This is a genomic window from Kangiella marina (genome assembly GCF_039541235.1).
Taxonomy (GTDB): domain Bacteria; phylum Pseudomonadota; class Gammaproteobacteria; order Enterobacterales; family Kangiellaceae; genus Kangiella; species Kangiella marina.
In genome coordinates this window covers 288,157-344,864 of record NZ_BAABFV010000002.1, presented here as the reverse complement: position 1 = coordinate 344,864, position 56,708 = coordinate 288,157, and the positions used below count along the sequence as shown (strand labels likewise).

Below are 56,708 nucleotides of genomic sequence, written 5' to 3'. Positions count from 1 at the left end.
AGGATCGATACCGAACGCCTCACGCCCCATTAAAGCCTCACCACTCAATTTCAATAAAATACGCTTGTAAGCTAAGTCGGCCATAGTGTTTCCTTTTTTTAGTTCGTATTGCCTAAATAGTACTCAGCAATTACTTCTTCATTTGCGCAGCAACTTCAGAAGCGAAGTCTTCGTCTTTCTTCTCGATACCTTCGCCTACTTCGAAACGAGTGTAAGAGATAACTTTTGCGCTTTTCTCTTTAAGAAGCTGACCAACAGTCGTTGAAGGATCTTTAACGAAGCTTTGACCTTCCAAAGTGATTTCGCCAACGAACTTCTTAATACGACCAACCATCATTTTCTCAACGATATCATCAGGTTTGCCTTCCATATCAGGTTGAGCTTTGATGATTTCTTTCTCTTTTTCGATAACCGCAGGATCAACGTCGTCAGCTGTGTTGAACTGAGGGTTGCTTGCAGCAACGTGCATTGCAATGTCTTTCGCCAAATCTTCGTCACCGCCCTCTAAAGAAACGATTACGCCGATACGGCCGCCGTGAACGTATGCACCAAGCGTTTCACCATCAACTTTAGCCACGCGACGTACCGTGATGTTCTCACCGATTTTAGCAACTAAGTTAGCGCGCGCTTCTTCAACAGACTCACCAGAAGGCATAGATGCAGCATTTAATGCATCAATGTCGCTAGTGCCGTTCTCTAAAGCAACATCTACTACTTCGCTTGAGAACTTCTTGAAGTTTTCGTCACGAGCAACGAAGTCAGTTTCAGAGTTCACTTCAACTAGTACACCTGTGTTGCTACCTGATTTTGCTAAAATAACACCTTCAGCAGCGATACGACCTGCTTTCTTAGCCGCTTTCGCTTGGCCAGATTTACGCATGTTATCGATTGCAGTTTCAATGTTACCGTCAGCTTCAACCAACGCTTTCTTACATTCCATCATGCCAGCGCCAGTGCGCTCACGTAATTCTTTAACTAATGCAGCAGTAATTGCCATGATAGTATCTCCGATAGATTCCTCTGCTTTTCAGAACAGCAGAATACATAAACTAGAATAGTGTAGAGTGTCGTGTTTAAACCTTTATGAAGCTTCTTAAGCGTTTGAAACCAAAAGGTTTTTCAAAAAAGGGGGCGAGGCCCCCTTTTCAACACATAGCAAGGTTAGCGATTACTCTTCGCCAGCCTCTTCAACAAACTCGTCGCCTTTATCAGCAACTGTGTTGCTTTGCTTACCGTCAAGTACCGCGTCCGCTACTGCTGCGCAGTATAAGCGAATCGCACGGATCGCATCATCGTTACCTGGGATGATGTAATCAACGCCTTTCGGGTTAGAGTTTGTATCAACAACAGAAACCACTGGGATGCCCATTTTGTTAGCTTCTGCGATTGCAATGCTTTCATGGTCAGCGTCAACAACAAACAATACGTCTGGTAGACCACCCATGTTTTTAATACCGCCGATAGAGGCTTCAAGCTTCTCCATCTCACGAGTACGCATCAACGCTTCTTTCTTCGTCAAACGATCGAAAGTACCGTCTTCAGACTGTTTTTCTAGGTCTTTCAAACGGTTAATAGAACCACGAATCGTTTTGTAGTTAGTCAACATACCGCCTAACCAACGCTTATCAACGAAGAACTGACCACAACGAGTCGCTTCTTCTTTAACGATTTCAGCTGCAGCACGCTTCGTACCAACGAAAAGGATTTTACCTTTGTTAGAAGCGATTTTACCTAAGTAATTCAACGCATCGTTGAACATAGGTACTGTTTCTTCAAGGTTGATGATATGGATCTTGTTACGCGCACCAAAGATATATGGACGCATTTGAGGGTTCCAGAAGCGAGTTTTGTGACCGAAGTGCACGCCCGCCTGTAGCATGTCACGCATACTAACTTTAGACATAATAAATTCTCCGAATTTCGGGTTAAGCCTCCACAAATCCCATTTCCCGACCCCAACCAGTGTCTTTCTGGCGGAGCACCCCGGCAAATGTGCCGATTTGTGTGTGGATTTTAAGTAAATAACGTATTTGTAGCCCAATTGTTGTACGGGTTTAAACGCACTTTCGAGCCACGGCGCGCTTTATACCATTTTTCAGGGGTTGAGGCAATGTTTTTGGGTCAATTAGGTGTTTTTCGTCATTCCCGAGAAGTCGGGAATCTCGCTCTATTTTGCTTGTCACTTGGAAACTGAGCCGATAGGCCGCAGGATCTAACCCGCTTCATGTTATTCCGGCCCAAACGCCTACCAACAATCGCATCACTCCGTACTTGATAAGGAATCTAGAGACTTTTTACAACTGGGGGTACTGTTCTCCGGCACTGATTCCCCCATGACTATATGTTAGTTTCTAGGTAATATATATGTCGAGTATCAGCTCAAAACTAAAAATAATCTATAAATATAGGGATTTTCAAATGAAAAACAGATTACTCTTATTGGCTTTTATCGCATATTTCATAGCTTCTTGCACAAGTATTAAAGTACAAGAGTTAGATCCAGAGCATGAAATCAGCCATGTCTGCATCCAAAAAAACCCAAAAGTAATTGTTAGCGACTTTTTGCCAGTTGTGCAAAGAGGTTTCATGAAACATGGAATAACAACTGAAGTATTTGATGACGAAATGCCTTTCTATTGCGATTACTACCTCACTTATACTGCTCTAAAAACATGGGATATTGGGATGTATATGCACCATGCGGAGCTATCACTGTTTAAAAATCATAAGATGTTAGGTTACGCTGAATACCACCTAAACGGTAAAGGTGGCTTGGCTCTAAATAAGTGGGCGAGTGTTGAATCAAAGATGATGCCTGTTATCGATAAGCTACTTGTGGGCTATACACCAGAAAAGGTTAAACTTTTTAAAAGCAAGCAAAAACATGCCAATTTTAAAGAAACAAATAATGAAACTTCTGGGAAAAGCACAGAGGACGAGTTGATAAAATTAAGAAAGTGGTTCGAAAAGGGCTTGATTAGTAAAGAGGAATACAAAGCTGAAAAAGAAAAGCTTTTAAACAAGTAGCAGCGTAGCCTCGAAGGAGCAAAGCGACTTCGAGGTTTTATATTTATAGTTTACTCCTCCCCTCGATTACGACCAGAGGGAGTGCACCACAGGCATTCCTTTCAGTCACCTGTGGGGCGCTTTCGCTGATCGAAGTGACGTTTACTCAATATAAAGCCCTTAAAGTTCGCTCCCCCTGAAGTGTTCATAGCCCATCATATGTAAAGAAATAGTAAGGTTAATAGAGTGTTGCGGATGAATTCGTATAATCAATGATATACGACTAATCGGATTAAGGTGGCGATATGAGCCAGTATAAATACACTCCCTACTTTTTGTTATTGTTAACTTTTTCGCTGAGCTTTGTTTGTAAAGCTCAGTCCGTCGAGATAGGTAATACAACCTTCTCTCACTCGATATTAAATGTTGGGGCGGGCGAATCAACAATCTCAGCTTTTGATTTTAACTCAGATGGTCACCAAGATATTGTTGTCTCTAATTATTCAGACAATAACATTGTTGCTTATCAGGGAAATGGTGAAGGCGACTTGACAGAAGTTGGTCAGTATCCTGCGGGTGACAACCCTACGGACATATCCGTTTCAGACATCAATGGTGATGGGCATCTCGATGTGGCTATCACTAATCATGAAACATCACATGTGACATTGCTTCATGGTGATGGAAAGGGAAACTTTAAAAACTCACCATATTCACCGTTTAATATTGACGTAAAGCCACATCCGCATGTAGCTCAACTAAAAGATCTAGACGGCGATAGTATCGTAGATTTGGTTGTAGATAACCGCACCCATGAAGGGTTAAGTGTATTCAAAGGGCTGGGGGATGGAAAGTTCGAAAAAGAAAGCCAGCTTATTGATGTGGGTGGCGATCCGTATCTTGGCTTTGCCTCTGGCGATATCAATGGTAATGGAAAGTTAGACTTAGTGGCACCCAATCAACAAGAAATTGCTATTGCTCTCAACACTAGTACCGATAAGCAATCGTTTTCTTTAAAAAAACCAATCCCATTCGAGTCTTCATTCGCAGTTGGGTTAGCTGACATGACTGGAGATGGGACAATAGACTTAATTGTAGCCTCAACTGGAAACTCTATGGCTATCATGCCTGGAGACGACCAAGGAAATTTTCTTAAAGATAAGAAAGCCTCGTTCAACGTAACTTCTGGTGCAAAGCAGGTAGCAACCGGGGATATTAACGGTGATGGTGTTGATGATGCTTTAATCAGCAATTGGTCTGGGGAGATACTCGTTGTACTAGGCAGTAAAGACACTTTCGAAACCGTTACTTTTAAACATCCAAATATCCCTAATCCGTGGGGAATAGTCATAGTAGATCTAAACGAAGATGGAAAAAGTGATTTTATCGTTGCTAGTGGAGGCAGTAAGTTAGCTGCGGTATACCTTAGTCAGGACAAATAACAGCAAGCGTAAGTCAGGACAAATAACAGCAAGCGTAGCCTCGAAGAAGCGAAGTGACTTCGAGGTTTTATGTTTATAGTTAACCCTTCCCTCGATTAAGACCAAAGGATGCCCCTAGTACGCTTCGCTAATCGAGGCTATAAACTTAAAAATACACACAAGCTAAACTCCTAGAGTAACCGCTCATCCCCTTAAACAATTAAATTTCTGCTTGGCTTGACATGTAACCTACGAGTTACTAAAGTAACGCATAGGTTACACACTCAATGATAAAAGATAAGGGATATTCTATGGAACTCAACAAAGCAGACAAACTGGTTCACTCAAGAGCTAAAATTTTAATCTTCGCGGCTTTTGCCTTTGCTTTATGGCAATTTGCTTGGATAGGTTCAGATATCATTAAAGGTACCGAGAGTAGCATTATTCATTTAATTACAGGGTTAGTTATACTTGGTTCAATGTTATGGGTGGCTGCTTGTTATTTTTTCTACTCTTTTAGCAAAAAAGTAAAGAAAGCCAATGCATTCGAAGCTCTCAATGATGAATTAACCCATAAAAATAAATGGCAAGCCTTTATGGCGGGTTACTTCACTCTCTTTGGCATGATTTGGCTGTTGATACCAGCAACAGAGTTTTGGGACTTGGATTTACTATTGTTCATAAGAACTATTGCGGTATTAGCGATTATTGTCCCAATTCTGTTCTTTTCGTATTTAGAACTAAAAAACGATCAAGGAGCCGAATAGTGCAAAGTGACCAAAAATACTTTGCCAATCACCTGAAACAGCTGCGAGCTCAGCATAACTATACTCAGGCTGATTTAGCAGAATTGGTAGGCGTTACCCGTAAAACCATTAACACCATTGAAAACCGTGTTTTTATTCCTTCGGCTTTTTTGGCGCTTAAGTTAGCACGGGTTTTCAAGCTTACGGTTGAAGATATTTTTTATATCGAAGAGCATTAATAAAAAGTGTAGAGGGGGTACCGCCCCCTTCAGGCACTTACATGTTAGGTTACGCTATCAGCTAACCCAGTCTATAAAACCAAGGAATAAAATAAATGCACATCCCTAGCCATTTTAAAGAAAAGGATACTCAAAAACTGCAACAGTATATTCAAGATTATAGCTTTGGTTTGTTAATTATTGCTGATGAAGGTGGGATCGAGGCTAATCATGTACCTTTTCAACTAGAAATCACTGATGATTCGCCCAATGGTGTTTTGCAGTGTCATGTCGCACGAAAGAATCCTATATGGCAACGATTAGCAGAAGGTAAACGTGTTCTTGCCATATTCCAAGGACCTAATGCGTATGTATCACCGTCATGGTACCCAACCAAGGCTGAAACGGGGCGAGCAGTGCCAACATGGAACTATTTGGCAGTCCATGCCGAAGGAGTCGCCCAAATTACTGAAGATCCAGAATTGCTGCTAAAACATCTTAAGCAACTGACAGACCAGCACGAGTCAAAGATGAGCACTCCGTGGTCAATGAGTGACGCACCTGAAGACTACACGCAACGCCTGGTAAAAAGCATTGTCGGTATAGAGATCAAGATTGAAACCCTAACTGGCAAATTAAAAGCGAGCCAGAATCAGCCAGAGAAAAATAGAGCCGGGGTTAAAGCAGGCCTCAAAGAAATTGAAAAAGAACCTACGCGAGCTATGTCGGATTTAATCAATTAGTTACCGAGAGCTGGAGCCCTAACGATAATTATTCGCTGATTCAGCTGCTCATTATGCTCTTCTAAATACTTTAAGGTATCCACCATTTCGAATTTGGGGCTTCTCTTTATAAACTCCCTTAAAAATGCAGTGTGTGCTCGCCCCATGATCAAGCGTAGCCTCGAAGAAGCAAAGTGATTTCGAGGCTTTATGTTTATAGTTTACCCTTCCCCTCGATTACGACCGAAGGCGGTGCACCATAGGCATTTTTTCAGTCACCTGTGGTACGTTTTCGCTAATCGAGGCTACGTTTAATCCCCTTAATCAATACCCTACTTGTTTAAAGCTGTGTTAGGCTACCCACCATGAAGAAAAATGATAAAAAAACCGAAAAGTTAATCGTTAAAACATTAACCGATGCCTGTCATGTGCTGACGGATTCGGTTGAGGGTTTTGAGTGGCTGACTCATTTTGTGGACTACAAAGCATTTCCAGAATCCTTAGAGGTTGTGTGTATTTTTGATACGGAAGATTCTTTATCAAAAGCGTTGCAAGAACACCAAGATAGTTTTATTGGCTCTGTCATTAGCGATAAACTTCAATCGATCAAAGTGCCTTTAAAGAATAATGCAAAGCAAATCAGCTTTGATTCTGAAGAAGCGTGTGAAAAAGAACATAAAGGCAATTGGGCTCGGCGATTCCTGTCTCAGTAGCTGTCGCGTAAATAAATGAAATAAAAGTAGACAGGGGGTAAGAAAGCCTATACTCTGATCCTCAGCTAGAAAGAAGTCTTTATTTTCATCCTACATTTCATTGTTTTATTTTTAATTCTTTGTCCTGCAGTTTCTAAATATCAGTCTACATTTACAGCTATTCAAGCCTCTTGAAGGCACCCTTATATTTAAATTACAGGATATTATTATGTCTAATACAATTACTGGAACCGTTAAATGGTTCAACGAAGCAAAAGGTTTTGGTTTTATCGAGCAGCAAGATGGTCCTGACGTGTTTGCACACTACAGCTCTATCAGCAACTCAGGTTTTAAAACTTTAGCCGAAGGCCAGAAAGTTGAATTTACGGTTACTGACGGTCAAAAAGGCCCTCAGGCTGAAAATATTGTTGCTGTTTAATTACTAGCACTCTATTTCAAAGGGCAGATCTTTCGAGGTCTGCCCTTTTTTATTGTCTTAACAAAAAGTCCCAGTCCAAAAGCCACTAGACTCTGAAGAAATTCCTTCAACGACTGAGTGGGTCACAATTATTCTTTAGACTTTTCTCTTTCCGAGTCAGCGATGAGCTGCTCGTCTATGAGTTTTGCTGCTTTAAATGCTGGGCGCTCGGCGAGCTTAGCCGCGTAGTCTTCAAAGCCTGGACGCATATCCATGCTGCCGAATTGAAGTCCCCACAATACATGTGAACCCACATAAACATCTGCAGCTGTAAACCGTTCACCCGCAACATAAGCCGACTTCAGCAACTGAGCCGATAAGACATCAAGCACCCGATCGTAATTTCCGTAACCAACCATAGCTTCCTGATCAGGCTTGATATTCACTTTTAGCGAACGGTCAACAATAGCTGCCTCCAAAGGCCCTGCGCTAAAGAATAACCATCGGTAATAGTCAGACCGATCGTCAATGGGCGGTGCGAGTCCTGCCTGAGGAAAAACATCCGCAAGATAGGCACAGATTGCTGCGCACTCTGTTACCACTTTTCCACGATGGACAATCGCTGGCACCTTTCCCATCGGGTTAATCTTAAGGTACTCCTCGCTTTTCATCGATGTATAGTACTCAAGAACTTCCTGACGATACTCAGCCCCTACTTCTTCTAACATCCAGCGCGCTATCTGCCCGCGAGACTGTGGATTGGTGTAAAACGTTAAGTCACACTCTTGGGAGGTCGAAACAGGCATAAAAACTCCTTCTTGGAAGAAACGATAATGAGCACAATGCAGGCCTAAGTCACCATGCACTAGTTGTCAGGACAAAAGTTCACTACAATACTATAAGCACATCACTAGATATATTCCAATTAAGATGAAGCAACCCATCACCGGCTACCATAAAGATGATCACGACGACTGGGTTGCGGAGTTAGCCTGTGGTCACTTCCAGCACGTTCGCCACAAGCCCCCTTTCATTAATCGCCCCTGGGTTGAAACTCGGTCTGGGCGTGAATCTAAACTCGGACAGTCACTGAATTGCAAGAAGTGTGACGATGGCGTTCCAAAAGATAAACTCTAGCGCATAGATAGGTTACTTCCAGTTAAGTTAAGCTACGCTATGTTTTTAACAAGATTACTCTATAATGTCGCCACAACCACGCAGCGCCACGAACCAATCATGAGCCAATTACCTAACTGCCCGCAATGTAATTCTACTTACACTTATGAAGTCCAAGCCATGTTAGCTTGTCCAGAGTGCGGTCATGAGTGGTCTCAAAATGCCTCCGCGCAAGAAGACTCCTCCATCAAGGATTCCAACGGCAATCCTTTACAAGATGGTGATACCGTCACGGTGATTAAAGATTTAAAAATCAAAGGCTCTTCTCAAGTGGTGAAAGTCGGCACAAAAGTTAAGAACATTCGCTTGGTAGACGGCGATCATGATATCGACTGCAAAATACCTGGGATTGGCGCTATGAAGCTAAAATCTCAGTTCGTTAAAAAAGTCTAACTAAAGCTGACATAAAAAAGTAGCGGCTTTGACACCGCTACTCTATTCTTGCTTCTAAAGTATGACTTCAATCGAGAGTTTCTTTCTAGAGTTACTCCAGTGCAAACAAGCTATCGTCGAAGCGCTGGTTGTAACTGACGTCAGCCTGCATTTCAAAACCTACGCTACCGTCACCTAAGGTTTGACTGACATTGATTTTCACTGGAAGCTCAGTTTTGGGGTCAACCCAAACTCGTGCTTCGATACCACTATCTTCAATCAAGTAACCTGTAAGTTCAGTACCTGAAAAGGTTTGTACGCCAAGCGGCTGCGCTTTTTCTGGATCAACGTCCAAAATAAGATTGCGCCAATAAAGAGGATTTTCTTGAACGCTTTGCGTAGAGTCATTGGCCTGAAAAGTGAATGGCACAGTTTGCTCACCATTACCATTCGATAGTTTCATAACGCCTTTACCCTGACTCACATCCATAATATTAACGAACGTTGGCTGGCCTTTATCTCCTAACGAATAACTTTCCATTCGCACCTGCCCTGAATCACGGTAATAAACCTTAATATCCATCAGGTGTTCCCCTGCGCTGGTCATGGTCGCGCTGTAGAACATGTTGCTGACTTTTTTAAACTCTGCCACCATGCTCGCGAACGAGGTTTGCGGCGACGCTGCAAAAATAAACATCACGAAAGCGATACTGGCAGCAGCGCCCATTGAGCCTGCGAGTTTAAGCCCTGAAAAATTAAAGGTTTCTTTCCACCAGACGGATAGTCTCTGAAACCACCCCGGTTCTTCGCAATCATTCTCCACCTCGATTGCAACCGCTCTTAGCAAATTATCTTGCGCACGTTCAATATCTTCCGACAAAGCCTGTTCAGCTTTAAGACCTTCAACTGCTTTGTCCAAACTTTGATCAGCTGTGTACTTCATGCTTCTCTCCTGTAATCTGACTGTGACTAAGTAAGCGGGCCAGTTTTTGCCGAGTTCTATTAAGAATGATGCCAACGTTACTTGAGGTTAGCTTTAATGACTCAGCAATATCCTCATAGGAAAGCTCTTCGACAAAACGCAAAACAAAAACCTTTGCTTCTTGTTCGGTCACTTTCGTTAACGCATGACGAAGCAGCCGAATATCTTGGGTTAAGCCAAACTGTCTTTCCGGTGTTGGTTGCGATTTACTTTTTATCGACAACACATCCTCAGAAAAACTTTGCTCCGATAAGCGGTGCTTCTTTCTTAATAAATCAAGGCTGGCAGAAGTTGCCATAGTCGTCAGATAAGCAGCCCAGTTATTCACTTTGTCGAACGCCTTAGGTGTTTTTTTGAATAGCTTCATGTAAATATCTTGAGTGATATCTTCTGCATAATGGCTATCCCCTACAATGCGATATGCGGTAGCGAACACCTGTCGTCCATATTGATTTGCTAATTCAGCAATCTGCTGCTTCTGTGTATTCTTCAACGATCTTCCCCATTTATGTGGCCTCACTACTATAGACGAAATCAAAAACAAGTTTCTTACATAAAATTTAAAAATTTTAACAGTGGGTTAGTTTTGGTCACCCTCGCCTTTCTGATAGGATAAACTTTGACCATAACTACGAGGGACACCATTATGAAGTATTACACACTGATACTAAGTAGCATCGCTGCGTTTAGCGTTATAGGTTGCTCAGGCAGTTCTGACCGAGCAGCAAAAGAAGAAGTGGAACCTATTAAGGGCAGTTTACAGTGGTGTCGCATGTATCACGATCCCGCCACCTCAGGAGAAAGAAAGCCTAATGCAGATAAATACTGTGAGCCAACTTTTGAGCGAGATAGACCAAAGCGCGATGACTCTATCTTGAACGATGGGGCCAACGTTGAAGTGAAAAAGCCGCTTTAAGTTTCCCCCTACTTTAACTTGGGTAGCCCTCTACATTAAAGGTAACCGACAATGCCACAACCATTTCATTTAGCCATCCCAGTCCATGATTTAGATAAAGCGCGTGAGTTCTACGGGGAGTTACTGGGCTTTGATGAAGGCCGCTCGAGTGACCGCTGGATCGATTATGACTGTTACGGCCATCAGCTAGTGGTTCACTTGGATGAAGACATGATTCCAAAAACTGCCAATACTTCAAAAGTTGATGGTCATGGCGTGCCCATCCCGCATTTTGGAGTTGTACTGGACATGAGGCAGTGGCGCGAACTGGCGGAGCACTTAAACAAGAGTCGAGTCGAGTTTGTGATCGAGCCCTATATCCGATTCGAAGGAAAGCCAGGAGAGCAGGCGACCATGTTCTTTAATGACCCCTCCGGTAACGCCTTAGAATTTAAAGGCTTTAATGATATGGACGACTTATTTAGAAAGTAAGCCACAGCAGCATGCTGTCTACTGGTTTCCGATGACTTCAAAGCCTTGAAGACTCAATATCAGTCTAGGGGAAAACCCTTATTTCTTATTTTTCAATAAGTTGCATAACTTGTGTACAGTCGTTATATTGATAGTGAACCTTAAAATTGACGAGGTAAATCATGAAGGCACTACACTTAGTTTGTATTTCAGCATGTTTAATGCTTGCCGGCTGTGCGAGTACAACAACTTATGCGCCAGCAGAAACTCCAAAAGATTATGGTTACTACAGCACAAAGCTTGGCGATGACCGTTACCGCATTAGTTTCAATGGTAATACGTCAACCAGCCAAAACACGGTTAAGGACTACGCTTTGTTAAGAGCGGCTGAGTTAACGCTACAAGAAGGTGGTTCTTGGTTTCAAGTCGTCGATCGTGGCTCAGATAAAGAAACGAGAAGCACTCCCGCTCGAACAGAAGTTCGCAGAACGGAAGTGATTGAACGCGATTGCGGTTTACTCGGCTGTGAAACTCGCCGTCGCCCAGCTTATACCACAACAATCGGCGTGGAAGCTGGCAAAGAGCGCAGCAAGTACAGCAGTTCTCTGGAAATTGTAATCGGCAGTGGTGAGATGCCAAGTGGTGATGGTCATTATTATGATGCCAAAGAGCTAGCGTCTACACTTCGTTCAGCCATGTAGGTTACATTCAAACCTAACGACCGACCAAAGCGCGCCTCAAAAAGGCGCGTTTTTTTGTGCGTTGATTTTTTACTTCAGAGGTCTATTATTGGAAGTAATAATCACGAACTGACAGTTTACACTATGAACAATAAACAACCTGAAGGTAACCACGGAACCACGTATGTTGGCGCTTATATCGCTATTGGCGTTGGTATTGGTGCCGCTCTAGGCGTTGCAATGAGCAACATGATGTTAGGCATGGGGATTGGCGTCGCCATCGGTTTAATCATGGGTATTGGTACTGAAATTAAAAAGCGCAAATCATCGAATAAAGACCAGTAAAGGCATTTCAATGCACCAGATAACTCAACTACTGGGCATCATAGTCCTGACGGTTACTCTAATAGCCTGCGATAGCTCCACTGAAAATTTAACCCACGGTTCAAAAGACAAAACTCACGATGCTACTCGCTATTTGATTGACTCGACACCTGAAACGCCTGGCAAAACCCTCAAGCCATCTTTTGACTGCGCTAAAGTGGAATCTGGAAGCATAGAAGCTACGATTTGTGATCAGCCTCAGCTTGCCAAGCTGGATAATCAATTAGCGACGGTGTATCAGCAAGCTCTTGATAACGCTGGAGAAACAAGCAAAACTCTTAAAGCCATACAGAGGGGTTGGATTAAAGGCCGTAATGACTGTTGGAAAAGCAGTGATATTGTTAGCTGTATCGAAAACTCATACCAATACCGTATCGCCGAACTTCAAGCCAAGTATCGTCTGGTTACATTTAAGGGGCCAATCCGCTTTGTTTGTGACCAGAATCCTAAAAATGAATTCTTCATAACCTTTTTCGAAACAGAGCCGCCAACCCTAATAGCAGAGCGTGGAGACCAAACCTCCTTGATGTACAACGTTAGCAGCGCCAGTGGTGCCAAGTATCAAGGGCAGAACGAAACCTTTTGGGAGCACCAAGGGGAAGCGTTAATAGTTTGGGGGTATCAAGCACCGGAACTTAAATGCCGGCAGGAGGCTCATTAAATCATTCTATTAAGTTCTAACAACCACACCTATCAAGTTTCCCTTGTTGTATACAATTCGTTAGAATAGACGCCTATTTTGCTAGCCTTGAATCAAGCTGGGCTAGGTAAAGCTAATAAGGTATCAACCGGTTATTGTATGGGCATTCAGATAAAGACTCCTGAAGAAATTGAGAAAATGCGCGTCGCAGGACGTTTAGCAGCGGAAGTTCTGGAAATGATTGGTGAGCACGTCAAAAAAGGCGTGACCACAGAAGAGCTGGATCAAATCTGCCACGACCATATTGTTCACAAGCAAGGTGGTTATCCAGCCACATTGAATTACGGTGGCTCAATCTATCCAGTCACCCTGAACGAAGAAGGCAGTCCGACACAAGCTGTCGCTACCGATGGTGGCTTCCCAAAGTCTGTCTGCACATCGGTTAACGATGTTGTCTGCCACGGTATTCCTAATAAAAAACCTCTGCGTAACGGTGATATTTTTAATCTAGACGTGACCGTTATCAAAGATGGCTATCATGGCGATACCAGCAAGATGTTTGTTGTTGGAGAACCGACGCCTCAAGCCAAGAAGCTCATTCAAGCAACTCAAGAGAGTTTGTACCTAGCCATTGATATGGTCAAACCTGGAGCCCGTCTTGGTGATATTGGCTACGCCATTCAGAAATATGCTGAAGGCAAAGGGTATTCTATCGTTAAAGAATATTGTGGCCATGGCATTGGCGCGAAGTTCCACGAAGAACCTCAAGTGACTCATTATGGTCGCCCAGGTACTGGTGTGGTGCTGGAAGAAGGCATGACCTTCACCATAGAACCAATGGTAAACGTCGGCAAACGCCATGTGAAGCACAATAAAAAAGATGGCTGGACGGTTTTAACTAAAGACCGCTCATTATCAGCGCAGTGGGAGCACACATTACTGGTCACCTCTAATGGCGTTGAAGTCCTTACTCGTCGTGAAGAAGAACCCTTCTAAAACGGGAAGTTGAGTGGCAAGTCCTGATAAGTTTAACTACCTCCCTAAAGCAGCCGATTTGCTCAAAAAGAGTCAGTCGGCTGAGGGTGCTGATCGCCTAAAAGTTTACAAAGACTACTTACAAGCCGGGCTTGATGCTCTAACCAAGCAGTTTCAAAAAGGAACAAGTATCATTCAACTACTGCGTGCCCGCAGTGCGCTTATGGATCATATTTTAACAACCAGCTGGGCACAATTTTCGGTTAACTCTGGCTCCGCTCTAATTGCTGTTGGTGGCTATGGCCGTGAAGAGTTGCAGCCCTACTCTGATATTGACATCCTGGTACTGCTTAGCGAAGAAAATAGCGGTGAAGAGGCACAAGAGAAAAACTTAGAGCTTGAGTCTTGGCTTGCTTTTCTTTGGGATATTGGACTAGAAGTCGGTCACAGCGTTAGAACCATAGCGCAATGTGAGTCACTGGCCTTAGAAGATATTTCAGTCGCTACCAACCTCATCGAGTCACGCTTTCTTTGTGGTGATCAGTTACTGCTACGCGAACTTAATGCCAAAGTTAAAGATCCAGGTTTCTGGCCTTCGGAAAAATTCTTCCGCGCAAAACTGGATGAACAAACCGCTCGTCATATTAAATTTAAAGAAACCTCCTTTAATCTTGAGCCCAACATCAAGTCAAACCCTGGCGGCTTGCGTGACCTTCAAGTGATTCAATGGATCACCCTCAAGCACTTTAAAAGTAGCAGTCTCCATGACTTAATCAAGTACGGTATCTTCACCCGACGTGAATATCGTAGCTTATTAAACGGCCAACAATTTCTCCATCGCGTACGTTTTGCGTTACATGTTTTAAGCGGCAAACGTGAAGATCGTTTGTTGTTCGAGCATCAGAAAAAAGTCGCAGAATGGATGGGCTTCGAAGATCATGACAACAAGTTGGCGGTTGAGCATTTAATGCAGCGGTATTATCGAGCCGTAATGATCATTCGCAACCTCAACGAACTTTTCTTGCAGATTTTTGAGCAAGAATATTTACAAGATAATAAAGAGAGCGACCACCTCGATCTGGATGATGACTTCTATTTACATAATCAGCGAATTGGCATCAAAGATCCGGATTTATTTCTAAAAAAACCACATGCTTTGATTAAAATTTTCCGCCACATTGCACTTAATCCTGAAATCATTCAGATTGAAGCCAAGACTATGCGGAAAATTCGCTCCAGCCAGCAAATGGTCAACCGCAAATATCGCCGGGATGCCATCAACATCAGTTACTTCAAAGAGTTTCTTGCGACCAAGCAGCTGACCAGTCGCGGCTTTGCATTAATGAAACGAACCAATATTCTTGGTGCAATGATTCCCAAGTTCGCTCAGATTGAAGGGCAAATGCAGTTCGATTTATTCCATGCCTACACCGTCGATGAACATACTCTATTTTTGCTGCGCTATATCATTCGCTACAACAAACCCGAGTTTCAACACGAGTTTCCACTGTGCCGAAAAATCATGAAAACGCTGGTTGATCCGACACCTTTATATTTGGCTGCTATCTTTCATGATATTGGTAAAGGTCGTGGTGGCGATCACTCTGAACTTGGTGCCGTTGATGCCCTTGAGTACGCTCAATCAATCGGCTTGGAAAAACATATTGCTGAATTAATTTCGTGGCTGGTCAAGAGTCACTTAATTATGTCACTGGTTGCGCAACGTAAAGACATCAGCGATCCTGATGTAATTGAAAGTTTTGCTAACCGAATTCCATCAATTTTGCACCTCGAATTACTTTATGTATTAACCGTATCTGATATTCGAGCAACGAACCCTACACTCTGGAATTCGTGGAAAGAGTCATTATTAAAAGAACTGTTTTTAGCCACCAAACATTACCTTACTCAATCAACACCACGCGCTAACCAAGCCGAAATGATGGAAGACACACGCCAGCAAGTGTTAGAGCAGTTTACTAAAACCGGTGAAACGATTGAGCCTGTTCGCGAGTTGCTGATGGAGTTAGGTGACGATTACCTACTGCGCTATCATCCTGAGCAAATCATTTGGCAGACTGAGCAATTACTTTCACAGCCGGAACTGCCTTATGTGGCGATAAAAAATCATCGCTCTCAAGCTGGGACTGAGGTGTTTATAGCCGTTGAAGATCAGCCTGACCTTTTTGCAGCGATAACCGCACTTTTGAGCCAGAATCACTTAAACATTCAGGCTGCGACGTTATTTACATCGCCCAAAGGTTTGTGCCTTGATACGTTTATCGTATTAGACGAACAAGGGCATCCTCTGTCTTACGAGCAACGCATACAAGAAATCCAAGACAACTTGATCGACGGTTTGTCTGATATCGAAAGCCGAGGTGTCTCAGTCAGCCGAGCCGTACCAACTCGCTTAAAATACTTTACCGTCAAAACGCGAATTAAGTTTATCAACAATGATAACCGCCCACTGACGACGCTTGAAATTACAGCGCTTGACCGCCCTGCACTTTTGGCCAACATTGGTCAGGCTTTTCGTGACTGCGACATCCAAGTCCACTCAGCAAAAATTGTCACGCTAGGTGAACGCGTAGAAGATACATTTACCATCAGTGATCGAAATAATAAACCCATCACTGATAAAGCAAAAATTAAAGAGATTAAACAACATCTTGAACAAGCGATTAACGCTTAATTCAAACCTAATTAAAGGAATCACTATGTCACTGCAAAATATTATTGAGCAAGCCTTTGATAACAGAGACACACTTTCGGTCAGCTCAGCTCCAGCCGAAGTGAAAGACGCTGTTACTGAAGCACTAAACCTTCTCGACTCGGGTCAAGCTCGGGTCGCAGAAAAGAAAGATGGCGACTGGATTGTGAACCAGTGGCTGAAGAAAGCGGTTCTGCTATCGTTCCGCTTGAACGATAATAAGGTGATTGATACTGATATTGCACAGTTTTATGACAAAGTGCCAATGAAGTATCAAGGCATGACTGAAGAAGAATTTAAAACTGGCGGCACTCGGGTTGTCCCTCATGCGATCGCTCGCCGCGGCTCTTACATTGCTAAGAATGTGGTTCTCATGCCGAGTTATACCAATATCGGTGCTTACATTGATGAAGGCACTATGGTCGATACTTGGGCAACTGTAGGCTCGTGTGCACAGATTGGTAAAAACGTTCACCTTTCAGGTGGCGCCGGTATTGGCGGCGTTCTAGAGCCACTACAAGCTGGGCCAACAATTATTGAAGATAATTGCTTCATTGGCGCACGCTCAGAAGTAGTCGAAGGCGTGATTGTTGAAGAAGGTGCTGTATTGTCGATGGGTGTTTTCATTGGCCAAAGCACCAAAATCTACAACCGCTTAACGGACGAAGTAACTTACGGGCGCGTTCCAGCTGGCTCAGTCGTTGTACCCGGCAGTCTTCCATCACAGTGTGGCAAGTATAGCCTTAGTTGTGCCGTTATTGTTAAGCAAGTCGATGCAAAAACACGAGCAAAAACTAGCGTGAACGAGCTTCTTCGTTTAGGCAAAGAACAAGGCTAATACAGAGGTTTACATGGTTAAAATTTACGGCATCCCAAACTGTGATACGGTTCGAAAAGCAGTGAAGTGGCTTGAAGCAAAAGACATTGAACATGAGTTTATCGACTACAGAAAAAATCCTCTCGACCGCTCAACGCTAGAACACTGGGACGAAGCAATCGGTTGGGAGAAGCTACTCAACAAACGCAGTACCGCATGGCGTCCACTAGAACAGTCGATTAAAGATAATATCGATCGTGACTCTGCAATAGATCTTATGAAAGACAAGGTTACCTTAATCAAACGTCCCGTGTTAGTGAAAGGTAACGACGTTCACTTGAGCTTCAAACCCGAACAGTACGAATCTATTTTCAACTAAGGCACCCCTATGAGCACTGACGTCATTAAGTTCGCAAGCAACCTCATCAATCGTGAATCCGTCACGCCGACTGATGCCGGTTGTCAACAATTCATGATGGAATTATTGACTCAACAAGGTTTTAAGCATGAATTAATGAACTTTGAAGATACGCAAAACTTTTGGTCAGTGCGTAAAGGTAAGACCGAAGGCCCTGTTTTTGTGTTCGCAGGACACACTGACGTGGTGCCGACTGGTAATCTTGAAGATTGGCATACGCCACCGTTCGAGGCGACTGAAAAAGACGGTTATCTCCATGGTCGCGGTGCAGCGGACATGAAAGGAAGTCTGGCCGCAATGTTAGCGGCGACCCAACAGTTCGTCCAAGACCACCCTGATCACAAAGGCTCGATTGCCTACTTGATCACCAGTGATGAAGAAGGCCCTTTTATCAATGGTACGGTTCGAGTTGTTGAAGAGTTAATGAATCGTAAACAACCCATTGATTACTGTGTCGTAGGCGAGCCATCGAGCACAGAAAAACTAGGCGATGTTATTAAAAACGGGCGCAGAGGATCGTTAACCGGCTTTTTAAAAATACTCGGAACTCAGGGTCACGTTGCTTACCCTCATTTAGCTGACAATGCGATTCATAAGTCTTATCTGGCGCTTCATGCTTTAGCCGAAGAGCACTGGGATGATGGTAACGAGTTTTTCCCTCCAACCAGCTTTCAAATCGCCATTGAGCAAGCAGGAACGGCAACCAATGTTATCCCGGGTGAAAAATACGTTGAGTTTAACTTTCGCTACTCAACCGAATCTACTGCTGATGGATTGAAACAGAGGGTTCTTGATATTCTCAATAAGCACCAGCTTCAATACCAACTTGATTGGAAACTTAATGGTGAGCCTTTTTTAACGCCAGAGGGTAATTTGCTTACTGCTGCAAAGAAGGCCATCAAACAAACCTGTAACATTGAAGCAGAAGCCTTAACCAGCGGTGGAACCTCCGATGGTCGCTTTATTGCAAAAACAGGGGCTGAAGTTGTCGAAATTGGCCCCGTCAACAAAACGATTCACCAAATCAACGAGTGCGTCAAGATTGACGATCTGAAAAAGTTAGTTGATGTGTATTACGGTGTATTACAACAGCTATTGGCTAAGTAACCATATATGAGCGTTAACAATTCTATGATGACGCCTGAGCAGCTCATAGGCTTAAATCAGGATCATCTTCTTAACATTGAAAATAACACTGAATTACTTGGACAAACATTTCAGTGCCACCATGAAGTCTTAATTCCTATTGCAAAACTTATCCGCCAGTCTGAAATGGATGGGGTTCCTTTGCGTATTGTCAGCAGCTATCGCAGCTTTGAGCGTCAAGCAGAGATCTGGAACTCCAAGTTCAATAATGACGTTGAACTGAATTTACGCGACGGTACCACCGTTAACTCGTTTGAGTTAACGCCCAGAGAGCGAGTTAATGCTATCCTACATTACTCAGCAGTCCCGGGTACCAGCCGCCATCACTGGGGCACAGATTTTGATGTTTTTGATGCCGCAGCTATCGATCAAGGTTATGACGTACAGCTCACTGAAGAAGAGTTCGAAGACAAAGGGCCTTGCTCAGGCCTTGATGAATGGCTTGATTACAACTTAGAGAAGTTTGGTTTTTTTAAGCCTTATCGTGAAGATAAAGGTGGCGTTGCTTGTGAACCATGGCATATTAGTTATAGACCTATTGCCGAAAAAGCTCTTGATGAGTTTCCGCTTGAGTTTCTAAAAGATACTCTGCGTCAAATGGAGATTGGTGGTAAGGAACACATTACGTCTAGACTCGAAAGCTTAGTTAGAAAATACGTCTATAATATCTGTACAGAATGAAGGAGTATTTATGTTAAAAGCTATTTTAGTCACGCTACTGATCTTTTTGGTGATTGGTGCTACCTTGTTTGTGTTAAAGCGTAACAACAAGTTTAAGGTGCCTAAAGGCGTTAAACCACAGCCTTATAAAGATGATGAAGACGACTATTGATGTTACCAAGGAGCGATAACATCAATAGACAATACAGGTTATTTCTCTAAGAACTTTTTGAAGATAGCCTTCGCTTCTGCACTATTCAATAGCTCCGAAAAGCTGCGAGCCTCACGTTCAATAGCCTTGCTGACGAGCCCAGAGTTGGATCGTAATAGCTGACGGCTAACGCGTAACGCATGCGAAGGTTTCTTAGCCAATTTCTCAGCTTTCTCTTGAGCGAACCCTAGGTAATCCTTTTCATCAACCACATCGTTGATGATTCCCAAGTCTTTTGCTTTTGCAGCATCAAATGGCTCTGCGAGTAGTAACAACTCAGCGGCTTGAACATAGCCCAGCTGCCGAGGTAAGAGATAACTCGAACCGGCTTCCGGACACAAACCTAAATCGACAAAAGGCAAACTGAAATAAGTCTTGTCGGTGGCGTAAACCAAATCGCAATGAAGCAGCAGCGTGGTGCCAATTCCAACCGCAGGGCCCGAGACGCCCGCCACTAACGGCTTATCAAAGTTGGATACTTCCTGTAAGAACTTTAAGACTGGACTCCCTTCATCCAGAACGGTCTGTTGTAAAAAGTCTGCAATATCATTGCCTGCACAAAAGCAGCCTTCAGAGCCTTTAAACAAAACGACATGAACCTCGTCATCATTTTTAGCCTGTGTCAGCGCCTTCGTTAGCGCAACATACATGTCCGAGGTTAAGGCATTTTTTTTGTCTTCTCTGTGAAAGTCGATGTGTAATACATTGTTGATCAGTTGAGAAGTAACTAACTCGGACATGTCATGGCCTCTTTAATTTGATGAGATCAGTAAAACAAAAAGATAACACATCCGAGCAGATAGATTCACCTATTTTTGATGAAAGCCTGAGCCGAAATCACCATCAAACTGTGCCGACAAGTACGCAAAAATGACATAAGCAGCTGTATTTTGTCTTAATGCCTCAGGATCAATTTTATCCAACGTATCATTAGGCGTGTGATGGTAGTCGAAATAGTCCGTTCCATCCTGGCGCAATGAAAAGACGGAAATGCCTTTGCCACGCAAAGGGATCAAATCAGGGCCGCCTCCAGCTTCATTGTTGCCGTATGCAATACCCAGCGGCTTCATCACCTCAACCATTTGTTTCACCGCAGGCAGTGCCTCAGGTTTAACTTTCGAGTCGATGCGCCAGATTTTTCCCGCACCAAAGTCTGACTCTGCTGCGGTGATAATGTTTTGTACATCATCCTTATGAGCGTCGGCGTAAGCTTTACCACCAACTAACCCCTGCTCTTCATTAGCGAACATAATGACACGAATTGAGCGCTTTGGACGTTGTGGTAAACCCAGTATCAATTTAGCAGCAGCCGCTGTGATACCAATCCCTGCACCATCGTCAAGTGCACCAGTCCCCAAATCCCAAGAATCAAGGTGGGCCCCGATGATGACATACTCTTCAGGTTTCTCACTGCCAGTTATTTCGCCAATCACGTTATGACTCGTATACGCATCACCACTTTTAGCACCAATGGTCATGCTTACTGTCACCGACTTACCACGACGAATCATATTCTCTAACAGATCAGCATCTGGCGCAGACAGTGCTGCCGCTGGGATCTTTTCAATCCCCTCCTCGTAGCGCATCATGCCAGTATGAGCCATCCTATCGGTATCAGTGCCGATTGAACGAATCAAAATACCTAGCGCACCTTTCTTTGCTGCTTCAGAAGCACCACTGCCTCTGGCGGCAACCGCAGGGCCATAGCCGGAACCGTCGCGAGCACGCTCCATACGGTTCCTTATGAAAACAATTTTACCCTCAGCAGCATTGTCGGGTGCTTTTTCCAGAGCGTCTAAATCATCAAACTGTACGATTTCGGCGGTTAACCCCTCTTCTGAAGTGGCCACACTAAAACCTAAAGCTGTAATCACCAACGGCTGTGGGTAAGGTGCTATCACCTCCGCAGTTTCAACCCCGCGCTTCCACGTTGGGAAGGTGACGGGTTCAGTCCATACTTTATCAAAACCGAGCTCCTTAAGCTTGGCTACCCCCCACTTTACAGCAGCGGCATCACCCGGCGTGCCAGCCATTCGCGGCCCGACCTCAGTGGTCAGGGACTCAACAATTTCGTAGTCTTTAGAGCCTTCTAAAGCTTGGTCACGAAGTTCTGCAGCAATCTTTAAATCTTTTTTGCTGAAACTCGGTGTTTGATTTGCGGCAACATCTAGCGTAGTCAAGCATGTAACAATTATCGCTATAGGGAAATATTTCAGTTTCATAGCACTCTCTTTGACATTATTTAGAATCTTCTTTATCCCTCTCGATAACTTCACTACTCACGATTGACGCCAATACGCCCAAAGGCTAGAGTAGCTAAAAGGCTATCCCGAGGAAAAATCATGTCTACCATATACGATTACTCTGCAGTTTTAAATAACGGCCAAGAGGTTTCACTCAAGGACTATCAGGGAAAAGTGTTACTGATTGTAAATACGGCCAGTGCCTGTGGCTTTACGCCTCAATATGAAGGGCTTGAGAAGCTTTACCAAGAGTTCGAAGGCCAAGGACTGGAAATTCTCGCTTTCCCCTGCAATCAATTTGGAAAGCAAGAGTCTGGTTCAAATGACGAAATCAAAGACTTCTGTGACTTAAACTTTAAGATTTCTTTCCCGTTGTTCCAAAAAGTTGATGTTAATGGCGACTCTGCTCATCCGCTGTATCACTATCTCAAGAAAGAAGCAACCGGGGTACTGGGCTCAAAAAACATCAAGTGGAATTTCACCAAATTCTTAGTGGACAAAAATGGCAAGGTCATTGACCGCTTTGGCTCTGTAACAAAGCCTGAAGCCCTTAAAGACAGTATTAAGGAACTGCTTTAATGCCTAGCTTAAACCAAAAAGTCATCATTATTACGGGCGCTAGCCGTGGTATAGGCCGCTCAATGGCGCTTCGCTTTGCCAAGGAAGGAGCGATCATCGTTATCGCCGCAAAATCCGATAAGCCACACCCCAAACTTCCCGGCACCATTCATACTGTAGCTGAAGAAGTCGAACAAGCGGGTGGCAAGGCGATTCCTGTTGCGCTGGACGTGCGCAAAGAGATTCAAGTTAAAAAGTTATGCGATCGTATTGGCAAGGAATATGGCCGTATTGACGCCGTGATTAATAATGCTGGGGCGATTAGCTTGACTAAAGTTGAGGAGACTTCTCCCAAGCGCTATGACTTAATGCAGCAAGTTAATTCACGTGCGGTTTACTGTTTAGCGCACTATGCTCTACCTTACTTAAAAAAGGCCGATAATCCACACATTCTAAACTTATCGCCGCCGGTCAACTTGGATGAGAAGTGGCTCAAGGACTTCAGCCCTTACACCCTATCTAAGTATGGTATGAGCATCTTGAGCAAAGGTATGGCTGCCGAGTTTAAGCCGTATGGCATTGCTGTGAATACTTTATGGCCGCAAACCTACATTGCTACAGCTGCTATCGAGTTTGCAGTTGGTAGTAAGGACACTTTAAACTATGCGCGCAAGCCGGAAATCATGGCAGATGCCGCCTATGTCGTTTTAACACACCCTAGTAATAACTACACAGGTTTATGGCTGATTGATGAAGAAGTGCTAAAAGCTGCGAAGGTTACTAATTTTAGCCAGTATGCGTATAGCCCTGAGTTTGAAGCTCAGATCCAAAAGGACTTATTCTTAGACTAAGTCAACGATCTTCAAACAAAGGTCTTTAAAAAAAGGGCCTCAAAAAAGCTGCGTTACAGAACGTTTTATCTCGTCGAAAAACAGTAGCGCAGCGGCCAACACCACAATCACCACAACAATGCCCCAGCGCCCACTTCCTTTGCGCTCCACAACCGGTTCATTATCATAGTCCAGATTGACCGGCTCATCATCGTAAGGTAAGTCCGGGAGCTCCGCCCCTAACTGCTCAGACTCTTCTTCGGATAAGGCACTATCCAGCAAACTTTCTTCAACCTCTTTGATTCGTTCAATGTCTGCATTATTTGACGACTTTCTGCTTGATGGGCTATCGTGTTTAACCATAAAACTGTGTATCACTCTACTTATTATAATATGTTATCAGGACGTCAACTGCTCAGTAATAGCAAACGCCACAGCGGTGTCTTTTTCATCACTGATGCTCAGATGAATGTTTTCGATGTTATGACGCTCAGCCCAGTCTTTAGCTTGATTTTCAAGCGTCACACAAGGCTTACCGAGCTCATCATTAATGATAATTAACTGTTTAAAATCAATGCCTTCGCGCATCCCTGTACCCAAGGCTTTACTAATAGCTTCCTTGGCAGCAAAACGCTTGGCTAAATATGCCACCTTATTCCTTTTAATCGCATACTCATCAAGTTCACGCGCTGACAAGATCCTCTGTGCGAACTTATCGCCATGGCGCTCGAGCGATCGCTCGACACGAGTTAGAGCAATAATGTCAGTGCCTACCCCAAATATGGCCATTGACGAGCTTCCACCATAAGCTTTTTCATTTCAGCAACCGCACTATCCAAGCCGCTGAACAGCGCTCGACCCATGATTGCATGCCCAATATTAAGCTCAACAACTTCTTTTATCGCAGCTATCGGCTGTACATTGTGGTAATGCAAGCCATGTCCGGCATTAACCTGAATTCCTTGGCTTACCGCATGAGCCACACCACGCTTGATTTTAACGAGTTCTAGCTCTTGTAAATGTTCACTCTCAGCATCAGCATAATGCCCTGTGTGTAACTCAATCAGAGGTGCACCTACTCGTGCAGCAGCGTCAATTTGTTTATCATCTGCATCGATAAACAGTGACACCTGAATGCCTGCTTCTTCCATTCTTTGGCAAGCATCTTTTATTTTGTTTTCCTGACCAGCAACATCCAAGCCACCTTCAGTCGTTAGCTCTTCTCGCTTTTCTGGCACTAAACAAACATACGTTGGCTTAACCTTTTCAGCGATGCTCAACATCTCATCGGTAACGGCCATTTCTAAATTCATTCGGGTTTGAATGGTTCCAGCTAATATTTCAACATCACGATCAGTAATGTGACGACGATCTTCGCGCAGGTGGACCGTGATACCATCAGCCCCGTTTTGCTCAGCCACAAAAGCTGCTTGAATGGGATCCGGATAGTTGGTGCCACGAGCATTGCGAACCGTTGCAATATGGTCGATATTGACCCCTAGTAGAATTGGATTTTTCATGTGATATTCCGTACAAAAGCAATAATGAAAGGTTATGCAACCTATGATTGAATAGCAAGTGTTTGTTGTAAAAGCTTGCGACTATTGAGTTCCTTGAAGCCGACTAAAGGATCGATAATGGTACGGCATAATTTCCTCGCTAACGCCAAACTACCGCTCAACTCCCAGTCACGTTTACCGATCGCTTTTATATGTTTGCCGCTCGCTTTTAACGCCTCTTTAGGCGCCTTTGCGATTATCGCAAAGCCCTGCTCTGGCAAGAAACCATAATCAAGATTATCATCCAGCGCCTCTCCGTCAATATCGTATTGCCAGTCAATGCCATAACCAAGCTCGTCGATTAACTCAAGTTCAAATTCTCTAAGTACGACTGAAGGATTTTCTTTGTTACTCAACCGAACGAGTGAGCGTTTATACGCATCGAATATATCAGGATGTGGATCCCATTGAATTAACAGCTTGATCATGAGTTCATTCATGTACAAACCCGACAAACTTGGAATCCCCATTAGCGAATAGCTTGGTGCGGTTGCTTCAAGCGCTTTTAATGTCTTTAAATCACTACGCCCAACCCAACTGATTACCAGCGGTTGGAACGGTTGTAGTAACGCTCTTTTTTGGTTTTTCTTACTGCCCCTAACGCCACGCGCTAATACACTACAGCGACCATGATCTAAGGTTAGTAATTCTAGAATAAGACTCGATTCCTTGAATGGCCTCGAGTGAAGGACGAATGACTGAACGAACTCAACATTGTTCATCGATAATCATCGTACCCCAACGATTTCAAAGCACGTTCATCATCAGCCCAACCATCCTTAACTTTGACCCAAAGTTCTAAGAAGACTTTTGCGTCAAACAACTCTTCCATTTCAATCCTTGCATCACGCCCAATCTGCTTCAAGCGCTGCCCGCCCTTACCAATAATAATAGCCTTCTGGCCCGAGCGTTCTACTAAAATTAGGCCACTAATGTGTAAAACACCTTTATCATTAAATTTGAACTGTTCAATTTCGACAGTTGACGAGTAAGGGATTTCTTCGCCTAAAGAGCGCATCAGTTTTTCCCTGATTAACTCCGCAGCCATAAAGCGCTCACTACGATCGGTAATGTAATCTTCTGGGTAAAATAAGTCGCCTTCGGGCAACCACTGCTTTAAGGTTTGAGTCAGTTCTTTAAGGTTGTGCCCGCGTAGTGCTGAACCAGGAAATACCGCATCAAAATCACATTGCTCGGTGATGTGTGCAATGTGCGGCAGCACGTCTTCTTTGTCGGCAAGTTTATCCACTTTATTCACAAACAGGATTTTCTTGCCTTTAGCGTGGGAGAGTTTTTCCAGCACCAACTCATCATCATCGGTCCACTGAGTACCATCAACCACAAAAAGTAAAACATCAACATCGGCCATGGAACTTGATGCTGCACGATTCATGTAACGATTAATACTGCGGGCTTCTTTACGATGAATACCAGGCGTATCTACAAATAAGATTTGAGCTTCGTCATCGGTATAAATTCCAAGCACACGATGCCTAGTTGTTTGCGGCTTGCGCGAGGTAATACTTACTTTTTGCCCCAAAATATGGTTCATCAAAGTGGACTTGCCAACGTTTGGCCGTCCTAAAACAGCTACATAGCCACATCGAAAAGTGCTTTGTTCTTCAGGTTTATCGCTCATGTTTGTTCAACTTAAGACGCTAGCGCCTTTTGTAATTCAGAAAATGCTTTATCAGCAGCTAATTGCTCAGCGTTACGGCGACTGCTACCAGTGCCTAACGTTTTGATGGATTTCTCGGGGATAATACAAACCACTTCAAAGGTTTGTTGGTGAGCCTCGCCGGTGACACTGAGTAACTCATACTCAGGCAACGAATACTGGCGAGACTGTAGTAATTCTTGTAAGCGTGTTTTTGGGTCTTTCTTGACCTCAGCTGGGTCCATTTCACTGAGTCGCTGGCCATACAGCTCTAAAATCAAGCCATTTGCTGACTCAAAGCCAGAGTCCAGATAAACTGCGCCTATAACGGCTTCAAAGGCATCAGCTAAGATTGAAGCGCGGCGGAAACCGCCACTCTTAAGCTCGCCTTCACCAAGATGAATATAGTCACCTAAGTTAATTTCTTTAGCAATAACGGCCAGCGTTTTTCCTTTAACTAAACTCGAGCGCATGCGACTAAGCTGCCCTTCGTCGACTTTGGGGAACTGGGCGAATAAAGCTTTGGCGATAACCATACCCAAAACCGCATCGCCCAAAAACTCTAACCTTTCATTGTGGTTATTCGAGGCGCTACGGTGAGTTAATGCTTTTTCAATAAGCTTACGGTTTGAAAATTGGTAGCCAAGATGACTGCAAAACCGATCGATTTGTTGTTGACGATGACTCATCTTGGCGGCTGAAGACTCACGTTAATTTAAAGGTTCTTCGTGTTTAAACTCGACTAAGGCACTGACATTGCCAAATAGAGAAATACGATTTTCATACTCGACATATAAAGCTTTGCCGCCAGTGATATCCTTAATTTCTACGTCGTCTGTTTTGATAATATCGATGTTGTTCACACTAAAACGGCCTGAAATAAGACGTTGTAAGTCAGATTTACTACTGTTGGAGTTGGTTTCTTCGGCGACCGACTCAAGCGAGCTCTTAATACTGAAGAACTCCATGTAAGCTGGTATAAGCTTAATCGCTAAGTACATGAAAAATAAAACAATAGCCATGATAATTAACCAACCGGCTGCAGTCATACCATTCTGATATTGTCTATTCATGATGTTACGCTTCGCTTGTTGTCGACCAAACATTCCCCATACTCCTCAACAGTAAACTGACTTTATATTCAAATAGTTAGAAACTAGTTTATGACGCCTGCTCTACTAAAGGATATACCTTTTGGTAGATGTTTGCCAAATAAAACTGGCTCGTCAGTAAATGTCACAAATAGCCACTTATAGGCAGCTTTACCGATGATGGCTTCTTCATGAATAAAACCCCATGCTCGGGAGTCTTGGCTACCATCACGGTTATCGCCCATTGCAAAATATTTTCCCTCAGGCACAACTTCCGTCCAGCGATCATCTAAGCTATTGACTCGGCCTGTGCTGACACCATTACTCACATAAATAAGATCATGGCTATTGTCATTGATCGATTCTTGATAGGTATCGAAATATTCACCTTGAGGCACTAAGTCCTCAACTTTATCAGAGACGAATTCCGATTGAATAGTAATCGGATCACAACCTTGACCGTTGGTCGTGGTTGCATCAGTGCATTGAGGGATAATGGTCAAAGTACCACGGTCCCACTCAATCCGATCGCCAGGAACACCGATTAATCGTTTAATGTAGGCTTGTTGCGGTTCATGCGGTGGGTGGAACACAATCACGTCACCTCGCTGAGGCTCACTGATATCAATCAACTTAGTGTTAAACGCTGGTAAGCGAATCCCATAGGCAAACTTATTGACTAAAATAAAGTCACCGTCATATAAGCCAGGATTCATACTTCCGGATGGAATGCGGTACGGTTCATATAAAAAAGAGCGCAGCAGTAAAACCACGAAAATAATCGGGAAGAAGGAGCGGCAAATATCAATCAACCCTGGGTATTTTTCATTCCCTTTTTCGTCGTACTTAACGGTGCCCGCTTCAACGCGCTTTTTTTGCCACCAAAATTTATCGAGTAATGTCACTACTCCTGTGATCAAGGCTGCAACTAATAAATAAAACCCAAAATCAAAGTAAATACTCGGCATTATTTGTCCTTACCAACATTAAGCACCGCCAAGAACGCCTCTTGTGGGATTTCAACTTTACCCACTTGCTTCATACGCTTCTTACCAGCTTTTTGCTTTTCTAATAGTTTACGCTTACGCGATACGTCACCACCGTAACATTTAGCCAAAACATTCTTGCGCAACGCTTTAACCGTCGCACGCGCAATCACATGGTTACCAATCGCTGCCTGAATCGCGACTTCAAACATCTGGCGCGGAATAATTTCTTTCATGGCTTCAACTAGCTCACGTCCACGGTATTGCGCCTGTTCTTTATGAACGATTAGTGCCAAGGCGTCAACGCGATCACCATTAATCAGAATGTCCAGCCTGACGAGTTCATCTTGTTGGTAACGTTTAAAATTGTAGTCCAGCGACGCATAACCGCGACTTACCGACTTCAGCCGATCAAAGAAGTCTAAGACCACTTCATTCATTGGCATTTCATAAGTCAAAGATACTTGATTTCCCGCATACTGCATTCGAGTTTGAACACCGCGCTTCTCAACGCACAAGGTTATGACCGCGCCTAAATGCTCTTGCGGTACTAAAATATTCGCCTCACAGATGGGCTCACGAATTTCTGCAATATTGGATAATGGCGGCAACTTGGATGGGTTATCGACATACACGATTTCATCATCGGTATTCACAACCTCATAAATTACCGTCGGTGCCGTGGTGATTAAATCAAGGTTATATTCGCGCTCTAGTCGCTCCTGGATAATTTCCATGTGCAGCATCCCAAGGAAGCCGCAGCGGAAACCAAAGCCAAGTGCTGTTGAATTTTCTGGCTCGAAGAATAGAGAGGCATCATTCAAACTCAATTTTGATAAGGCATCTCGGAAAGATTCATAATCATCCGAACTCACAGTAAACAAGCCTGCATAAACCTGCGGTGTTACCTTCTTGAAACCCGGCAGTGGCTTGTCCGCAGCTTCTTTCGCCAAGGTGATCGTATCACCAACCGGAGCGCCCTGAATCTCTTTAATACCCGCAATAATAAAGCCAACTTCACCCGCACGAAGTATGTCCGTATCATGACGCTTTGGCGTAAAAATACCGACGTGATCGACTAAATGCGACTTGCCTGTCGACATGATTTGCATCTTGTCGCCTTTACGGATGGTTCCCTGTTTGACTCGAACCAACGACACAACGCCTAGGTAATTATCGAACCAAGAGTCAACAATCAAAGCTTGTAACGGTGCATCAGGATCGCCAGAGGCTGGAGGAATATCTCGAACAATCGCTTCCAATAACTCTTCAACGCCGACACCAGTTTTGGCGCTACACTGCACAGCTTCCATGGCTTCAATGCCAACAATATCTTCGATTTCTTGCATCACACGAAGCGGATCAGCCGCGGGCAAATCGATCTTATTAAGCACTGGAACCACTTCCAGATCCTGCTCAATGGCGGTATAGCAGTTAGCTAACGTCTGTGCTTCCACACCCTGCGCCGCATCAACCACTAACAAAGCTCCTTCACAAGCCGCCAAAGAACGCGACACTTCGTATGAGAAGTCAACGTGTCCCGGCGTGTCGATGAAGTTGAGCTGGTATGTATGGCCGTCTTTGGCCGTGTAGTTCAGCGTCACACTTTGCGCTTTAATGGTAATGCCCCGTTCGCGCTCAATGTCCATCGAGTCAAGAACCTGCTCCGCCATTTCACGTTCAGTAAGGCCTCCGCACTGCTGGATCAATCGATCGGACAAGGTCGATTTGCCATGATCGATATGAGCAATGATGGAAAAGTTACGAATATAATCGGTGTATGCCATATATGTTCCGCTAAAACCTTTAAGTCTGTTAACTCTCAACCACCTAACCTTTTGATTATAAAGACTTTATTGTTATTTATTCTTTAAAATTACAGTTAAGAGCTAATTGATAAGTGACTGTTTTGAAATTTGTTTGAGATTAAGCGGCCTATTTTAGCTAAATCCATGGAAAAGGCCAGCTAAGTTAGTGTTTAGCTGGCCTTGAGAGGTTCGTTATTCGAGTTCAATCACCAAGAAGTCGCTACCCACTCCCTGACGAACAATGAGGACGGCTACTTTGCCCTTCTCAGGCAGCGAAGCCACGGCCTTTTGAAAGTCCTCTGGGTTACGAATCACGGTGCGATGTAACTTCTGAATGATGTCACCCTGACTTAGCCCTGCTCGAGCAGCCGGACTATCACGTTCAACATCACGAATGATGACTCCCTTGTCGATGCCCGTTGCTTCTTTTAAATCGGGGTTTAACGCAGTAACCGCAATACCGAGTTCCTGCTTTCCTGTATCCGAGCTTGCTGTGAATTGACCGTTTGCATCACTCAAAGTCACCTCGATGGTTTCTTCATCGCCATTTCTCACGATGGTAAGCTCAACCTCTTCACCCGCAGGCATTTGCCCAATATAGAAGGGTAAGTCTTGAGATTTTCGAACTCTTTTTCCATCAACAGCAATAACGACGTCACCAACTTTAATACCTGCTTTATCCGCAGCCATTTCCGCGAGCACTCGAGTGACCAACGCACCGCTGACATCGGTCAGTCCAAAAGCATCCGCTTTGTCTTGATCGATGGGGCCAAAAGTCACCCCTAAAAACCCACGATTTACTTTTCCGTCTTTTAACAACTGCTGACGGACGTTATCCGCTAAGTCGATAGGAATAGAGAACGATAGGCCACTACTGATCATTGGGTTGAAGATCATGGAGTTGATGCCCACGACTTCACCATCCAAGTTAATCAAAGGGCCGCCTGAGTTACCACGGTTAATGGCAACGTCTGTTTGAATGAAAGGAACATATTGAGAGCCCACTTCACCACGACCTTTGGCGCTGACAATACCAGCCGTTACCGTTTGCTCTAAGTTAAATGGTGCGCCGAAAGCCAATACCCATTGGCCGACTTTTAAATCTTTCGTGGTACCAAGCTCAAGTGCGCTCAGCTCCAAGTCACCCGCATCAATTTTAAGTAAGGCAACGTCAGTGTTGGCATCGCTACCAACAACCTTGGCGTCAAACTCACGCCCGTTATAGAGTTTTACTACGGGAGTTTCGGCACCATCAACAACGTGATGATTGGTCAGGATATACCCGCTTTCATCAACGATAAAGCCTGAGCCACCACCCCGACCAACGACCCTTCCCCAGCGTTTCACTTCAATTTTTACGCTCACAACGCTGGGCTGAACTTTATCTACCAACTTTGTGAAATCAGGAAAAGAATCCGCTTGTGCGCAGCCTGATAAAACCACCAACCACGCGATTAGAGTTACCGATAATAAACGCTTTAACATTGTATGCCTTCTCCGCAACGATTGTTTTAACACAGTTTCATCTGGGGTTTTGCCCCTTTGAAAATTAGTACTCCTATTAGAGCCTATCGTTCATCGCTGGTTCCCACACTATTCACAGCATCTAGTCAGTAGATGTTACGACTTGTGTCACCTCGATGGGTCTCTTTACAATTTTCAACAAAACAGGCTCTAACTGTTGTTGTGCGGACTGACGGCTGGCAAACCAGCGTACGCCTATAAAGCCAACAGCAAGTCCAATAACGGCACTGATAATAGAACCCAGCTCCGTAAGGTCAGGAAGTATTACAGAAGAAGTAGCTAAAGCGAGGATCAGGCAGATTAACGGAAGTAAATACACTACCAAAGAAGCCTTCAGCACTAAATCTTCGGGAATACCCACTTCAACCTCATCATTAATATGGGCATTTAATGTATTTTTTAAAGGTGTGACAAAAACCTTATGAGAAAAAGCTTTGTTAACGATACCACTGCCACAGGTCGAACTGACTTTGCAGCTCGAACAGCCGGTCTTAGACTGAGTTTGCACCCAAACAGTCTCTCCTTCCGCAGCAATGACTTGTCCCACTTCTATAAACATACTGTCTTCAGCCATAAAAAAACCCACCTTTCGATGGGTTTATTCTAACCTATTGGCTTCCATTCACCTACTCGCCGGACTCTACAATGAGACACGGCTTAACGATTATTCTTGATCGCTAGCCTCGGAAGTCTGTGATTCGTCTTGAACGCGCATCGGCACCTGAACAGGAATGACTTTTTGATTACTGACCACTCTTACCGTTGGCAAGCTGCTGGCACCAGTAATTTTGCGACTCAGCGCTTCATGCTTTAAAAACATATCATGCATCGTCTGTAGCTCTTGGCGATCTGCTTCGGCGGTTGATGCCACTGAAACTGGATCGTTAAGTGTTGATCCGGAAGTTTGCGTATCTGTCGCTGCGAACGTACTCAGCGTCGATGGAGCTGTTGGTTGAGTGTTAGAAACGCTAAACAGTGCCACTATAGCGACAGAGGCCGCAATGGCGAGGCCGCCCGCTTGTTTCCACACTCGAGAAGGGAATGGAATCACATTATCAGCGACCTCATCAGTCACTTCAGCAACGCTGTGGGTCTCTTCTTGAGCGACCGCTTGACTGACTTTAGCCGAAATGTCCAAGTCCAAATGCTGCGCCTCATCACGCATCACCTGTCCAATGACATGGTAACGAGACCAAGTAGCCATAGACTCACTGCCCTGCTCTAGGCTTGGCTCTTGACCATCTTGGTCAGCCTTGCCATCAACCCAGGCAGATAAAATCTCTTTATCAAAATGCTTTGTCTTGCTCATTACCTTTACCTTTAACTTTTATCACGCTTTTTTAGACCACGAGTAAACCACTCGTCTTAAACTATCCGAAAAAGCATCGCAAACCATTGAATTATTAACTATTTATACGTCAACACTACAAAATTGCTTTTTACTTCTCATACCAATTGACTGGGCCTAGTGTAAAAAGTTCACACTTTTTGTAAAAAAGTTTGTGTATTCAGCTTATTTTCAGTCAACGGATTTCGTTCAAACTATGAACGCCAGCCCTGTTCTAACAAAGGCGCTATCTTCTGGTCAATCGCATCACGCGCTCTGAAGATTCGGGAGCGCACGGTCCCCACCGGACAATCCATCGATTCAGCAATATCTTCATAGCTCATGCCATCAATCTCACGCAGCATAATCGCGGTGCGCAAGTCCTCAGGAAGTTCGTCGATAGTTTTGAAAATTAATTTTTTGATTTCATCACGAAACATCAAACGCTCTGGACTGCCTGAATCTCTCAAGGCATCCCCACCGTCGTATTGCTCAGCATCGGACGAATCTATATCGCTGCCCGGCGGACGACGCCCCTGTGACACTAAAAAATTCTTCGCTGTATTAATCGCGATACGGTACAGCCAAGTATAAAAAGCACTGTCGCCTCGGAAATTGGGCAGCGCACGATAAGCCTTGATAAAAGCTTCTTGTGAAATATCCATCACTTCGTCTTGGTCACGCACAAAGCGAGAAATTAAATTCATAATGCGCTGCTGGTACTTGGTAACCAACATATCAAAGGCTTTCTTGTCGCCATTTTGGACGCGCTTTACGAGCTCTGAGTCGACGTCAGCCTCAGACATATCGTCCTCTACTTAATAGTACACTTCTCATCATTGTCCCCGTTCTTGTTATATTTGCAGGGCAAATATCATATTTATGTGGTGTTTTAATGCCTTGTTGTTATCTCCAGTTTTATAGAAAAAACTAACTGAAAACAAGTGACTGTGGTAAAGTCCGCATTAACTTATTGCTTATTTTGCTAGGAAAACTGTTTCGTTTCCACTGGTTCGTAAAGAACACAGACCTAGTTAACACAAGAAAAGTTCCATCACGGTAAAAATTCAATGTCTCACGCTAATCAGGATCTTATCCACTCCACTGATGTTTTGGTCATCGGTAGCGGCGCTGCCGGTCTATCCGTGGCTTTACGTTTAGCTCATAAAGGTAACATCACCGTCCTCAGCAAAGCTGAAGTTACCGAAGGCTCTACATTTTATGCCCAAGGTGGTATTGCCGCGGTTTTGGACGAAAACGACACGGTTGACTCTCATGTCGAAGATACCTTGATTGCTGGGGCGGGATTATGTCATGAAGATGCGGTTCGTTACACCGTTGAACATTCGCGTGAAGCCATCGAATGGCTGATCGAGCGTGGTGTCGCGTTCAGCAAAGAAGATGAACACTATCACCTGACGCGTGAAGGTGGTCACAGCCAGAGACGCATTATTCATTCCGACGACGCTACCGGAAAAGCCGTTTCCACAACCTTAGTCGCAGCGGTTCAAGCTGAGAAGACCATCAACATCCTTGAAAACTATATTGCGGTTGATTTAATTACCGGCGATAAGCTCGGCTTAGACCACAACCGTTGCCAAGGCGCATATGTCCTCAATCTAGCAAAAGATCGCGTAGAAACCATTCGCGCCCGTTTTGTGGTGTTAGCCACGGGTGGCGCCAGTAAAGTCTATCTTTACACCTCCAATCCCGATGTTGCCAGTGGTGACGGTATTGCCATGGCGTGGCGTGCTGGTTGTAGTGTGGCCAATTTAGAGTTTAACCAGTTCCACCCAACCTGCTTGTTTCATCCAGAAGCAAGAAGCTTCTTGATTACCGAAGCCCTGCGAGGCGAAGGCGCACTATTGCGTCGCCCTAATGGCGAGCGCTTTATGCCTGAATATGACGAGAGAGCTGAGTTAGCGCCGCGAGATATTGTCGCACGCACCATTGACCATGAAGTCAAAAAGTACGGTTTTGACTGTGTCTATCTCGATATCTCTCACAAAGAGCCAGAGTTCATTAAAAGCCACTTCCCCACGATCTATAAGCAGTGCTTAGAGTTCGGCATCGATATTACCAAAGACGCCATTCCAGTCGTCCCCGCCGCTCACTACACATGTGGCGGCGTCCGCGTTGATACCGATAGCAAAACCGATATCGACGGTCTTTATGCCGTTGGAGAAGTCGCGTTCACTGGGTTGCATGGTGCAAACCGAATGGCCAGCAACTCGCTACTGGAATGCTTAGTTTATGCACAATCGGCTGCACAGCACATAGAGCAGTCGTGGGACGAGATTACGATTCCAGCAATCTTACCGCCATGGGATGAAAGCCAAGTTACTGACTCCGATGAAGAAATTGTGTTAAGCCATAACTGGCACGAGTTGAGACAACTGATGTGGGATTACGTTGGAATTGTCAGAACCGACAAACGCTTACAAAGAGCGATGCGTCGCATTGAGCTTTTGCAGCAGGAAATCCACGAGTACTATTCCAACTTTAAAGTCAGCAACGACTTAATTGAATTGAGAAACTTGGTGTTAATCGCCGAACTAATTGTGAAATGTGCCATGCAGCGCAAAGAAAGCCGGGGGCTGCACTTCACTTTGGATTATCCAGAGCGATTAGAGCATGCCAAAGACTCTGTATTAACACCAAACTAAGCAGAGTGTTATTTGGCTTTATAGAACTTTAAAGTTCGCGACAGATGCCTAAAGTCTGCATCTTTCATCGCATCCCGAAAAAGGATTAACTGCCTCAAAGCTTTCGGTTTGGAAGGATCCAGCGGTCGGTACTTTAAGGTAATCCAAAGCGGCCAGTTAACGCTATCTTGCTTGACTTCAATCGCAACCTTTAAACCTTCTTCAAGAATAAACCACTGACCTTCATAAAAAATAACTTCGGTAATATCGTCGTAAAGAGCATTTAACATTTTTAACTGCCATGCACCCAAGAGCAGAGTGACAGGCATACCAATGAATGCAAAGGTCCAATGCTCTTGTATTAAGGCTGCCACGACAAATAACACCAGAAACCCTACCCAAATCAAGGCAAACACTTGGCGGCTGGTTTTGGGTGTTTTCAGCTCTATGCGGAAGTTCATACTATCGGATTTGTTGCTCAACAAACTGCTTTATCGAGGCCACCAATTCAGCGTATTCCTCTTTTGGCGTTTCGAAGCCCATAATCCAAGCGTATAAATCAGGATCCGTTTCCTCCAGAAATTGCTGATAGTGAATGACCTCGGGCGGCGTGAAGTCGCTACCGTGTTGCTGTAAGTAAGGTAATAACACCACATCGAGTTCAAGCATGCCTCGGCGACTCGCCCACTGTAATTTTTTTAATTCTTGCTCGGTCACGATACGACCCTTTAAGCTAATAGAAATTTTTGTTAATTATACCGTTATAACTCATCAATTTGGAAATTCCACTGCAAAAGTCATTGATTAAGAGTAAAATCACCACAGATAGACATTCAGCCCACGTGCCTCTGAGCACACGGTTAGACAATAAGGGTATTATGAACTTTACCAATCAAGATGCGATTCAGCATATTCCACAGTTACAAAACATCGCCTGCGAACTTGGAGGTTTTGGCGTCATCGAAGCGTCAGGAGAAGACACTCTTAAATTGCTACAAGGCCAGCTGACTTGTGACATGAACTTGATCAAAGATGATCAAGCCAGCCTTGGCGGCTTGTGCAATGTTAAGGGGCGCTTACACAGTGTGTTCTATGTCATGAAATTCGAGCAAAATTACCTACTGATTTTGCCCAAGGAAAACCTGTCTCACGTTATTGAAACCTTATCCAAATACGCAGCATTTTTTCAAACCGAATTAGTCGATGCGAGCAAAGACTATGAGCTGTGGGGACACACTCAAAAAGCACCAGGCAATCACTCAGCGGAGCTAGAGGTCTTATCTATCACTAATCATGGTGGTATTTATGATCTTCACCTGAACAGCCTCTTTAACGCATCAATCCTGATTAGCCGTAAAGAACGTGCGAGTGAGCTAGTGAATATGTTGGCTGGAACGACTTTGGCTGATAAGAATGCTTGGGACTACATTGAACTGCAAGCCCACATTCCTATGTTTAAACAAGAGTCCATTGAAAAACACCTACCGCACAGTATCGGACTTCATCAAGTAGGCGGTGTAAGTTTTGATAAAGGTTGCTACACGGGGCAAGAAATTGTGGCCCGCATGCACTACCGAGGCAAACTAAAGACTCATTCGGTGCTTTGCTCAGTTGAGTCGGAAGCAGAGTTGAATGAACTGGATAAAGTCTATAACCAAGACGATAAGAAAGTTGGAGAACTTATCCGAACCACACATTTTGATCAAAAGAGCTATGCGCTGATCAGTCTGAATGATTCAGCATTGGAAGAAGAGCTTTCAATTGGCGATAACAAAGTTGGGGCAAAGCTTTTACAGTAATCGCTCATAAACCCAAAACCGTTACTAAAAAAAGGCGCTTCAATAGCGCCTTTTTTATTTTGAATGCCGAACCTTTTAAATCCTAATTAGACTTACTCTTCCAAAGCCAGTCGAGCTGCCGTCAACAATAGTTCAGGCTTAATTCTTACCTTATAATTTGGGTTAGCATATTGAAATTGAATCATGCCCTCCGTATCAAAAATATAGACTGCCGGTACTGGCAAAGTACTCTTATCATCACCAGCCAAACGCGCCGTTTTACCACCGATGGACTTCACTTTACTGTTATAGTCTTCGGAGATATGGAAAGCCAAACCAAACTGAGTCGTGGCCTTTAACTGATAATCAGAAATCAGTTCATAGCTCAATTCTTTATCTTTGCTTGTTTTTTGCAAGGCCGTGGGCGTATCTGGGCTAATCGCTAAGAGTTGATACCCCATGTCGGTTAATTCGTCTTCAACGTCCTGAATTTGGCTCAACTGAGCATTACAAAAGGGACACCAGCCACCTCGGTAAAACAGCAACACCGTCGGCTTTTGAGCTATTTTTTCACGCAGCTTAAACGGCGTACCGTCACTTGAAAATAGAATAATGTCCGGGGCACTCTGTCCTATCATTAGCGGTGCAACGTCATTCGCGTCTTCCGCCACTTTGGTCCGATCGAGCGCAGGTAAAGCCATTGTCGCGCTAACCAGCAAGGAAAACACGGTAAGTTGTAATAATCGTTTCATAGATACCTTCTTAATCGTTTTGGTGTATACACACCACATTAGAGACACACGGCCGTCATTTGTTACAGGCAAGCATAAAAAAAGCGACCCTAGGGCCGCTTTTCTCTAGAGTAACGCGATTAAGCCTGTTGAGACTTAATCCACTTCTTAATCTTGCTTTCCAAAATATTCAACGGTAAAGCACCATCTTTCAGGACTTGATAGTGAAACTCACGAATATCGAATTGGTCGCCAAGCTCTTTTTCAGCCAGCGTTCTCAATTCACGTATTTTTAACTGCCCAATTTTATACGCCAACGCCTGACTCGGTATTGCCATAAAGCGCTCAGCCTCAGATACACGACGAGCCTTAGCAGCCGCAGAGTTCTGCTCCATATAGTCTAAAACTTCCTGACGAGTCCAACCTTTGGCATGGATACCAGTATCCACCACTAAACGAATAGCACGCCATAACTCAGCACCCAAGGCACCATAGTACTGGTAAGGATCGGTATAAACCCCCATTTCTTTACCTAGAGACTCTGAATACAAGCCCCACCCTTCGATAAAGGCGGTTGTACCACCAAAGCGACGGAATGCAGGGATATCTTTTAATTCTTGCTGAGTGGAAATTTGGAAGTGATGTCCTGGTACCGCCTCATGCAAATAAAGCGACTCTACTGTCCACGTTGGACGCGCACTTAAGTCATAAGTATTGACATAAAAAATACCTGGGCGCGAACCATCTGGAGCTGGTCGTTGATACGATGCTGACGATGATGACTGCTCACGGAATGCTTCGACTGCACGAATTTCAAACTGTGCCTTTGGAATCACCTTAAACAAATCAGGCGCGGTTTCATCCAACTTCTCCCTTAAGTCTTCATACGCTTGAAGCATGTCTTCTTTTGAGTCGAAAATAAACTGGGGATCATTCTTTGTGAAATCAAAAAACTCTTGCAACGATCCTTCAAAACCAACCTCTTTCATGACGCCCTTCATTTCATTATGAATTCGAGCCACTTCATCTAAACCGATCTGATGGATTTCATCAGGGGTTAAGTCAGTGCTAGTCGTTTGCTTAACTTTATAAGCGTACCACGCTTTACCATTCGGTAACTCCACCATGCCAGCAGTATCACGAGCTGCTGGAATATACTCGTCTTGAATGAAGTTGTGCATGCGGGTATACATCGGAACCACCATGGTTTTAATGGTGTTCACGTATTCTTTGGTTAAACGCTGCTTATCTTCTGGCGAGAAGCTTTCAGGCATATTCTCGATCGGCTTATAAAACAGGCTTTGTTCAACATCATCGACCATATGAGCTTTAAGCTGAGGCAATACTTTAACCATCAACGCCTTCGGTTGAACAACCCCATTATCCATACCCGTCTTCATGTTATTGATCAGAACGTCAACGCCCTCATAGGCTTCATTCAGTCGGCTCAACCAATTCTCATAATCTTTAACCGTATTGAACGGTTGCGCACTTTGGCCTGAGCCCAGCATCGCGAAAAAGTTAAACGGATTATAGAACTGCTGGATCGGTTGCATGTAATCAGGATATTCAACACCTTCAATCTCAGCCTGACGCTCGTTCTTAAAAATTTGGTAGCTCAGAAGGGCTTGTCCTTCAAGCTTGGATTCATCAATGCTTTGTATTTTTTTCAGGTATTTTTTGCTGAAAGCCAAAGCTTCTGCACGACCTTTTTCCGAGCCGAAATCCCCCAATGTGTCGTTGTAGCGATCATCCCCCATAAATGTTGCATTTAGTGGGTTCATCTTTAAGTTTTCTTCCCAATAGGCTTCATAAATGGCTTTAGCCTTTTCAGCTTCTGATTGCTCAGCTTTATTTTCGGCCGTTTGCTCGCTTTTGACTTGCTGAGTTTCAGCAGTCATGGGAGCGGCAGCAGTATCTTTAGAAGTATCATCATTGCCGCACGCTGTTAACATCACGGCCATGGCGATAGCTGATACTTGAAATTTGAGTGATTTCATCGAGGACTCCTCATCAATATATTGGCTTATAAGCTATAATTATCAATAGGTTATAGCTATATATGTGGTTGTTATTGTCGTAACCTAGTCAACAACTATACCGACTGACAAAATTCAAAACAAAAGGAAGTGGTAACAAAGTATTGCAACAGAAAAAGCGAATATTTCTGCGATGAAAGGCGACCATTGGGAATAGGCATGGATATCAGCTAACCGCGGTATTCGGCTGATAGCCAGAATCAATGATAAAACCTTGATAAAGCCAACTGTTCGAACCAGATGGACCGATAAAATAAGGCATAATAGGGGTTCAATTTCGGAATGTGTTAACTCTAACACTTTGAGTTTCTCCTTATGCAAAAATCTTCATACAGCAAGCAAGAGCTGCTGGATTGCGGTCACGGAAAATTATTTGGCGAAGGAAACGCGCGATTACCTTTACCCAACATGTTAATGATGGATCGAATCACAAAAATTGAAGAAACTGGCGGTGCTTATGGCAAAGGCCAGATAGTGGCAGAGCTGGATATCAAGCCAGACCTCTGGTTTTTCGACTGCCACTTTGAATCTGATCCTGTTATGCCAGGCTGCCTAGGCGTTGATGCGCTATGGCAATTGACGGGCTTTTTCCTACCGTGGAAAGGCTTGCCAGGCAAAGGACGAGCCTTAGGTTCCGGTGAAATCAAGTTCACAGGCCAAGTATTACCGACTGCCAAACTGGTCACATATATCATTGATATTAAACGTGTGATCACAAGAAAGTTGAAACTCATCATCGCTGATGGAAAAATGCTGGTCGATGGTAAAGAAATCTACACCACTAAAGATTTGCGCGTGGGCTTGTTCGAATCCACAGACAATTTCTAGTAAAAAGCGATACAATACCGAAAAATAGATACATTAGTGAATTAAGCGAGTTTTATTGTGAAAAGAGTAGTAGTTACAGGCATGGGAATCGTATCCTGCCTCGGCAACAATGTTGATGATGTAAAGCAGTCATTGTTTGATGGCAAATCTGGTATTAAAAAAGTAGACGCCTATGAAGAACATGGGCTTCGCAGTCACCTTGCTGGAAAACCGGATATCGACGTAAGCGAGCACATAGATCGTAAAAAGTTACGTTTTATGGGTGATGCAGCAGCCTATTCTTATATCGCGATGGAACAAGCAATTGCTGACGCCAATCTTCCCGAAGAGCTGGTGTCGAATCATCGTACTGGTATTATCATGGGATCCGGTGGCGCTTCTCAAAAAGCACAGGTTGAGTCAATCGATATCGCCAAAGACCGCGGCCCAAAACGTATTGGCCCATACGCGGTTCCAAAAACCATGGGCAGTACAACCTCTGCTTGTTTGGCTACCCCATTTAAGATTAAAGGGGTTAACTACACGATCTCATCAGCTTGCGCCACCAGCGCGCACTGTATCGGCAATGCCTTGGAGCAAATCCAGTTAGGCAAACAAGACATCATGTTTGCAGGCGGTGGCGAAGAAGAAGATTGGCGCTTAACGGTGCTGTTCGATGCCATGGGCGCATTATCCAGCAAATATAATGACACTCCAGAAACAGCATCACGCCCTTATGACGCAAACCGTGACGGTTTTGTGATTTCTTCGGGTGGCGGTTGCTTGGTTCTAGAAGAGTACGAGCACGCAAAAGCCCGTGGTGCGAAAATTTATGCTGAAATCACAGGTTATGGCGCGACATCAGATGGCTACGACATGGTAGCTCCTTCAGGCGAAGGTGCAGTACGCTGCATGCAACAAGCACTTGCGAATGCTAAACAGCCTGTCGATTACGTGAATACTCACGGCACCAGTACACCGGTTGGTGATACCGCAGAACTGGGCGCAATCAAAGAAGTGTTTGGTGACAAGGTGCCTTACATTGCTTCAACCAAATCTCTTGCCGGTCACTCACTCGGGGCAACAGGTGTTCATGAGGCGATTTATTCATTGATCATGATGCAGAATAACTTTATCGCTGCTTCAGCCAACATCACTGAGTTAGATGAGAAAGCCCAAGGTCTACCGATCGTTCAGAAGCGCATGGATGATACTGAAATTAAAAGCTTCTTATCAAATAGTTTTGGTTTTGGTGGTACTAACTGTTCACTGTTATTTGAAAAAGCTGAATAATATTAACAATACAGTCATCCCGCGGTTAGACCGCGGGATCCAGTGTCTTTATTTAGCCTTAATATTATCAATCTTCTGTAGTTTCTCCATAAACTCATCCTTGTCTAAAGCACTTTTATAGTCCAAGTTATACTTACTATGGAAGTTAATACTTAAAGTCACTTTATCATCGGTTAAATCCACGTTGTAACCATCCAAGTCTGAATAAGCACTAATACCTTTGTAATAATGCTTATTACCACGCTTTTCACCCAGCTCTACAATCTTTTGGTAAGCGCGCAACGCCATACGAATATCAATGTCAGAAGACATGTTAGCTCCTTCAAATTATTTGCTAATATCCTAACGAAAAGTGACTACGATAGATACAAAAAAGCCCGCTAGAAACGCGGGCTTTAAGGAATTTGCATCGCGGAATTTACTCTTGTAAATTGATCATATGCGAAGGTTTTATGTACCTTAAACGCAGAATTTTTCGCTTCTAACGAGGCGCGGACGTTTCGAGGAATAGAGTTAACAAATAGTTAATGAATCCCGCAGAAACGTCCTGCAACAAAGTTAGAAGTGAAAAAGACCAGTTTATTCGGGACGCATATGCGGGAATAACAGTACGTCACGAATCGAAGGGCTGTCAGTCAACAGCATCACCAAACGATCGATACCAATGCCCTCACCCGCTGTTGGCGGTAAGCCATACTCTAGCGCACGAATATAATCTGCGTCATAGTGCATCGCTTCATCATCGCCTGCGTCTTTGGCTTCAACTTGCGCTTTAAAACGCTCGGCTTGATCTTCGGCATCATTCAACTCCGAGAAGCCATTCGCCAACTCACGGCCACCTGCAAAGAATTCAAAGCGATCCGTCACAAAAGGATTGTCATCGTTACGGCGTGCTAGAGGCGAGACTTCCGCTGGGTAAGCCGTAATAAACGTTGGTTGAATCAGCTTATGTTCAGCCACTTCTTCGAAGATTTCAATTTGAATTTTGCCTAAGCCCCAAGAGTCTTCAATCTTCACGTTGCTAGCTTTAGCAATCTTTTTAGCCGATTCTAAATCATTCAGCTGTTCGATAGAGACTTCAGGTAAATACTTAACAATTGCTTCAAGTACCGTCATACGCTCAAATGGCTTACCGAAATCGTAAGTCGCACCACTGCTGTCAAACACGGTTTTACCTAATACTGACTCAACGGTGTAACGTAACATTTCTTCGGTTAAATCCATCAGATCATTGTAATCCGCATAACCCCAGTAGAACTCAAGCATCGTGAACTCAGGATTGTGGCGCGTCGATAATCCTTCGTTACGGAAATTACGGTTAATCTCGAAAACTTTTTCTAGGCCACCAACGACTAAACGCTTCAAGTACAATTCAGGCGCAACTCGTAGGAATAGTGGCATGTCCAAAGCATTGTGATGCGTTTCAAATGGCTTTGCTGTAGCACCGCCAGGAATCACGTGCATCATTGGTGTTTCAACTTCCAAAAACTCACGAGCTTCTAAGAAATCACGAATCGCTTTAACCACTTTTGAGCGAGCAATAAATGTCGCGCGCGAGTCTTCATTCACGATTAAATCTACATAACGTTGACGGTAACGGGTTTCTTGATCCGATAAACCGCCCCACTTGTCAGGTAGCGGGCGGAGTGACTTGGTCAGCAACTTAATATCAGACGCTTTAACTGAAAGCTCACCTTTATTGGTTTTAAAGACCGTACCTTCGATACCAACGATGTCGCCGATATCCCAAGTTTTGAAGTCATCATAAACTTCATCGCCAACTTGATCTTTGCGCACGTAAGACTGAATACGGCCAGACATATCTTGAATGGTGATAAAGCTCGCTTTACCCATGTTACGGAATAACATGATGCGACCAGCAACCTTCACCTTCTTACCGATTTCCTCAAGCTCAGGCTTTTCTTTATCGCCAAATTCTTCAGCGATATCTGCAGCTAGGGAATCACGACGGAAGTCGTTCGGAAAGGCAATCCCCTGTTTTCGTTTCTCAGCCAACTTCTCTTTACGCAAGGTAATTTGTTCGTTGACGTCGACGACTGGGGTTTCTTGATTGCTCATTTTTTCTCTTCACCTCAAGTTAATTACTTTCTTTATTAAAACAAGTACCGACCTACGGTACGAAATAACACATCATTTTTCTGTGAATACATTAATTCATTGACTCAATATAACCGTCACGAGCGAAGCAAAGACAAGGCATATTGTAAGCGAAAAGCGGAGCTTACCATGCAGGTAAGTGAGCATTTGCAGCTACAATATAACGCAGTATTTGCAAGCGCAGTAGGTTATACGCCAGCCTTTAAGGATGCCTCGATAAAACTATCCAAATCCCCATCCAACACCGCCTGAGTACTGCTCGACTCATGACCGGTTCTTAAATCTTTGATCCGAGACTGATCCAGGACATACGATCGAATTTGGCTGCCCCAGCCAATATCTGACTTGGAGTCTTCTAATGCTTGCTGCTCTTCTCGCTGCTTTTGCATTTCGAGCTCATAGAGCTTGGCTTTCATCATCTTCATCGCTTCAGCACGGTTTTTATGCTGAGAGCGATCATTCTGACACTGCACCACAATTCCTGTTGGAATATGCGTCAGTCGTATCGCCGAGTCAGTTTTATTGACGTGCTGACCACCAGCTCCGCTCGCTCGATAGGTATCAACTCGCAAATCTGCTGGATTAACCTCGATATCAATATCATCATCAACTTCTGGATAAACAAACACTGATGCGAACGAGGTATGACGTCGGTTGCCAGAGTCGAAAGGCGATTTACGCACTAAACGATGAACGCCTGTTTCGGTTCTTAACCAACCGTAAGCATACTCGCCATCAACTTTGATAGTCGCGCTTTTAATGCCCGCGACATCGCCATCTGATTCTTCCGTCACTTCAACTTTAAAGCCTCGGCTTTCTGCCCAGCGTAAGTACATACGAAGCAACATACTGGCCCAATCTTGAGCCTCGGTTCCGCCCGAACCTGCTTGGATATCCAAGTAAGCGTTATTTTCATCCATCTCGCCGGAGAACATGCGTCTAAACTCAAGTTTGGCTAACATTTTTTCTAAGCCTTGGACTTCAGTCTCGATCATCTCGGCACTGTCGGCATCGTTTTCTTCTACCGCTATTTCGAGCAAATCCGAGTGATCGGTAACGCCCTGCTCCAATTCTAGAATGGTATTAACCACGCCTTCTAATTTTGCACGCTCTTGACCCAGCGCTTGGGCTCGCTCCTGATCATTCCACACATCAGGTTGCTCTAATTCTTTGGTGACTTCTTCTAAACGTTCTTGCTTGGTATCAAAGTCAAAGATACCCCCTAAGCGTCTCAACACGCTCAGACATACCTTTTAATTGTTCTCTTAATGGATTAACTTCTAACATACATCCCCAAAAGCACTATTCCGTGGCATTTCCACGCTATTTCTATGCAAAAGGAGCATATTTTAACCAATAGAAGGACAGCTGCATAGCCATAAACCTAGCCTTATAGCCAAAATCGCAAGAAATGTTAGAGATAAGGTGAAAATAGTAGATTCTAAGGATAAGTCCTAAGCTGAGATACTGAGCCAACGCAAGCGAGCAGCCTTCTGGTTGACAGTTATTGGGGTTACAGCTCAATCTAGTTTTTGCGATATGAATGTAAACTGTACTTAAAATTCATAGGCTAGACTTAGGCTAGGCAAATCAAAAATTCTTAAAAGGAGTTTACTTTAGTAAATGACTAGAAAGAATTTTTGATTTAACACCGCCTAAGCGACGAGTATGGATTTTAGTGGCGCTTCGGAGTCCAGGCCCACACCATTTGACACTCTATCGGCTCCTTCCCCTCTTCATCGGTCACCGAAACAGCAACTTCAACCTCACCCTTTTCTAAAGTCAGGATATCCTGTATTTGTTCGTCACTCAGGTGAGCCTTGGCCACTAAGTCACCTTTGGCTCGCTTTAGAAAGTTAACTTTGAGAGTTTTGATCACCGGGACTTTATCATCAGGAACATTCATACCTACAACCATTCCGGTTGCTGTTTCAGCGATAAGCGCCATGCCTGCCGCATGAATGGTACCAATATGGTTTTGGACTTTCTTACGATTTTGTAATCTAAACTGGGAGTGTTCTTTAGTCAGCTGCAAAACTTCAACCTTTGCGGTTCCAACCAGCTTCACCGTTTTACGCAGCGCCATATTCAGCAATGGCTTTCTCAAAAATGAAGGGTAGCCTTCGATTTTCTTTACTAATCTCGCTAAACGGTTATCTCGACTCATAGCACTCCCCTAATCTCACTGTAACACGCGTTGATTTACAAACATCTGGACTGACCAGATAATAATGACACAACCAAGATTATGTGTAAAAAGATATTTCAAAGTGATTTAAGGCAATAATTTTGTGGTAATGTTTATTTTCACAGAATACTCTCGATTCATCCTTGAGGAATACAATGACAAAAATAACCGCACTAAGTCTAAGCATCGCTTTAGCTTTAAGCGCGTGCTCTGACGACAATCAAATGACAACTCAAACTCAGGGCGACACCACAGTCGCTGCTAGTAATGATAAGCCAGAAGTGACGATGACCGCTGAACAGGCGTCTGAGAAACTGAACCAGCTGTTTGCTGAAAATTTTGAAGAGGGCCTTGCATTAAACCCCATCCAAGCAACCGCAATCGGCGATAAGCGCTACAATGATCAACTACCTAACTTCCTGTCTCCTGAGTTTCAAAAAAAGTCTCATGACTTTACTGTTAAGTGGTTAGACAAAATCAAGTCGATTGATAGAGGCTTGCTTTCTGGTCAAGATCGATTGAGCTATGATGTTTTTGTTTATCAATCCGAAATGCAGCTCGAAGGCGAACAATTCCCGGGACACTTGATCCCGATCAATCAATCCAACAACATCGCCAGCTTTTTTGCGCAACTGGGGTCAGGCAAAAGTCTGCAACCTTTTGAAACGGTCGAAGACTACGAAAACTGGTTGAAGCGGGTTAATGATGGTATTGCGGTGATGGATCAAATTATCATCAATATGAACCAAGGGATTGAGCAGAATGTGGTACAACCCAAAGCTTTGATGGAAAAGGTTATCCCACAACTTAAAGCCCATGTCGTAGAGTCACCAGAAGACAGTGTATTCTATCAACCAATCGCAAATCTCCCGGAGTCTTTCTCTGCTGAAGATAAAGAGCGATTAACCGCTGAGTACAAAGCGTCGATCAATCAGCAGATTGTGCCCGCTTATCAAAGACTTCATGATTTTATCAAAGATGATTACCTTGAGCATGCGCGCGATACTTTTGGTTTAAGCGAGCAACCAAACGGTGAAGCTTGGTATAACTACCAGTTAAAAACCTACACCACCACGGGACTAACGGCTGACGACATTCATCAGTTTGGCTTAGACGAAGTGGCTCGTATTCGTGCTGAAATGAAACAAGTCATGAAGGAAGTCGACTTTGAAGGAGAAACCTTAGCGGAATGGTTTGCCTACGTTCAAAGCAATCCTGAATTCTACTACGACAATGAAGAAGATCTGCTTCAAGGATATCGTGATCTTCAAACCAAAGTTAACAAGTTGTTACCTACCATGTTTGATATTGAGCCTAAATCAGACTACGAGGTTCGCGCTGTTGAAGCCTATCGTGCTGAGTCATCTGCTGGCGCCTCGTATATGCCTGGAAGCCCAGACGGTTCGCGCCCAGGCGTATTCTACGTCAATACTTTCAACCTAAAGGGACAGCCAAAATACGGCATGGAAACTTTGTCCATTCACGAAGCTGCACCGGGCCATCACTTCCAAATCTCACTACAGCAGGAAGTTGAAGGATTGCCGATGTTTAGACGCTTTGGTGGCTTAAGTGTATTCTCTGAAGGTTGGGCTTTGTATGCAGAGTCAATTGGTAAAGAGATGGGCATGTTCACTGATCCAATGCAATATTATGGTCGCTTAAGTGATGAAATGCTTCGTGCTATGCGCTTAGTGGTGGATACCGGTCTTCATGCTAAAGGCTGGTCACGTCAACAAGCGATTGACTACATGATGGAAAACTCATCGATGGCTGATACTGATGTTATTTCTGAAGTTGAGCGTTATATTGCATGGCCTGGGCAAGCCGTTTCTTACAAAGTAGGACAACGCGAAATCAGTCGTTTACGAGCTGAAGCTGAGAAGGCACTGGGTGATCAATTTGATATACGCGAGTTCCACACTCAAGTATTAATTGACGGCGCACTTCCAATGCCAGTTCTTAAAACAAAAATTCGTGAGTGGATAAAGACTAAGGAACAAAGCTAAAATTAAGAGTATAAATACAAAAGGAGCCTGACGGCTCCTTTTTTCTAAAGCTTGATATTCTTTATGAGACAACCATAAGCCACTTCATCCTGCCAGCGACCATCAAAATTAAAGTGTTCCTTAAAGTACCCTTCCCGTTTCATGCCAAAATGCTCCATGAGCTTCCATGAGGCAATGTTCCTTGGCTCACAGTAAGCAATAATTTTATGGCATGGCCAGTCCCTGAGAATAATTTTAAGCATCTCCCTAACAGCTTCAGTACCGTAACCATGACCATGATAGTTCCGATTGAACTTGTAACCGATCTCTATCTGCTGGTGATACTTGCTAGCATAACGAAAGCCGATATCGCCGATAAGCTTATCGTCAGATTTCAAGATAACAGCTGCACCCATCCAGCGCCCTTCTTCGCCCGTCCACTCCCCAAAGTGGCGCAAAAAAATGTCATGAGCTTCTCTTTTATTTGAGACTGGCATGATGTACTTCATCACTTCAGGATCCATGGCATATTCGCAATAATCCTCGAAATCAGACTCTTTTAGCGGTCGCATGAGGAGACGACCAGTATCAATACTTTCCTTCATTCCACTTTACCTTGCTCTTCGGTTGATACCTTACCTTGTTATACTTCCACGAAGCGTTTTAACATCGGGAAATACAGCGCCGTTTTAATAGGGCGTGTTTCAACGCGGCTTACCATGCTTTTATACTGCTCTAATTGTGGGCCATAACGCTCTACTTCATTCTGAATAAAGTTTTCAGTATCAGAGCTCTGATGGTCACCGGTTTTGTAATCGATGATCCAACGAACCCCATCATCAACAAAACTCCTGTCAATCACATAGTTTCTGACTATGGCGTTACCCAAGGCATCAACCGCCTTGCCAGTCAATTCCCACTCACAGCGATCATCCTCATGCGGTGACAAAATCCAACAGCCTTTATCATCGCTTTCAACATTGGTCAGCGCCGTTTTCGATTTACTAAAAGCCATTGCAATATCTTGTTCTGTTTGCAGTGACTCAGCTAGCTGTCGTCGAATTACTTGATAATCGTCACGTTTTAAAGCCTCAAAGCTTTGCCTACCCAGCCCTATGAGCTCCAATTGTTTATGCACAACCACACCAACGATACGTGCAATATCACTGGCCCAGTCAAAATCCAATTCGTCCTGTTCAACCGATGGTTTATCCATTGTAGTTACTTGATTCTCGACCACCGGTGTCGTGTAACTATCCTTTAATCGATACCAGCCATCATAAAATACCGGCCCCTCATTCCCCTCGTCCAAGCTCTCCCCATTATCCACACACTGCTGAAACTCACGCTCAATGACGTTTTCATAATGTGGTAACAAGTAATAGAGCAAAGAACGTTTATCGATCGAGCTATAGGACCATTCGGATTTTTCCTCATCAAATTTCAGCTTTAATTCTGAGCTCAGAATTAACCGTTTTTTCGCACGGGTGGCGGCGACATACAACACTCGCGCATCTTCAAATGCAGCTTTTTTATTTTGGATATCACGCGCTAATTGGTAAATCGGTTCCTGTTGTTCAGCCGCCTGAATGGGTGCCAACAAATACCCTTGCTCATCATTAGCGGTAAACTCTTCCCACAACAGTAACTGGTGATCATCCGCTCGCTTTTTACGCTGCAACGATGGCAAAATAACCGTATCAAACTCAAGACCTTTTGACTTGTGCATAGTCATAATTTCGACTTGTGCACCTTCCGCTTGCTGATTGGCAAATAACTCCGCCAATGCTGTGGTTATTCGATCTATGCTTAAGTTTGTTTCACGCTGCTCAAGCTCAATCAAGAGATCAAACATTGAGTAGACTTCTGACAACTCATCCGCATTTAAAAGCACACTCGGACCACCCAGTGAGAGCCAAACAGTTTCCAGAAGCTGACTGAGTGGTTTTCGCCCAGCACAGTCCATCATTGGCATCATCGCTTGGCGAAGCTTTTTAAGGCGTACTGCCCCACCGTTAGAAAGCGTGGCTAACTGTTGATATTCATCTAACATTGTCCAATAGTTGTGACCGAAAGTTTGATAAAGATAGGTTAAATCCGTTAACCCCAAACCGACCAGCGGTGACTTTAGTAACGCTGTCCATGCAATCGCATCCTGCGGCTGTAACACCAACCGACACAGAGCCATGAGATCACTGACACAACTTCTGTGGGCTAAAAACTCCATGTCTTTTGCATAGTAGCTGATGCCTTTAAATCGGAGCGATTCCATTAAATCTTGAGCATGGCTACGTCCCCGCACCAAAACCGCGATGGAGCCCTCGGGGTGCTCGCTTATGATCGACGATATACGCTTCGCGATTGCCTCAGATTCGGTTAAGTCAGGGCGATCAAAGTTTACCAAGAACTCAACGCCATGACTTTCCGAGGAAGACTTCATAGCTTCAGCGGGACTGTAACTAACGGCCCCAAGCAATACATCGTCATGACTCGGGAATATTGTATTAAAGCGTCGATTGACCCAGTCGATAACTGCAGGGGATGAGCGGAAGTTAGCAGTCAACTGTAACGGTTTAACTGCAAAGCCGTTAATGCCTTCCTGTTGGGTTCGGATAAATAACCCAACATTCGCTTCTCTGAATCGATATATCGATTGCATCGGGTCGCCCACTAAAAATAATGTCTTGCCATCGCCTTCTTGCCACCCTGCTATTAATTTGCTTAATAACTGGTACTGCGTAAAAGAGGTATCTTGAAATTCGTCTACTAATAAATGTTGGATTTTATAATCCAGCTTTAAAGCTAACTCAGAAGGTTCTTCAAAGTGTCCGAGAGCTCGATCGGCCGCTAACGCAATCTCAATAAAATCAGCTTCAGCGTTTGATTGAAAATCAACAGTTAATGAACCCGTCACCAACCTTAGAAGATGCAGCAGGGAATACAGTATTTGTTGCTGGTCCTCACTATAGACTGCCAAAGGAAGGTTTCGTATATCATTAAGAGTGTCGGCAAAATCAGGAACTTCGGACCAATCACTGAATAACGCTTTCAGATCGGCTTTAAGTTGTTTCCCAGTTTGTTTATCGTCTCCCTGCAAGTCACCATCAGCTAATAAACCAATCTTTTTATTCAGCTGTTTTTTAAAGGTTCCCGCTTTAACTAAACAAAACTCTGCGATGGCTTTCCATTCAGCAAGATTGTCAACATTAAAGCTGGGTAATTCGGTAACATTTTTTAATGCACTCAGCTCATGCCCAGACTCTAAAAAACCGGATGCAAAGTGAATCGCTTGGAGTAACGTTCCGTGTTCCAGTTTTGCACGGTAAGGAGCCAACCTTTGCAGTCGAAGTTGAGCAATCTGATGAATACCATCTTGCAACACATCAATATCGAGCTCACCAGCCCCCAGTAAACGCAACCACTGATCTCTTTTACCTAACATTTTCGCCAGCAAGCCAATCAATTTTTCGACCTGATTATCAAGGTGCGCCAGAAGTCTTAAAATATGCGGTCCATAGTCGTCATCATCCAAATAACTCAGAATCGATTCAGCAGCTCGTTGATACGATTCTTTTGCAAAGCTGGTGATACTCATCGAACCGCCCAAGCTACTTAAAACCGGCATTTGATTTGCAATCATGCTGGATAAAGAGTCAATGGTCATGACCCGCAACCGATGACTATTGCTCAACAAATTCCACTGATGCACTTGGTCTTTTTCTAGAACCGCGCGGGCTAAACGCCAAGTCGTTTTATTATGAGGTTCGGTTGGCTCAGGAGATTTCGCGGATAATAGTGCTTCAATTAAGCGATGTCGCATTTCTGCCGCAGCTTTTCGAGTAAAAGTAATTGCCACTATCTCTTCAGGATTATCAACAACAGCTAGCAGATTCAAAATGCGCTGTGTTAAGAGACTCGTTTTCCCCGCACCGGCTGGTGCTTGAACGATGTAAGAATGGCTGGCATCAATAGCTTGTTCGCGAACGTCCTGATCAGGAGGTATTAAGACATTACTCATGCTCCTCTCCTTCTATCAGTGCCTGTACATTGAGATCTCTTTGCGACCAACGGCTAATGGATGTGTAGTCCACAAAGTCACCACTGTACTCCGAAAGGTTGGCTTTGCCGCTTTTAAAATCTTGAGCAATCTTTTCAAGCATCTGCTTCCACTGCTGAATAGCGTGTTCAAAATTATCGGCATACGGATTGTACTTAATGTCTCTTAGCGCTTTGACGCCTTCCAATACCTCAGGCTCATCGGTGACACCAATATATTTACTGGCTTTAAGATGAGCTTGCATGAATACAATACCAGCCACCGGCTGCTCAAGCTTATGCTCAGCTATGGCGTAAAGCAGTAGTTGGGGTTCGGCTATCGGCTCTCGGAATAAAGACATCAATGATGGCTGTCCAGTTTTATAATCGATGATAAGTAAACTTCCATCATCAAGTTGATCAATTCGGTCGATGATCATACTGAATTGTAAACCTGCTAACTCAAGTGTTTTAGCAGCCTCAGTTGCGATCACTTTGAAAGAGTCTCTTTGCTTATCTAGCTCTAAAGACTCTACAACGAGTGCCTTTAACCGATGCTTTTCAATCTCACGAAATGAAGCGTTATTCAATAAGTAAACTTCCCGACTCGCCTCTGATAACACAAAATCTAGCGTTTTACAGATGAGCTCTTCTTGTGCATCTGCACTTAACGCCAATAAGTTTGCTTGGTTCTCTAGTCGCTGCCAAATCAACTGCATCGCTTTATGGAACATGTTTCCTCGATCCATAAAAGAGACACCCAAACCATCTACTTCAAAGGGCTCGAGTTGCAAACGGTATTTCAAATAAGCATCAAAAGGCGAAGCGGCTTGCATTCGCAATAAGCCGGTACCTCCTCGCACTTCGAAATTTTGAGCAATTGGTAGACCTCTACTATCTTCATAATACTCTAAGTGCTTAATATCGCTCCATCCTGCCAACCACTGCGGTAAATCAGACTCGAGGTCTAGCTTTTCAATAGGATGACGCTCGGTGAGTGACTGCAGCAAAGGACTGATCATTTGTTCTTGCTCACCATCAAACTCGGCATAACTCACCACAACATCTTTATTGGGTAGCAGTGAATCCAGTACCGACTTTGCATACTCAACCTCACGCAAATGTGATGATCCGGGTAAATCATATTGGGCATGCAACGCTTTTGATAAAAACGGATTAGGAACAGCCTTTTGCGGTAACACCTGATCCGTTGCACCAACCAACCAGACAGCACTAAAACGCAAACCAATCGCTTCTAACATGCCAACAATTTGTAGCGGTGCACGAGGTCTTTGTTGATGAAAGCTTTGTTGATCTAAACACTCAAACAGGATGTTGCAGGCAAAGGGATAGGTCATGCTTTCAGCAAGTACCCGCTGTAAACTTTGCGCAGATTTTATGGCTTCAACGAACGTTTGTTGCACCTGATACTCACGGCTCGATAAACTGCGATAGCCAGTCCAATGGAGTTCTTCAAGTAACCTCAACACATCACTGATATGTGACTTAAGATCCTGTCGCTTATGCTCGACTTGTTGCCATTGTTCAGCCGCACCAAGCCAAGATAACTGAATCTTTAACCGTCGACTCATTTTCAGAAGTTCATCTAAAGTATAGTACGATTTAGTCGACTGCCTGACGTACAGCTCAAGTTGAGTCGCTTGCCAGTGATCTTCACGCTCACTGTAGAGGTAGGGGGACAACAAAAGATGTTGCAATTGTTGTTTACTGAGACTGCCGCAAGTGAGCCTTAACCAATCAATAACCACCGCAACTAAAGGCTGCTGCGACAAACTTTCATCAATCGAAAAGTCATGCAGTTGCTGGTGACTGTCTTCACCATCAGCCAGACTTTTGGCATAAAATTCTCGTTGAATGACACGCTCGATATAGGGCCGCCACTTATCCAGTTCAGGCACCACTATGGCGATATCTGTCTGTTCATTCTGCTTAAGCTTATCCTTCGCCCAGCGCACTGCCGCTAATATTTCAGTTTTCGGATCAGGCAGAGCATGTATGTTTAGCTGCCTTGGCGCTTGCGCTTCAAGCAGCTGCCATGAGGTTACATTTTTGTGCTGCTGTAATCGTTCAAACAATGAAGACTGTTGTGGCGTTGGTTGCTGAAAGCCGTAAGTAATAATCGTATCTGGAAGTTGATCCACAATGGCACTAAAAACATCGAGCAAATGATTAGGCTGTTGGTAACTATCCACCCAATCCTTTTGACTCAACAGCTTCTGATATTCCTTAAACCAAGTTTCGAAAGCGACCTGGTCTTGATCGCCCGGTAAATAATCCAAGGTTTCAATTTGCCACTGCTGACACAGACGCCAAGCATCGTGTGATAATTTTTGTGTCTGTTTGGCATTTAATAAAGTCTGAGTGATATCTGACTTGGCGACCATAGTCTGCCAAATATGTTGGCTCTGGGTCTGGCTCAGTCGAATCGGCAACGGCTTTCCAGCATCAAGCGCCATCTCCCAGCAATGATTAATAAAAGCCGACCAAGGCATCGCCTTTAAACTGTGCCATACGTCCTTTTCCTGCTCTAATTGATAATGAGCATATTGCTCTCTTAGGAATCGAGACTGCCGTCTACTGGCTGTGATAATAAGCGTTTGCTCCGCATCCAGCATTGAAAAATCCATGGCGTTTCCTTACGACTGACAGTTCACAATCAAACGACCACGATGCTTATTATCAATTAATTCGTCGAAATAAGGTGAGACATCTTTAAGCGCAATTTCCTGACTTAAAATCTTGTCAAAGTCGGGTAGTGGCATGTCTTGTCCAAATTGGTTCCACAGCTCCGAACGCAAACCCATAGGACAGTTGGTAGAACTAACACCTAACAAGCTGACCCCTCTTAAAATCAGTGGAATAACGGTCGCTTGTAACTTTGGGCTTTGCGCCAAGCCGATACAAGCGATGTTGCCCCATAAATCGATACTGGCCATGAGCCGACTTAAAGTTTCACCGCCTATGTTGTCAATCAAGCCGCCATAAGCAGCCTTCGCCAGCGGTTTATCGCTCAGCTCCAGTTCGCTTAGGGTTTTAACCTCCGTCGCGCCCAAATCTTGTAAATAATCGTGCATGGACGCCTGACTTGTCACAGCGACAGTTTCATAACCTTTTTTACTTAACAAGTTAATGGCAAAACTGCCCACACCACCGCTGGCCCCTGTCACTACAATTGGACCTTTATCCGGTGTTTGCCCATTGTTCTCCATGCGGTGAATCGCCAAGGCAGCAGTGAAACCAGCCGTTCCAATAATCATAGACTCTCGACCAGAGTAACCTTGAGGTTGCTTCATCACAAACTGACTATCGACACGCGCGTATTCAGCTAAGCCGCCATCAAAACTCTCGCCTAAGCCACAGCCATTGACGACAACCTTATCGCCAGCGGTGAGCGCCGCGTCAGTGGATTCAACTACGGTTCCAGACAGGTCAACTCCAGCATTTAATGGGAAAGACTTCATAATAGCGCCGCGGCCACTGGCAGCTAACGCATCTTTGTAGTTGATGCTCGAATAGTCGACTTTTATTAGAGTATTCGCCTCAGTCAGCTCATCAGTTTCCATCTGAACCAACTCATGGCGAATATCAGGATCTTTAAAGACACGGCAGGCTAAGAAAGACACAGGGACTCCTTATGTTTATAGGCCCAGACCGACATTCAAGTCATAATTTTTCTAAATGTTAGGTTGATTCTGGGCTGTGTAATATGGGTTTCTTTTGGA

At 44.1% G+C, this 56,708-nt stretch carries 63 protein-coding genes (2 of these 63 only partly in view); 28 read left to right on the top strand and 35 right to left on the bottom strand.

Annotation, left to right across the window (positions count from 1 at the left end):
- From pyrH to rpsB, 3 genes are all read right to left on the bottom strand, one after another.
- On the bottom strand, positions 1–84 hold the beginning of the coding sequence (gene pyrH / locus ABD943_RS09775; protein WP_345293004.1) for a UMP kinase. The gene continues 633 nt to the left of window position 1, outside the view; only the first 84 of its 717 coding nucleotides appear in the window; it begins with the start codon at positions 82–84; the stop codon falls past the left edge of the window.
- A gap of 46 nt (positions 85–130) precedes the next feature.
- Complete coding sequence (tsf, locus tag ABD943_RS09770; protein WP_345293003.1) at positions 131–997, bottom strand: translation elongation factor Ts; 867 nt, start codon at positions 995–997, stop codon at positions 131–133.
- 171 nt (positions 998–1,168) lie between these two features.
- Positions 1,169–1,903, bottom strand: coding sequence for a 30S ribosomal protein S2 (rpsB, locus tag ABD943_RS09765; protein WP_345293002.1), 735 nt, complete (start codon positions 1,901–1,903; stop codon positions 1,169–1,171).
- Between the two features lie 515 nt (positions 1,904–2,418).
- Here rpsB and ABD943_RS09760 point away from each other — a divergent pair.
- The 5 genes from ABD943_RS09760 (at position 2,419) to ABD943_RS09740 (ending at position 6,134) form a co-directional block, all read left to right on the top strand.
- Positions 2,419–3,027 (top strand): Sbal_3080 family lipoprotein, encoded by a 609-nt coding sequence (locus tag ABD943_RS09760; RefSeq protein ID WP_345293001.1) that lies wholly within the window; start codon positions 2,419–2,421, stop codon positions 3,025–3,027.
- A gap of 284 nt (positions 3,028–3,311) precedes the next feature.
- Positions 3,312–4,448 carry an FG-GAP repeat domain-containing protein gene (locus tag ABD943_RS09755; RefSeq protein WP_345293000.1) on the top strand — a complete coding sequence of 379 codons (1,137 nt, stop codon included), beginning with the start codon at positions 3,312–3,314 and terminating at the stop codon, positions 4,446–4,448.
- A 266-nt stretch (positions 4,449–4,714) separates the two neighbouring features.
- Entirely contained in the window at positions 4,715–5,194 is a 480-nt protein-coding gene (locus tag ABD943_RS09750) for a hypothetical protein (protein WP_345292999.1), read from the top strand.
- The gene (locus ABD943_RS09745; RefSeq protein WP_345292998.1) at positions 5,194–5,412 is read left to right on the top strand and encodes a helix-turn-helix transcriptional regulator; all 219 of its coding nucleotides are present in this window, start codon (positions 5,194–5,196) and stop codon (positions 5,410–5,412) included. The genes ABD943_RS09750 and ABD943_RS09745 overlap by 1 nt, the downstream gene beginning before the upstream one ends.
- 95 nt (positions 5,413–5,507) lie before the next feature.
- Positions 5,508–6,134 (top strand): FMN-binding negative transcriptional regulator, encoded by a 627-nt coding sequence (locus tag ABD943_RS09740; protein ID WP_345292997.1) that lies wholly within the window; start codon positions 5,508–5,510, stop codon positions 6,132–6,134.
- Here ABD943_RS09740 and ABD943_RS09735 read toward each other — a convergent pair.
- Entirely contained in the window at positions 6,131–6,325 is a 195-nt protein-coding gene (locus ABD943_RS09735) for a DUF5694 domain-containing protein (protein ID WP_345293372.1), read from the bottom strand. The two genes, ABD943_RS09740 and ABD943_RS09735, sit on opposite strands and share 4 nt — an antisense overlap.
- 153 nt (positions 6,326–6,478) lie before the next feature.
- Between ABD943_RS09735 and ABD943_RS09730 the strand changes: the two genes are divergently transcribed.
- Positions 6,479–6,826 carry a Fis family transcriptional regulator gene (locus ABD943_RS09730; protein ID WP_345292996.1) on the top strand — a complete coding sequence of 116 codons (348 nt, stop codon included), beginning with the start codon at positions 6,479–6,481 and terminating at the stop codon, positions 6,824–6,826.
- A 208-nt stretch (positions 6,827–7,034) separates the two neighbouring features.
- Positions 7,035–7,244 carry a cold-shock protein gene (locus tag ABD943_RS09725; RefSeq protein ID WP_345292995.1) on the top strand — a complete coding sequence of 70 codons (210 nt, stop codon included), beginning with the start codon at positions 7,035–7,037 and terminating at the stop codon, positions 7,242–7,244.
- Between the two features lie 128 nt (positions 7,245–7,372).
- Here ABD943_RS09725 and ABD943_RS09720 read toward each other — a convergent pair whose 3' ends face one another.
- A complete protein-coding gene (locus ABD943_RS09720; RefSeq protein WP_345292994.1) occupies positions 7,373–8,029 on the bottom strand; it encodes a glutathione S-transferase family protein in 657 nt (218 codons plus the stop codon).
- Between the two features lie 124 nt (positions 8,030–8,153).
- Here ABD943_RS09720 and ABD943_RS09715 point away from each other — a divergent pair, with 124 nt between their 5' ends.
- Both ABD943_RS09715 and ABD943_RS09710 read left to right on the top strand, forming a co-directional pair.
- Entirely contained in the window at positions 8,154–8,360 is a 207-nt protein-coding gene (locus ABD943_RS09715) for a DUF3565 domain-containing protein (protein ID WP_345292993.1), read from the top strand.
- Between the two features lie 99 nt (positions 8,361–8,459).
- Positions 8,460–8,792: a zinc ribbon domain-containing protein YjdM gene (locus ABD943_RS09710; protein ID WP_345293371.1), complete on the top strand. Its 333-nt coding sequence runs from the start codon at positions 8,460–8,462 to the stop codon at positions 8,790–8,792.
- Between the two features lie 91 nt (positions 8,793–8,883).
- On the opposite strand, the gene ABD943_RS09705 is transcribed toward ABD943_RS09710, so the two are convergent.
- Positions 8,884–9,714, bottom strand: coding sequence for a hypothetical protein (locus ABD943_RS09705; protein WP_345292992.1), 831 nt, complete (start codon positions 9,712–9,714; stop codon positions 8,884–8,886).
- Complete coding sequence (locus ABD943_RS09700) at positions 9,698–10,246, bottom strand: RNA polymerase sigma factor (protein WP_345292991.1); 549 nt, start codon at positions 10,244–10,246, stop codon at positions 9,698–9,700. Before ABD943_RS09700 ends, ABD943_RS09705 begins: the two co-directional genes overlap by 17 nt.
- A gap of 153 nt (positions 10,247–10,399) precedes the next feature.
- Here ABD943_RS09700 and ABD943_RS09695 point away from each other — a divergent pair, with 153 nt between their 5' ends.
- From ABD943_RS09695 to ABD943_RS09640, 12 genes are all read left to right on the top strand, one after another.
- On the top strand, positions 10,400–10,669 hold the full coding sequence (locus ABD943_RS09695; protein WP_345292990.1) for a hypothetical protein: 270 nt from the start codon (positions 10,400–10,402) through the stop codon (positions 10,667–10,669).
- Positions 10,670–10,720: 51 nt separating this feature from the next.
- Positions 10,721–11,140, top strand: a complete 420-nt coding sequence (locus tag ABD943_RS09690; RefSeq protein ID WP_345292989.1) for a VOC family protein — start codon at positions 10,721–10,723, stop codon at positions 11,138–11,140.
- Positions 11,141–11,301: 161 nt separating this feature from the next.
- On the top strand, positions 11,302–11,820 hold the full coding sequence (locus ABD943_RS09685) for a CC0125/CC1285 family lipoprotein (RefSeq protein ID WP_345292988.1): 519 nt from the start codon (positions 11,302–11,304) through the stop codon (positions 11,818–11,820).
- A 123-nt stretch (positions 11,821–11,943) separates the two neighbouring features.
- Positions 11,944–12,144, top strand: a complete 201-nt coding sequence (locus tag ABD943_RS09680) for a glycine zipper domain-containing protein (RefSeq protein WP_345292987.1) — start codon at positions 11,944–11,946, stop codon at positions 12,142–12,144.
- Between the two features lie 10 nt (positions 12,145–12,154).
- Entirely contained in the window at positions 12,155–12,844 is a 690-nt protein-coding gene (locus tag ABD943_RS09675) for an MliC family protein (protein WP_345292986.1), read from the top strand.
- Between the two features lie 138 nt (positions 12,845–12,982).
- Positions 12,983–13,819 carry a type I methionyl aminopeptidase gene (map, locus tag ABD943_RS09670; protein WP_345292985.1) on the top strand — a complete coding sequence of 279 codons (837 nt, stop codon included), beginning with the start codon at positions 12,983–12,985 and terminating at the stop codon, positions 13,817–13,819.
- Positions 13,820–13,832: 13 nt separating this feature from the next.
- The gene (glnD, locus tag ABD943_RS09665) at positions 13,833–16,493 is read left to right on the top strand and encodes a [protein-PII] uridylyltransferase (protein ID WP_345292984.1); all 2,661 of its coding nucleotides are present in this window, start codon (positions 13,833–13,835) and stop codon (positions 16,491–16,493) included.
- Positions 16,494–16,518: 25 nt separating this feature from the next.
- Positions 16,519–17,349 carry a 2,3,4,5-tetrahydropyridine-2,6-dicarboxylate N-succinyltransferase gene (gene dapD / locus ABD943_RS09660; RefSeq protein WP_345292983.1) on the top strand — a complete coding sequence of 277 codons (831 nt, stop codon included), beginning with the start codon at positions 16,519–16,521 and terminating at the stop codon, positions 17,347–17,349.
- A gap of 13 nt (positions 17,350–17,362) precedes the next feature.
- Positions 17,363–17,707: an arsenate reductase gene (locus ABD943_RS09655; RefSeq protein WP_345292982.1), complete on the top strand. Its 345-nt coding sequence runs from the start codon at positions 17,363–17,365 to the stop codon at positions 17,705–17,707.
- A 9-nt stretch (positions 17,708–17,716) separates the two neighbouring features.
- Positions 17,717–18,853 (top strand): succinyl-diaminopimelate desuccinylase, encoded by a 1,137-nt coding sequence (gene dapE, locus ABD943_RS09650; protein ID WP_345292981.1) that lies wholly within the window; start codon positions 17,717–17,719, stop codon positions 18,851–18,853.
- 6 nt (positions 18,854–18,859) lie between these two features.
- Entirely contained in the window at positions 18,860–19,573 is a 714-nt protein-coding gene (locus ABD943_RS09645; protein ID WP_345292980.1) for a M15 family metallopeptidase, read from the top strand.
- 10 nt (positions 19,574–19,583) lie between these two features.
- Positions 19,584–19,724: a hypothetical protein gene (locus ABD943_RS09640; RefSeq protein WP_345292979.1), complete on the top strand. Its 141-nt coding sequence runs from the start codon at positions 19,584–19,586 to the stop codon at positions 19,722–19,724.
- 38 nt (positions 19,725–19,762) lie between these two features.
- Here ABD943_RS09640 and ABD943_RS09635 read toward each other — a convergent pair whose 3' ends face one another.
- Positions 19,763–20,503 carry an enoyl-CoA hydratase gene (locus ABD943_RS09635; RefSeq protein WP_345292978.1) on the bottom strand — a complete coding sequence of 247 codons (741 nt, stop codon included), beginning with the start codon at positions 20,501–20,503 and terminating at the stop codon, positions 19,763–19,765.
- Between the two features lie 69 nt (positions 20,504–20,572).
- On the bottom strand, positions 20,573–21,985 hold the full coding sequence (locus ABD943_RS09630; RefSeq protein WP_345292977.1) for a M28 family peptidase: 1,413 nt from the start codon (positions 21,983–21,985) through the stop codon (positions 20,573–20,575).
- A gap of 120 nt (positions 21,986–22,105) precedes the next feature.
- Between ABD943_RS09630 and ABD943_RS09625 the strand changes: the two genes are divergently transcribed.
- Together ABD943_RS09625 and ABD943_RS09620 are read left to right on the top strand one after the other, a co-directional pair.
- Positions 22,106–22,585, top strand: coding sequence for a glutathione peroxidase (locus ABD943_RS09625; protein WP_345292976.1), 480 nt, complete (start codon positions 22,106–22,108; stop codon positions 22,583–22,585).
- Positions 22,585–23,415 carry an SDR family oxidoreductase gene (locus ABD943_RS09620; protein WP_345292975.1) on the top strand — a complete coding sequence of 277 codons (831 nt, stop codon included), beginning with the start codon at positions 22,585–22,587 and terminating at the stop codon, positions 23,413–23,415. Before ABD943_RS09625 ends, ABD943_RS09620 begins: the two co-directional genes overlap by 1 nt.
- Before the next feature lie 39 nt (positions 23,416–23,454).
- On the opposite strand, the gene ABD943_RS09615 is transcribed toward ABD943_RS09620, so the two are convergent.
- The 13 genes from ABD943_RS09615 to rpoE all read right to left on the bottom strand — a co-directional run bounded on the left by ABD943_RS09615 (position 23,455) and on the right by rpoE (position 34,152).
- Positions 23,455–23,757, bottom strand: coding sequence for a hypothetical protein (locus ABD943_RS09615; protein ID WP_345292974.1), 303 nt, complete (start codon positions 23,755–23,757; stop codon positions 23,455–23,457).
- A 36-nt stretch (positions 23,758–23,793) separates the two neighbouring features.
- The gene (acpS, locus tag ABD943_RS09610; RefSeq protein ID WP_345292973.1) at positions 23,794–24,183 is read right to left on the bottom strand and encodes a holo-ACP synthase; all 390 of its coding nucleotides are present in this window, start codon (positions 24,181–24,183) and stop codon (positions 23,794–23,796) included.
- A complete protein-coding gene (gene pdxJ / locus ABD943_RS09605) occupies positions 24,165–24,914 on the bottom strand; it encodes a pyridoxine 5'-phosphate synthase (RefSeq protein WP_345292972.1) in 750 nt (249 codons plus the stop codon). Before pdxJ ends, acpS begins: the two co-directional genes overlap by 19 nt.
- A gap of 41 nt (positions 24,915–24,955) precedes the next feature.
- Complete coding sequence (recO, locus tag ABD943_RS09600) at positions 24,956–25,675, bottom strand: DNA repair protein RecO (RefSeq protein WP_345292971.1); 720 nt, start codon at positions 25,673–25,675, stop codon at positions 24,956–24,958.
- A complete protein-coding gene (era, locus tag ABD943_RS09595) occupies positions 25,672–26,592 on the bottom strand; it encodes a GTPase Era (RefSeq protein WP_345292970.1) in 921 nt (306 codons plus the stop codon). The genes recO and era overlap by 4 nt, the downstream gene beginning before the upstream one ends.
- Before the next feature lie 11 nt (positions 26,593–26,603).
- Positions 26,604–27,299: a ribonuclease III gene (gene rnc, locus ABD943_RS09590; RefSeq protein WP_345292969.1), complete on the bottom strand. Its 696-nt coding sequence runs from the start codon at positions 27,297–27,299 to the stop codon at positions 26,604–26,606.
- 21 nt (positions 27,300–27,320) lie between these two features.
- Complete coding sequence (locus tag ABD943_RS09585) at positions 27,321–27,716, bottom strand: DUF4845 domain-containing protein (protein WP_345292968.1); 396 nt, start codon at positions 27,714–27,716, stop codon at positions 27,321–27,323.
- A 50-nt stretch (positions 27,717–27,766) separates the two neighbouring features.
- Entirely contained in the window at positions 27,767–28,669 is a 903-nt protein-coding gene (gene lepB, locus ABD943_RS09580) for a signal peptidase I (protein ID WP_345292967.1), read from the bottom strand.
- Entirely contained in the window at positions 28,669–30,474 is a 1,806-nt protein-coding gene (lepA, locus tag ABD943_RS09575; RefSeq protein WP_345292966.1) for a translation elongation factor 4, read from the bottom strand. The genes lepB and lepA overlap by 1 nt, the downstream gene beginning before the upstream one ends.
- Before the next feature lie 213 nt (positions 30,475–30,687).
- Positions 30,688–31,980, bottom strand: coding sequence for a Do family serine endopeptidase (locus ABD943_RS09570; protein ID WP_345292965.1), 1,293 nt, complete (start codon positions 31,978–31,980; stop codon positions 30,688–30,690).
- A 121-nt stretch (positions 31,981–32,101) separates the two neighbouring features.
- Positions 32,102–32,593, bottom strand: a complete 492-nt coding sequence (locus ABD943_RS09565; protein WP_345292964.1) for a SoxR reducing system RseC family protein — start codon at positions 32,591–32,593, stop codon at positions 32,102–32,104.
- 90 nt (positions 32,594–32,683) lie between these two features.
- The gene (locus tag ABD943_RS09560; protein ID WP_345292963.1) at positions 32,684–33,328 is read right to left on the bottom strand and encodes an RseA family anti-sigma factor; all 645 of its coding nucleotides are present in this window, start codon (positions 33,326–33,328) and stop codon (positions 32,684–32,686) included.
- A 233-nt stretch (positions 33,329–33,561) separates the two neighbouring features.
- Positions 33,562–34,152: an RNA polymerase sigma factor RpoE gene (gene rpoE, locus ABD943_RS09555; protein ID WP_345292962.1), complete on the bottom strand. Its 591-nt coding sequence runs from the start codon at positions 34,150–34,152 to the stop codon at positions 33,562–33,564.
- A 264-nt stretch (positions 34,153–34,416) separates the two neighbouring features.
- Here rpoE and nadB point away from each other — a divergent pair, with 264 nt between their 5' ends.
- A complete protein-coding gene (nadB, locus tag ABD943_RS09550) occupies positions 34,417–36,012 on the top strand; it encodes an L-aspartate oxidase (protein ID WP_345292961.1) in 1,596 nt (531 codons plus the stop codon).
- Positions 36,013–36,020: 8 nt separating this feature from the next.
- Here the strand turns inward: nadB and ABD943_RS09545 are convergent, their stop codons facing one another.
- Both ABD943_RS09545 and ABD943_RS09540 read right to left on the bottom strand, forming a co-directional pair.
- Positions 36,021–36,473, bottom strand: coding sequence for a protein YgfX (locus ABD943_RS09545; protein ID WP_345292960.1), 453 nt, complete (start codon positions 36,471–36,473; stop codon positions 36,021–36,023).
- Positions 36,454–36,708, bottom strand: coding sequence for an FAD assembly factor SdhE (locus tag ABD943_RS09540; protein WP_345292959.1), 255 nt, complete (start codon positions 36,706–36,708; stop codon positions 36,454–36,456). The genes ABD943_RS09545 and ABD943_RS09540 overlap by 20 nt, the downstream gene beginning before the upstream one ends.
- 161 nt (positions 36,709–36,869) lie before the next feature.
- Between ABD943_RS09540 and ygfZ the strand changes: the two genes are divergently transcribed.
- On the top strand, positions 36,870–37,790 hold the full coding sequence (ygfZ, locus tag ABD943_RS09535) for a CAF17-like 4Fe-4S cluster assembly/insertion protein YgfZ (protein WP_345292958.1): 921 nt from the start codon (positions 36,870–36,872) through the stop codon (positions 37,788–37,790).
- 92 nt (positions 37,791–37,882) lie between these two features.
- On the opposite strand, the gene ABD943_RS09530 is transcribed toward ygfZ, so the two are convergent.
- Both ABD943_RS09530 and ABD943_RS09525 read right to left on the bottom strand, forming a co-directional pair.
- Positions 37,883–38,521, bottom strand: coding sequence for a peroxiredoxin-like family protein (locus tag ABD943_RS09530; RefSeq protein WP_345292957.1), 639 nt, complete (start codon positions 38,519–38,521; stop codon positions 37,883–37,885).
- 119 nt (positions 38,522–38,640) lie between these two features.
- Positions 38,641–40,500, bottom strand: coding sequence for a DUF885 domain-containing protein (locus ABD943_RS09525; RefSeq protein ID WP_345292956.1), 1,860 nt, complete (start codon positions 40,498–40,500; stop codon positions 38,641–38,643).
- A 354-nt stretch (positions 40,501–40,854) separates the two neighbouring features.
- Here ABD943_RS09525 and fabA point away from each other — a divergent pair, with 354 nt between their 5' ends.
- Positions 40,855–41,367 carry a 3-hydroxyacyl-[acyl-carrier-protein] dehydratase FabA gene (gene fabA, locus ABD943_RS09520; protein WP_345292955.1) on the top strand — a complete coding sequence of 171 codons (513 nt, stop codon included), beginning with the start codon at positions 40,855–40,857 and terminating at the stop codon, positions 41,365–41,367.
- A gap of 57 nt (positions 41,368–41,424) precedes the next feature.
- Positions 41,425–42,639, top strand: coding sequence for a beta-ketoacyl-ACP synthase I (gene fabB / locus ABD943_RS09515; protein WP_345292954.1), 1,215 nt, complete (start codon positions 41,425–41,427; stop codon positions 42,637–42,639).
- A 48-nt stretch (positions 42,640–42,687) separates the two neighbouring features.
- On the opposite strand, the gene ABD943_RS09510 is transcribed toward fabB, so the two are convergent.
- The 4 genes from ABD943_RS09510 to ABD943_RS09495 all read right to left on the bottom strand — a co-directional run bounded on the left by ABD943_RS09510 (position 42,688) and on the right by ABD943_RS09495 (position 46,924).
- Positions 42,688–42,951 (bottom strand): DUF3081 family protein, encoded by a 264-nt coding sequence (locus tag ABD943_RS09510; protein WP_345292953.1) that lies wholly within the window; start codon positions 42,949–42,951, stop codon positions 42,688–42,690.
- A 267-nt stretch (positions 42,952–43,218) separates the two neighbouring features.
- Positions 43,219–44,718, bottom strand: coding sequence for a lysine--tRNA ligase (lysS, locus tag ABD943_RS09505; protein ID WP_345292952.1), 1,500 nt, complete (start codon positions 44,716–44,718; stop codon positions 43,219–43,221).
- Between the two features lie 227 nt (positions 44,719–44,945).
- A protein-coding gene (prfB, locus tag ABD943_RS09500) for a peptide chain release factor 2 (protein WP_345292951.1) occupies positions 44,946–46,044 on the bottom strand; the annotation gives its coding sequence in 2 pieces (ribosomal slippage) (positions 44,946–45,968 and positions 45,970–46,044; 1,098 coding nt in all).
- A gap of 388 nt (positions 46,045–46,432) precedes the next feature.
- Complete coding sequence (locus tag ABD943_RS09495) at positions 46,433–46,924, bottom strand: DUF4442 domain-containing protein (protein ID WP_345292950.1); 492 nt, start codon at positions 46,922–46,924, stop codon at positions 46,433–46,435.
- Between the two features lie 176 nt (positions 46,925–47,100).
- Between ABD943_RS09495 and ABD943_RS09490 the strand changes: the two genes are divergently transcribed.
- Complete coding sequence (locus tag ABD943_RS09490; protein WP_345292949.1) at positions 47,101–48,951, top strand: DUF885 domain-containing protein; 1,851 nt, start codon at positions 47,101–47,103, stop codon at positions 48,949–48,951.
- Between the two features lie 44 nt (positions 48,952–48,995).
- On the opposite strand, the gene ABD943_RS09485 is transcribed toward ABD943_RS09490, so the two are convergent.
- The 5 genes in view from ABD943_RS09485 to ABD943_RS09465 are tightly spaced (at most 38 nt apart) and all read right to left on the bottom strand, a layout consistent with a single transcriptional unit that may run on beyond the window.
- Complete coding sequence (locus ABD943_RS09485; protein ID WP_345292948.1) at positions 48,996–49,535, bottom strand: GNAT family N-acetyltransferase; 540 nt, start codon at positions 49,533–49,535, stop codon at positions 48,996–48,998.
- Positions 49,536–49,573: 38 nt separating this feature from the next.
- A complete protein-coding gene (locus ABD943_RS09480) occupies positions 49,574–52,948 on the bottom strand; it encodes a UvrD-helicase domain-containing protein (RefSeq protein ID WP_345292947.1) in 3,375 nt (1,124 codons plus the stop codon).
- The gene (locus ABD943_RS09475; protein ID WP_345292946.1) at positions 52,941–55,613 is read right to left on the bottom strand and encodes a PD-(D/E)XK nuclease family protein; all 2,673 of its coding nucleotides are present in this window, start codon (positions 55,611–55,613) and stop codon (positions 52,941–52,943) included. Before ABD943_RS09475 ends, ABD943_RS09480 begins: the two co-directional genes overlap by 8 nt.
- Before the next feature lie 9 nt (positions 55,614–55,622).
- Positions 55,623–56,609, bottom strand: coding sequence for a YhdH/YhfP family quinone oxidoreductase (locus ABD943_RS09470; protein ID WP_345292945.1), 987 nt, complete (start codon positions 56,607–56,609; stop codon positions 55,623–55,625).
- 35 nt (positions 56,610–56,644) lie between these two features.
- Positions 56,645–56,708: the end of an alpha-ketoglutarate-dependent dioxygenase AlkB family protein gene (locus ABD943_RS09465; RefSeq protein ID WP_345292944.1), read on the bottom strand. Its footprint extends 575 nt past the window's final position; 64 of the gene's 639 nt are visible here — the last part of the coding sequence; its start codon lies beyond the right edge, outside the window; its stop codon occupies positions 56,645–56,647.

What these genes read in the sequence shown, in the direction of transcription:
- tsf (WP_345293003.1), bottom strand. Translation starts at nt 997, where the DNA reads ATGGCAATTACTGCTGCATTAGTTAAAGAATTACGTGAGCGCACTGGC.
- rpsB (WP_345293002.1), bottom strand. Translation starts at nt 1,903, where the DNA reads ATGTCTAAAGTTAGTATGCGTGACATGCTACAGGCGGGCGTGCACTTC.
- ABD943_RS09760 (WP_345293001.1), top strand. Translation starts at nt 2,419, where the DNA reads ATGAAAAACAGATTACTCTTATTGGCTTTTATCGCATATTTCATAGCT.
- ABD943_RS09755 (WP_345293000.1), top strand. Translation starts at nt 3,312, where the DNA reads ATGAGCCAGTATAAATACACTCCCTACTTTTTGTTATTGTTAACTTTT.
- ABD943_RS09750 (WP_345292999.1), top strand. Translation starts at nt 4,715, where the DNA reads ATGATAAAAGATAAGGGATATTCTATGGAACTCAACAAAGCAGACAAA.
- ABD943_RS09740 (WP_345292997.1), top strand. Translation starts at nt 5,508, where the DNA reads ATGCACATCCCTAGCCATTTTAAAGAAAAGGATACTCAAAAACTGCAA.
- ABD943_RS09730 (WP_345292996.1), top strand. Translation starts at nt 6,479, where the DNA reads ATGAAGAAAAATGATAAAAAAACCGAAAAGTTAATCGTTAAAACATTA.
- ABD943_RS09725 (WP_345292995.1), top strand. Translation starts at nt 7,035, where the DNA reads ATGTCTAATACAATTACTGGAACCGTTAAATGGTTCAACGAAGCAAAA.
- ABD943_RS09720 (WP_345292994.1), bottom strand. Translation starts at nt 8,029, where the DNA reads ATGCCTGTTTCGACCTCCCAAGAGTGTGACTTAACGTTTTACACCAAT.
- ABD943_RS09715 (WP_345292993.1), top strand. Translation starts at nt 8,154, where the DNA reads ATGAAGCAACCCATCACCGGCTACCATAAAGATGATCACGACGACTGG.
- ABD943_RS09710 (WP_345293371.1), top strand. Translation starts at nt 8,460, where the DNA reads ATGAGCCAATTACCTAACTGCCCGCAATGTAATTCTACTTACACTTAT.
- ABD943_RS09705 (WP_345292992.1), bottom strand. Translation starts at nt 9,714, where the DNA reads ATGAAGTACACAGCTGATCAAAGTTTGGACAAAGCAGTTGAAGGTCTT.
- ABD943_RS09695 (WP_345292990.1), top strand. Translation starts at nt 10,400, where the DNA reads ATGAAGTATTACACACTGATACTAAGTAGCATCGCTGCGTTTAGCGTT.
- ABD943_RS09690 (WP_345292989.1), top strand. Translation starts at nt 10,721, where the DNA reads ATGCCACAACCATTTCATTTAGCCATCCCAGTCCATGATTTAGATAAA.
- ABD943_RS09685 (WP_345292988.1), top strand. Translation starts at nt 11,302, where the DNA reads ATGAAGGCACTACACTTAGTTTGTATTTCAGCATGTTTAATGCTTGCC.
- ABD943_RS09680 (WP_345292987.1), top strand. Translation starts at nt 11,944, where the DNA reads ATGAACAATAAACAACCTGAAGGTAACCACGGAACCACGTATGTTGGC.
- ABD943_RS09675 (WP_345292986.1), top strand. Translation starts at nt 12,155, where the DNA reads ATGCACCAGATAACTCAACTACTGGGCATCATAGTCCTGACGGTTACT.
- map (WP_345292985.1), top strand. Translation starts at nt 12,983, where the DNA reads ATGGGCATTCAGATAAAGACTCCTGAAGAAATTGAGAAAATGCGCGTC.
- dapD (WP_345292983.1), top strand. Translation starts at nt 16,519, where the DNA reads ATGTCACTGCAAAATATTATTGAGCAAGCCTTTGATAACAGAGACACA.
- ABD943_RS09655 (WP_345292982.1), top strand. Translation starts at nt 17,363, where the DNA reads ATGGTTAAAATTTACGGCATCCCAAACTGTGATACGGTTCGAAAAGCA.
- dapE (WP_345292981.1), top strand. Translation starts at nt 17,717, where the DNA reads ATGAGCACTGACGTCATTAAGTTCGCAAGCAACCTCATCAATCGTGAA.
- ABD943_RS09645 (WP_345292980.1), top strand. Translation starts at nt 18,860, where the DNA reads ATGAGCGTTAACAATTCTATGATGACGCCTGAGCAGCTCATAGGCTTA.
- ABD943_RS09640 (WP_345292979.1), top strand. Translation starts at nt 19,584, where the DNA reads ATGTTAAAAGCTATTTTAGTCACGCTACTGATCTTTTTGGTGATTGGT.
- ABD943_RS09635 (WP_345292978.1), bottom strand. Translation starts at nt 20,503, where the DNA reads ATGTCCGAGTTAGTTACTTCTCAACTGATCAACAATGTATTACACATC.
- ABD943_RS09630 (WP_345292977.1), bottom strand. Translation starts at nt 21,985, where the DNA reads ATGAAACTGAAATATTTCCCTATAGCGATAATTGTTACATGCTTGACT.
- ABD943_RS09625 (WP_345292976.1), top strand. Translation starts at nt 22,106, where the DNA reads ATGTCTACCATATACGATTACTCTGCAGTTTTAAATAACGGCCAAGAG.
- ABD943_RS09620 (WP_345292975.1), top strand. Translation starts at nt 22,585, where the DNA reads ATGCCTAGCTTAAACCAAAAAGTCATCATTATTACGGGCGCTAGCCGT.
- ABD943_RS09615 (WP_345292974.1), bottom strand. Translation starts at nt 23,757, where the DNA reads ATGGTTAAACACGATAGCCCATCAAGCAGAAAGTCGTCAAATAATGCA.
- acpS (WP_345292973.1), bottom strand. Translation starts at nt 24,183, where the DNA reads ATGGCCATATTTGGGGTAGGCACTGACATTATTGCTCTAACTCGTGTC.
- pdxJ (WP_345292972.1), bottom strand. Translation starts at nt 24,914, where the DNA reads ATGAAAAATCCAATTCTACTAGGGGTCAATATCGACCATATTGCAACG.
- recO (WP_345292971.1), bottom strand. Translation starts at nt 25,675, where the DNA reads ATGAACAATGTTGAGTTCGTTCAGTCATTCGTCCTTCACTCGAGGCCA.
- era (WP_345292970.1), bottom strand. Translation starts at nt 26,592, where the DNA reads ATGAGCGATAAACCTGAAGAACAAAGCACTTTTCGATGTGGCTATGTA.
- rnc (WP_345292969.1), bottom strand. Translation starts at nt 27,299, where the DNA reads ATGAGTCATCGTCAACAACAAATCGATCGGTTTTGCAGTCATCTTGGC.
- ABD943_RS09585 (WP_345292968.1), bottom strand. Translation starts at nt 27,716, where the DNA reads ATGTTTGGTCGACAACAAGCGAAGCGTAACATCATGAATAGACAATAT.
- lepB (WP_345292967.1), bottom strand. Translation starts at nt 28,669, where the DNA reads ATGCCGAGTATTTACTTTGATTTTGGGTTTTATTTATTAGTTGCAGCC.
- lepA (WP_345292966.1), bottom strand. Translation starts at nt 30,474, where the DNA reads ATGGCATACACCGATTATATTCGTAACTTTTCCATCATTGCTCATATC.
- ABD943_RS09570 (WP_345292965.1), bottom strand. Translation starts at nt 31,980, where the DNA reads ATGTTAAAGCGTTTATTATCGGTAACTCTAATCGCGTGGTTGGTGGTT.
- ABD943_RS09565 (WP_345292964.1), bottom strand. Translation starts at nt 32,593, where the DNA reads ATGGCTGAAGACAGTATGTTTATAGAAGTGGGACAAGTCATTGCTGCG.
- ABD943_RS09560 (WP_345292963.1), bottom strand. Translation starts at nt 33,328, where the DNA reads ATGAGCAAGACAAAGCATTTTGATAAAGAGATTTTATCTGCCTGGGTT.
- rpoE (WP_345292962.1), bottom strand. Translation starts at nt 34,152, where the DNA reads ATGTCTGAGGCTGACGTCGACTCAGAGCTCGTAAAGCGCGTCCAAAAT.
- nadB (WP_345292961.1), top strand. Translation starts at nt 34,417, where the DNA reads ATGTCTCACGCTAATCAGGATCTTATCCACTCCACTGATGTTTTGGTC.
- ygfZ (WP_345292958.1), top strand. Translation starts at nt 36,870, where the DNA reads ATGAACTTTACCAATCAAGATGCGATTCAGCATATTCCACAGTTACAA.
- ABD943_RS09530 (WP_345292957.1), bottom strand. Translation starts at nt 38,521, where the DNA reads ATGAAACGATTATTACAACTTACCGTGTTTTCCTTGCTGGTTAGCGCG.
- ABD943_RS09525 (WP_345292956.1), bottom strand. Translation starts at nt 40,500, where the DNA reads ATGAAATCACTCAAATTTCAAGTATCAGCTATCGCCATGGCCGTGATG.
- fabA (WP_345292955.1), top strand. Translation starts at nt 40,855, where the DNA reads ATGCAAAAATCTTCATACAGCAAGCAAGAGCTGCTGGATTGCGGTCAC.
- ABD943_RS09510 (WP_345292953.1), bottom strand. Translation starts at nt 42,951, where the DNA reads ATGTCTTCTGACATTGATATTCGTATGGCGTTGCGCGCTTACCAAAAG.
- lysS (WP_345292952.1), bottom strand. Translation starts at nt 44,718, where the DNA reads ATGAGCAATCAAGAAACCCCAGTCGTCGACGTCAACGAACAAATTACC.
- ABD943_RS09495 (WP_345292950.1), bottom strand. Translation starts at nt 46,924, where the DNA reads ATGAGTCGAGATAACCGTTTAGCGAGATTAGTAAAGAAAATCGAAGGC.
- ABD943_RS09490 (WP_345292949.1), top strand. Translation starts at nt 47,101, where the DNA reads ATGACAAAAATAACCGCACTAAGTCTAAGCATCGCTTTAGCTTTAAGC.
- ABD943_RS09485 (WP_345292948.1), bottom strand. Translation starts at nt 49,535, where the DNA reads ATGAAGGAAAGTATTGATACTGGTCGTCTCCTCATGCGACCGCTAAAA.
- ABD943_RS09480 (WP_345292947.1), bottom strand. Translation starts at nt 52,948, where the DNA reads ATGAGTAATGTCTTAATACCTCCTGATCAGGACGTTCGCGAACAAGCT.
- ABD943_RS09475 (WP_345292946.1), bottom strand. Translation starts at nt 55,613, where the DNA reads ATGGATTTTTCAATGCTGGATGCGGAGCAAACGCTTATTATCACAGCC.